This is a genomic window from Planktothrix sp. PCC 11201 (assembly GCF_900009135.1).
In the GTDB taxonomy this organism is placed as follows: domain Bacteria; phylum Cyanobacteriota; class Cyanobacteriia; order Cyanobacteriales; family Microcoleaceae; genus Planktothrix.
The window spans coordinates 859,302-916,972 of sequence record NZ_LT797701.1 but is presented as its reverse complement, the minus strand read 5'-3'; the positions used below and the strand labels follow the sequence as shown (position 1 = coordinate 916,972).

At 39.2% G+C, this 57,671-nt stretch carries 41 protein-coding genes and 1 pseudogene (1 of these 42 only partly in view); 16 read left to right on the top strand and 26 right to left on the bottom strand.

Features of this window, described 5'->3' with window-relative positions; translation table 11 throughout:
- Positions 1–7 precede the first annotated feature (7 nt).
- On the top strand, positions 8–1,384 hold the full coding sequence (locus tag PL11201_RS14160; RefSeq protein WP_079679548.1) for a GTP-binding protein: 1,377 nt from the start codon (positions 8–10) through the stop codon (positions 1,382–1,384).
- Here the strand turns inward: PL11201_RS14160 and PL11201_RS14155 are convergent.
- The 9 genes from PL11201_RS14155 to petC form a co-directional block, all read right to left on the bottom strand.
- Entirely contained in the window at positions 1,381–1,815 is a 435-nt protein-coding gene (locus PL11201_RS14155) for a DUF4359 domain-containing protein (RefSeq protein WP_079679547.1), read from the bottom strand. The genes PL11201_RS14160 and PL11201_RS14155 overlap by 4 nt on opposite strands.
- Positions 1,816–1,846: 31 nt before the next feature.
- On the bottom strand, positions 1,847–2,470 hold the full coding sequence (locus PL11201_RS14150) for a carbonic anhydrase (RefSeq protein WP_079679546.1): 624 nt from the start codon (positions 2,468–2,470) through the stop codon (positions 1,847–1,849).
- Positions 2,467–4,110: a SulP family inorganic anion transporter gene (locus PL11201_RS14145; protein WP_079679545.1), complete on the bottom strand. Its 1,644-nt coding sequence runs from the start codon at positions 4,108–4,110 to the stop codon at positions 2,467–2,469. The genes PL11201_RS14150 and PL11201_RS14145 overlap by 4 nt, the downstream gene beginning before the upstream one ends.
- A 27-nt stretch (positions 4,111–4,137) precedes the next feature.
- Positions 4,138–4,485: an ArsR/SmtB family transcription factor gene (locus tag PL11201_RS14140; protein ID WP_079679544.1), complete on the bottom strand. Its 348-nt coding sequence runs from the start codon at positions 4,483–4,485 to the stop codon at positions 4,138–4,140.
- A 45-nt stretch (positions 4,486–4,530) separates the two neighbouring features.
- Positions 4,531–5,016, bottom strand: a complete 486-nt coding sequence (locus PL11201_RS14135; RefSeq protein ID WP_079679543.1) for a PIN domain-containing protein — start codon at positions 5,014–5,016, stop codon at positions 4,531–4,533.
- Complete coding sequence (locus PL11201_RS14130; RefSeq protein ID WP_079679542.1) at positions 5,013–5,309, bottom strand: UPF0175 family protein; 297 nt, start codon at positions 5,307–5,309, stop codon at positions 5,013–5,015. Before PL11201_RS14130 ends, PL11201_RS14135 begins: the two co-directional genes overlap by 4 nt.
- A gap of 157 nt (positions 5,310–5,466) precedes the next feature.
- Positions 5,467–6,312 (bottom strand): alpha/beta fold hydrolase, encoded by an 846-nt coding sequence (locus PL11201_RS14125; RefSeq protein ID WP_079679541.1) that lies wholly within the window; start codon positions 6,310–6,312, stop codon positions 5,467–5,469.
- Positions 6,313–6,433: 121 nt separating this feature from the next.
- On the bottom strand, positions 6,434–7,390 hold the full coding sequence (gene petA / locus PL11201_RS14120) for a cytochrome f (protein WP_369821843.1): 957 nt from the start codon (positions 7,388–7,390) through the stop codon (positions 6,434–6,436).
- 129 nt (positions 7,391–7,519) lie between these two features.
- The gene (gene petC / locus PL11201_RS14115) at positions 7,520–8,059 is read right to left on the bottom strand and encodes a cytochrome b6-f complex iron-sulfur subunit (protein WP_079679539.1); all 540 of its coding nucleotides are present in this window, start codon (positions 8,057–8,059) and stop codon (positions 7,520–7,522) included.
- 576 nt (positions 8,060–8,635) lie between these two features.
- On the opposite strand from petC, the gene PL11201_RS14110 reads away from it, so the two are divergent.
- Positions 8,636–9,661 carry an ABC transporter permease gene (locus PL11201_RS14110; protein ID WP_079679538.1) on the top strand — a complete coding sequence of 342 codons (1,026 nt, stop codon included), beginning with the start codon at positions 8,636–8,638 and terminating at the stop codon, positions 9,659–9,661.
- On the opposite strand, the gene PL11201_RS14105 is transcribed toward PL11201_RS14110, so the two are convergent.
- The 5 genes from PL11201_RS14105 to PL11201_RS14085 all read right to left on the bottom strand — a co-directional run bounded on the left by PL11201_RS14105 (position 9,658) and on the right by PL11201_RS14085 (position 14,981).
- Complete coding sequence (locus tag PL11201_RS14105; RefSeq protein ID WP_079679537.1) at positions 9,658–10,521, bottom strand: DNA-methyltransferase; 864 nt, start codon at positions 10,519–10,521, stop codon at positions 9,658–9,660. The two genes, PL11201_RS14110 and PL11201_RS14105, sit on opposite strands and share 4 nt — an antisense overlap.
- A gap of 7 nt (positions 10,522–10,528) precedes the next feature.
- The gene (locus PL11201_RS14100) at positions 10,529–11,443 is read right to left on the bottom strand and encodes a HindIII family type II restriction endonuclease (protein ID WP_079679536.1); all 915 of its coding nucleotides are present in this window, start codon (positions 11,441–11,443) and stop codon (positions 10,529–10,531) included.
- Between the two features lie 511 nt (positions 11,444–11,954).
- A complete protein-coding gene (locus PL11201_RS14095) occupies positions 11,955–12,863 on the bottom strand; it encodes an AAA family ATPase (protein WP_079679535.1) in 909 nt (302 codons plus the stop codon).
- Between the two features lie 93 nt (positions 12,864–12,956).
- Positions 12,957–14,018 carry a bifunctional riboflavin kinase/FAD synthetase gene (locus PL11201_RS14090; protein ID WP_079679534.1) on the bottom strand — a complete coding sequence of 354 codons (1,062 nt, stop codon included), beginning with the start codon at positions 14,016–14,018 and terminating at the stop codon, positions 12,957–12,959.
- 78 nt (positions 14,019–14,096) lie between these two features.
- Positions 14,097–14,981, bottom strand: coding sequence for an MBL fold metallo-hydrolase (locus PL11201_RS14085; RefSeq protein ID WP_079679533.1), 885 nt, complete (start codon positions 14,979–14,981; stop codon positions 14,097–14,099).
- A gap of 219 nt (positions 14,982–15,200) precedes the next feature.
- On the opposite strand from PL11201_RS14085, the gene PL11201_RS14080 reads away from it, so the two are divergent.
- Positions 15,201–16,079, top strand: a complete 879-nt coding sequence (locus tag PL11201_RS14080) for a hypothetical protein (RefSeq protein WP_079679532.1) — start codon at positions 15,201–15,203, stop codon at positions 16,077–16,079.
- Positions 16,080–16,089: 10 nt separating this feature from the next.
- On the opposite strand, the gene PL11201_RS14075 is transcribed toward PL11201_RS14080, so the two are convergent.
- From PL11201_RS14075 to PL11201_RS14035, 9 genes and pseudogenes are all read right to left on the bottom strand, one after another.
- Positions 16,090–16,680, bottom strand: coding sequence for a hypothetical protein (locus PL11201_RS14075; protein WP_144017756.1), 591 nt, complete (start codon positions 16,678–16,680; stop codon positions 16,090–16,092).
- Positions 16,681–17,131: 451 nt separating this feature from the next.
- Positions 17,132–18,111 (bottom strand): annotated as a pseudogene (locus PL11201_RS14070) (ISAs1 family transposase).
- 142 nt (positions 18,112–18,253) lie between these two features.
- Positions 18,254–19,945: a sensor histidine kinase gene (locus PL11201_RS14065; RefSeq protein WP_079679530.1), complete on the bottom strand. Its 1,692-nt coding sequence runs from the start codon at positions 19,943–19,945 to the stop codon at positions 18,254–18,256.
- Complete coding sequence (locus tag PL11201_RS14060; protein ID WP_079679529.1) at positions 19,942–20,949, bottom strand: ABC transporter substrate-binding protein; 1,008 nt, start codon at positions 20,947–20,949, stop codon at positions 19,942–19,944. Before PL11201_RS14060 ends, PL11201_RS14065 begins: the two co-directional genes overlap by 4 nt.
- Complete coding sequence (locus PL11201_RS14055) at positions 20,942–25,498, bottom strand: PAS domain S-box protein (protein ID WP_079679528.1); 4,557 nt, start codon at positions 25,496–25,498, stop codon at positions 20,942–20,944. The genes PL11201_RS14060 and PL11201_RS14055 overlap by 8 nt, the downstream gene beginning before the upstream one ends.
- A 63-nt stretch (positions 25,499–25,561) precedes the next feature.
- A complete protein-coding gene (locus PL11201_RS14050; protein ID WP_079679527.1) occupies positions 25,562–26,662 on the bottom strand; it encodes a hybrid sensor histidine kinase/response regulator in 1,101 nt (366 codons plus the stop codon).
- Between the two features lie 137 nt (positions 26,663–26,799).
- Positions 26,800–28,419, bottom strand: a complete 1,620-nt coding sequence (gene lnt, locus PL11201_RS14045; protein WP_079679526.1) for an apolipoprotein N-acyltransferase — start codon at positions 28,417–28,419, stop codon at positions 26,800–26,802.
- 21 nt (positions 28,420–28,440) lie between these two features.
- Entirely contained in the window at positions 28,441–29,685 is a 1,245-nt protein-coding gene (locus tag PL11201_RS14040) for an MFS transporter (protein WP_079679525.1), read from the bottom strand.
- Positions 29,686–29,690: 5 nt separating this feature from the next.
- Positions 29,691–30,371 carry a Uma2 family endonuclease gene (locus tag PL11201_RS14035; RefSeq protein ID WP_079679524.1) on the bottom strand — a complete coding sequence of 227 codons (681 nt, stop codon included), beginning with the start codon at positions 30,369–30,371 and terminating at the stop codon, positions 29,691–29,693.
- A gap of 334 nt (positions 30,372–30,705) precedes the next feature.
- Here PL11201_RS14035 and PL11201_RS14030 point away from each other — a divergent pair, with 334 nt between their 5' ends.
- Together PL11201_RS14030 and PL11201_RS14025 are read left to right on the top strand one after the other, a co-directional pair.
- Complete coding sequence (locus PL11201_RS14030; RefSeq protein ID WP_079679518.1) at positions 30,706–31,488, top strand: SDR family oxidoreductase; 783 nt, start codon at positions 30,706–30,708, stop codon at positions 31,486–31,488.
- A gap of 51 nt (positions 31,489–31,539) precedes the next feature.
- Positions 31,540–33,900: a glycoside hydrolase family 31 protein gene (locus PL11201_RS14025; RefSeq protein WP_079679506.1), complete on the top strand. Its 2,361-nt coding sequence runs from the start codon at positions 31,540–31,542 to the stop codon at positions 33,898–33,900.
- 44 nt (positions 33,901–33,944) lie between these two features.
- Here PL11201_RS14025 and PL11201_RS14020 read toward each other — a convergent pair whose 3' ends face one another.
- From PL11201_RS14020 to PL11201_RS14010, 3 genes are read right to left on the bottom strand one after another with little or no spacing between them, the layout of a single operon-like run.
- The gene (locus PL11201_RS14020) at positions 33,945–34,763 is read right to left on the bottom strand and encodes an ion transporter (protein ID WP_079679615.1); all 819 of its coding nucleotides are present in this window, start codon (positions 34,761–34,763) and stop codon (positions 33,945–33,947) included.
- 54 nt (positions 34,764–34,817) lie between these two features.
- The gene (locus tag PL11201_RS14015; protein WP_144017755.1) at positions 34,818–36,476 is read right to left on the bottom strand and encodes a hypothetical protein; all 1,659 of its coding nucleotides are present in this window, start codon (positions 36,474–36,476) and stop codon (positions 34,818–34,820) included.
- A gap of 25 nt (positions 36,477–36,501) precedes the next feature.
- Complete coding sequence (locus PL11201_RS14010) at positions 36,502–37,716, bottom strand: glycosyltransferase family 4 protein (protein ID WP_079679503.1); 1,215 nt, start codon at positions 37,714–37,716, stop codon at positions 36,502–36,504.
- Positions 37,717–38,773: 1,057 nt separating this feature from the next.
- Here PL11201_RS14010 and iscB point away from each other — a divergent pair.
- From iscB to secA, 11 genes are all read left to right on the top strand, one after another.
- Complete coding sequence (gene iscB / locus PL11201_RS14000; RefSeq protein WP_079679499.1) at positions 38,774–40,051, top strand: RNA-guided endonuclease IscB; 1,278 nt, start codon at positions 38,774–38,776, stop codon at positions 40,049–40,051.
- 72 nt (positions 40,052–40,123) lie between these two features.
- Positions 40,124–43,933, top strand: a complete 3,810-nt coding sequence (locus PL11201_RS13995; RefSeq protein ID WP_079679498.1) for a PAS domain S-box protein — start codon at positions 40,124–40,126, stop codon at positions 43,931–43,933.
- A 70-nt stretch (positions 43,934–44,003) separates the two neighbouring features.
- Entirely contained in the window at positions 44,004–44,576 is a 573-nt protein-coding gene (locus tag PL11201_RS13990; RefSeq protein WP_079679614.1) for a hypothetical protein, read from the top strand.
- 152 nt (positions 44,577–44,728) lie between these two features.
- The gene (gene ribD, locus PL11201_RS13985) at positions 44,729–45,817 is read left to right on the top strand and encodes a bifunctional diaminohydroxyphosphoribosylaminopyrimidine deaminase/5-amino-6-(5-phosphoribosylamino)uracil reductase RibD (protein WP_079679613.1); all 1,089 of its coding nucleotides are present in this window, start codon (positions 44,729–44,731) and stop codon (positions 45,815–45,817) included.
- A 2-nt stretch (positions 45,818–45,819) separates the two neighbouring features.
- Positions 45,820–46,428, top strand: a complete 609-nt coding sequence (locus tag PL11201_RS13980; RefSeq protein WP_079679496.1) for a hypothetical protein — start codon at positions 45,820–45,822, stop codon at positions 46,426–46,428.
- Positions 46,429–46,623: 195 nt separating this feature from the next.
- A complete protein-coding gene (locus PL11201_RS13975) occupies positions 46,624–49,374 on the top strand; it encodes an ATP-binding protein (protein ID WP_079679495.1) in 2,751 nt (916 codons plus the stop codon).
- 178 nt (positions 49,375–49,552) lie between these two features.
- Positions 49,553–49,942 (top strand): response regulator, encoded by a 390-nt coding sequence (locus PL11201_RS13970; RefSeq protein ID WP_079679493.1) that lies wholly within the window; start codon positions 49,553–49,555, stop codon positions 49,940–49,942.
- A 61-nt stretch (positions 49,943–50,003) separates the two neighbouring features.
- Positions 50,004–51,941 (top strand): response regulator, encoded by a 1,938-nt coding sequence (locus PL11201_RS13965; RefSeq protein ID WP_079679492.1) that lies wholly within the window; start codon positions 50,004–50,006, stop codon positions 51,939–51,941.
- Positions 51,931–53,370 carry a diguanylate cyclase domain-containing protein gene (locus PL11201_RS13960; RefSeq protein WP_079679490.1) on the top strand — a complete coding sequence of 480 codons (1,440 nt, stop codon included), beginning with the start codon at positions 51,931–51,933 and terminating at the stop codon, positions 53,368–53,370. Before PL11201_RS13965 ends, PL11201_RS13960 begins: the two co-directional genes overlap by 11 nt.
- Positions 53,371–53,480: 110 nt before the next feature.
- Positions 53,481–55,241: an ABC transporter ATP-binding protein gene (locus PL11201_RS13955; protein ID WP_234996701.1), complete on the top strand. Its 1,761-nt coding sequence runs from the start codon at positions 53,481–53,483 to the stop codon at positions 55,239–55,241.
- Positions 55,242–55,342: 101 nt separating this feature from the next.
- On the top strand, positions 55,343–57,671 hold the 5' portion of the coding sequence (gene secA, locus PL11201_RS13950) for a preprotein translocase subunit SecA (RefSeq protein ID WP_079679486.1). 455 nt of this gene lie beyond the right edge of the window; the window shows 2,329 of its 2,784 coding nt (coding positions 1–2,329); its start codon is at positions 55,343–55,345; its stop codon lies beyond the right edge, outside the window.

Below are 57,671 nucleotides of genomic sequence, written 5' to 3'. Positions count from 1 at the left end.
ATTAATAATGAATCATTTTAATCAAGCTCGTTCTAGTTTAAAACAAACTTTATCCCGTTATCACCATTTACAACGGGGGCGCAGGAGTTCCCATCCTGAATTACAAGCGACATTACAAAAACAGTTAGAAATTCTATCAACTAATTTAGAAAAGCTCGAACAAGGAATTATTAGAATTGCGGTTTTTGGTTTAGTTAGTCGGGGAAAATCGGCGGTTTTAAATGCTTTATTAGGGGAAAAAATTCTCCAAACCGGGCCGTTAAATGGGGTAACTCAATGGCCCCGTTCTATTCGTTGGAGTGTGCCTTTATCTCAGATTGAAGAACCGAATCGAATTGATAATATTGACGAATCAAATCCGATTCAAGTGGAGTTAATTGATACCCCTGGATTAGATGAAGTCGCCGGACAGGTACGGGGGGATATGGCTCATGAAGTCACTCGTCAAGCGGATTTAATTTTATTTGTGGTAGCGGGGGATTTAACCAGAACCGAATATGAGGCTTTATTAGAACTACAAAATGCCCATAAACCATTAATTATTGTTTTTAATAAAATTGATTTATATACGGAAATAGAACGGGAAAAAATATATCAAAATTTACAAAAACTCGCTCAAACTCAAGATGTTTCTACTGTTGAATCTTCCAATAACTCCCAACCATTTGAGATTGTCAAAGTATCCGCAGAACCCGCACCCATTCAGTTAAGAATTGAATGGCCGGATGGTCGAATAACTTATGAATGGGAAGCTCCCGCATCTCAAATTGATGAATTAAAACAGATTATTTTAAAGCTATTAAATCGAGAAGGACGCTCACTTTTAGCGTTAAATGCTTTAGTTCAAGGGAGAGAAGCAGAAAGAATTATTGCTCGTCAAAGTATTCAATTGCAAGCGGCGGAAGCCGAGGAATTAATCTGGAAATTTACTCGCTATAAGGCCCTAGCGGTAGCCCTAAATCCGATTGCGATTTTAGATGTATTGGGTGCAACCATTAGCGATTTAATTTTAATTCGGTCTTTGGCGCGTTTATATGGTTTACCCATGACCAGTTATCAAGCGGGGAAATTATGGAAAAAAATTCTATTAAGTTCGGGAGGATTACTATTAGCTGAAATGGGTAGTGGTTGGATATTAGGATTTGGTAAAAGTGCCGCCGGGTTAGCGACAGATATCGCTAATTATGCCGGAATTGCTATTACTCAAGCCTCGATTTCTGCCTATTTTACCTATACTGTGGGTCAGGCGGCACAAGTCTATTTAGAAAAAGGCTGTAGTTGGGGTGAACAGGGGATTGATACCGCTATTCAAGAGATTTTGAATCAAGTTAACCGAGATAGTTTTATCCTGCGATTAAAGTCGGAAATTGATCAAACTTCCTAATTTAATTTTTTGGCGGTAGATTTAGAAGAATTTGGATCTTTTGTCGGAAAGGTCATAAAATTACCAAATCCCCCTAATGTTTGATATTTATATCCGGCAACTTCGGTGGTATAAACACTAAATAAAATCGCATTTTGTCGGGTTGTGGATTTATCTACCGTGTCTTTAATTAAGTTGCGTTGGGTGGTTACTAAGCTATTACAAGTATTTACTAATGCACTAGAAAATCCTTTTAAAAATTCCGGGACTTGGGATTCTTTACAAATGGATTTTTTAATTTCGGCGGATAATTGATCAGAAGCATAATTAATATATTCTTCTCGTTGGGGATTGGTAAACGCCATGGTTCCAGCTAAAATAGTCAGTAGGATAGCACCTTTTCCCAGATAACCCGAAGATGATTGAGATGGAACGTAATCAAGTCTCGCCATGGCATTTCCTAAAAATAACAGACTATCTTGATTATATCTTTCCAGGGTTCCTCTGTCGCTTCAGGATTTCGCTAGAAGCAGAAAAACCAGGTTTTGGAGTAACCGCCTGGAATTGCGACTCTAAAGTCACAAAATAGAGTTCCACATCCAAACTCGGATACCGCTCACGAATTGCTGTATAAGCTTGGTTTAAATAATTAACATGGGCTTGATATTCCCGTTCGGGATTTTCATGTAGGTTAGGGTCAATTAAACTAGCATAGGCTCCACAATCTTGATGATCTAAAATGATCACTTTTTCAATAGCATGGAGTTTATAGGATAACTCTAATTGATCCCAAAAAACCGTTGATTCTGCTTGATGGGGAAAACCAGAAATTGCTAAGGAAGCTCCGGCTAGGGCTGTCCAGTCATATTGTTGGGGTAAAATATTAGACAGAAATTGCTGTTCCGCGCTCATAAACCGAAAATCAATACAACTTAAGACTAAAGCCTTAGCGTGATGATTTGCAGACAGAGCGGGTTTAGCAAATTCCAACAGAGGAATAGAAACAATAGTTGTTAAAAGCGATCGCATAAACCAACGACGACTTAACAAATGGGAACAATTTCCCTGACAGCCACATCCCTGAATTCCCTGAAAATTATGGTTCATGTTTGAAATTCCAACTCTTTTTCTTTAATAGGTTCTTGCAAGGAGCGAATGGCTGCATCAGTGGTTTCAAAACAGTTATTTTGACCAATTTTTTCCAACAGACCACTCCGTTCTAAACGTTGCTGAACTTGAGGTTGTAGACCACTTAAAATCAAACGACAACCCCGACGTTTGAGGTCTTGATAGATGTCTTCAAGAGCCACTAACGCTGTGGTATCAATATTAGGAACAAACCGCAGTCGTAAAATTAAATACTTGACTTGAGGTTCTTCCCTTAAGAAGGTAGCAAATCGTTCCGCCGCCCCAAAAAACAGGGGGCCATCAACCCGATACACGGCAATTTCTTTAGTCAATTCCAGAGGAATTCCAGGAGGAAAAGCTTCTTCTTGAGGAACTTTAGCCATTTCCAGTTCACTCATTCGTTTGATAAATAAAACACTTGCTGCAATCAAACCCACTTCCACCGCCAGAATTAAATCAAAACCAATTGTAATCCCCCAAGTCAGTAACATCACCCCAAAATCAGCGTAATCTGCCCTCAACAGTAAGCCAATGGTTTCCCATTCAATCATTCTGACACTGGTGACCATCAGAATTCCCGCTAAGGCAGCTAAGGGAATTTGAGCGGCTAGAGGCGCGAATATAACTACAATTAGGGCCAGAGCCACACCGTGAATCACCCCCGAAAGACGGGTTTTCCCGCCAGAGCGGACGTTAACAGCAGTGCGGGCGATGGCTCCCGTCGCTGGAATCCCCCCAAAAAAGGGAACAATTATATTAGCTAATCCTTGACCAATCAGTTCTCGGTTGCTATTGTGTTTATCGCTAACGGTCATCCCATCAGCGACCACCGCCGACAGCAAGGATTCAATACTCCCTAAAGCTGCTAATGCTAAGGCGGGATTAATTAATTCTCGGAGTAAACCCCAATCTTGCCAATGGGGAATACCATGGGGAAGGGGTAAAGATTGGGGAATTTCGCCAATCATTTGAATATTCAGGTGAAAATAGGCCGTTAGTCCGGTTGCTAAAATTAACCCTACCAAAGAACCGGGAATTAGACGGGTGATTTTGACCCAAAATAGTTTGGTGACAATCACAACGCTGGCGATACTAACCGTTGCCCAATTAATATTTTCTAAATGGCTAAAAGTTTCTAATAATCCAGGAAAAAAGTGTTCACTTCGAGGTAAATCTAGGCCGAAAAAATTATTCAGTTGGCTACAAAAAATAATCACCGCAATCCCATTTGTAAAGCCACTGGTGACCGGATAGGGAATAAATTTCACCATTTGGCCTAATTTAGTCACTCCCAGAGCCACCTGAATGATTCCGGCCATGACCCCGGCTATCCAAACTTTCTCAATCCCGTATTTACTGACAATTCCAATCAGAATTACGGCCATGGCTCCGGTGGGCCCGGTAATTTGTACCTGTGACCCCCCACAGATAGCCGCGACAATCCCGGCGATAATGGCGGTATACAGTCCGGCTTGGGGTTCGACTCCACTGGCTACCGCAAAGGCTAAGGCTAGGGGTAAGGCTACAATGGCGGCGGTAATTCCCCCGGTTAAATCACCTCGCCAAGAGCCAAAAATCCCACCTAAGCCCAGGTTTTGTTTGATTACTTCTTCTGTCATAGCAGTGATTTTATGTATTTAATATTGTTAGGATGATCGATTTTCTGAGTTCGGATCTTCGAGATTTTCTAAAGCATCACGCACTTCTACGAGATGGTTATTAAAAACTTCTAGGGCGGCATCGAGAACTTTGAAAATTGCTGGGTCACGGATGCAGTAAAAGATGTAGTTTCCCTGTCGTCGGGCTTTCACCAAGTTATGGCGACGTAGAATCGATAACTGCTGAGAGACTGAAGATGCCTCAACTTCAATCCATTGGGCGATATAGTTAACGCTCTTTTCCCCCAAGCGCAAGGCGTCTAAAATCTGGATACGCACCGGGTTAGACAGGACTTTGAAGAAATCGGCTTTGAAGTAGCTGGGCTGGAATGTCATTTCATTAGGTTTCTATCTGAGTATCTTCAAATATATTCAGATAGTTTAGCATTCTTCGGCAGTTATTAGTGCATATTGGTAAAGCTGCTTGCTAATTCTTGTGCCATTTTCAATAAGCTGATCAAGAATCTGTTTAACAGATGTGATCAATCCCCGTTGTTTTGCTAACAAGAGAACACCAACCATACCAATAATTTTTATATTCATTAATAGAGCCAATTGTCTTGCAGAACGTTCATCAATGAGGAGTAAATCAGCATTCAATTCCTGAGCTAAGACAATTGCTGCACATTCTCCTAAATCCAAATCATATTCTAATTGAAACTGATTAACTTGTTGAGGATTTTTAACCCTAATAATTTCTAACCAATTGGCTTCTTGAACAAGCTCGGTTGCGGGATGAAAGCCTGTGTTTATTTCATTGTAGACTTCTTGAGGAATAATTACCTGACCAAAAACATCTCTTAGTAAATTCATCTGTCCGACCTTAGCTAATTCACTAAAAGCCGTTGTATCAGAAATAATAATCACTTGTTATATTGTTTCAAAATTGTGTTTGCCTGTTCTACTTCTTGTTGAAATTCTTCTAAACTCATACTATCATCTAAAATAGACAATCCATATTGACTCATTAAATTAATCAGCGCTAAACGAGAAATTCCTAACAATTTTTCTGCTCGACTATTGCTAATAATTTGATGCTCTAATAAAGTCATAATATAGGCTGTTTTAGCTTTTAATTCTGCTTGTTGATGAATTTCTGTAGAAGGAGGAGAAATATCTAGGGTAAATTGGACTTTGGTTGGGAGTTGTTGAGTTTCCATAAAACTTAACCAATGTTAATTAATTGATTGAATATCTCAGCAATGGAAATCGCTTATCTTCAGATAGTTTAACACACAAAAAACTTGTTGTTGGGCTTCAGCCCCTCTTAAGATGGGCTGAAGCCCAACAACGGGGGGGTTTTTGGGGTTGATAATCTTAAACTACTGTTTTCCGCAAAAATAATATTAGGGCTTCACTAATTTCTTTTGGCCAATGTTCTTGGGGATAATGTCCGGCTTTTTCTAAGGTGACAATTTCAATATCAGAAATCCCTTTGGCAAAGGTTTCTACGTCGGCAAAATTTAACCAAGGATCAATTAATCCCCAAATAATTTGAGTTGGGCGATCCCAATTTTTAAAGCCAGATTCTATTTCAATCATAGCATCTTTTAAACGTAAGTTTTTTAAGGTTGCTAAGAGCGATCGCCCGGCGGCAGAGGCTTTTAAAAACGGACTCCGATAAACTTCTAAAACCTTATCCTCAATCACATATTTACTGCCACCTTCTAAAGTTCTATCTACTAATAAAGGATCTTGAGTAATCATATCTCCCACAAAAGGTAAGGCCATTTGTTGTAATTTCCAGGGGAGTTTAGCCGAGGTAGAAATCGGGGTGTTCAGGATAATTAATTTTTCAATTTGTTCAGGATGACGGAGGGCATATTGTAATCCGACCGAACCTAAAAACCCTTGAACAACTAAATAAAATTTTTCTATTTTTAATTGTTCTAAAAATTCTCCTAACCCTTGAATAAAGGCATCGGGAGTATAGTCAAAATCCCGTTTATCTGGTTTTCCTGAATATCCAGAACCGATCCAGTCCGGTGCGATCGCCCGATATCCCTGTTTTTCTAATTCATCTAAAATCACCAACCAACTATAACTCTGAGAAACTAATCCATGCAAAAATACCACGGGAATTTTATCATTAGTTTCGGGATTTGTTTCCCGATAAAACCAATCTAAAGATCCGACTTTAATCTCGTTTTTAGTAATTGACATAATATTTTCAAGCCTAATTTAACCACAAAGATACAAAGACACAAAGAAGAATAAAAACAGTTGTAGAGACGCTAAATTTAACGTCTCTACAAAGGTTGAAAGCATCAAAATGATTCAAAAGTTAGAAATTCATTTCAGCCGCTTGCACTTTCTCAATTTGTTTCTTCTTCATCACCAGCATCACTTGAGCTAACATCACCAAAGCGATAAAGGCAATTAAGCCAGTAACACGAGTAGAACTTTGCAGAACAATTTCGGTATCATGTTGACCAAAACCGCCCACGTTGGGGTTATTGGTTAACAGATCACCGACTGCAACGGTTTGACCTTCAGAAACAATCACAGAAGGGCCAAGGGGAATTTCATCGACAACGGTTTGACCGTCAGCCTTTTGAATGGTCACTTGAGAACCCGATTCTGCGTCCGTTGTTACCTGGGTAACGGTTCCAGCAGCAGAGGCTTTATAAACGGTATTATTGCTAGAGTTTCCGGCCGGATAGACTTGACCGCGACCTCGGTTTCCACCGACATGAATAGCAAATTTACCATAGTGAACGGATTTATCCGTTTCGGGGTTAGGAGACAACACTGGGAAGATAATTTCTTGATGTTCTTCTCCAGGTAATGGCCCAACAATCACCACATTTTCTTGATCTTCCCGATAGGGTTGGAAGTACAAATCACCAATTTCTTCCTTCCATTCTTCAGGAATCCGATCTTCAGGAGCAATTTTAAAGCCTTCGGGCAGCATTAACACCGCACCGACGTTTAAACCACCTTTGCTACCATCAGCCGTGACCTGCTGAATGTTGGTATCGTAGGGGATTTTAACAACCGCTTTAAAAACAGTATCCGGTAAAACCGAATGGGGAACTTCAATTTCTGTAGATTTTGCGGCTAAGTGACAGTTGGCACAAACAATCCGTCCTGTGGCTTCCCGGGGAGTTAGGGGAGCGGTTTCTTGCGCCCAAAATGGATAGGCCGCCGCTGACTGGGGTAGGGCAAAATCACTGGTTAGGAAGAAAGCAACCGTTGCTACGGCAACCCAAAGGATTTTCCAAGCCCGCAAACGAGGCATTTTTACTAATTGATCAATTGGTTGCATTACTAATGTTCTATTTCTGGTTAAAGTCAACAGAATCAATGATCACAGAGTTTAGATTTCAGGTATTTATCTAAAATCTAAAATCCTAGAATTTAAAATTTATTAAGACCACCAGGGATTTTCACCCGTGCGGAAATCGGTTTCTGTCCAGGTTGTAAAGCTCAATTTGTCATCCGTAACCGTGGCGTGAACCAGGGGTAAGGATAACGGTGCTGGCCCGCGAACAACTTTGCCTTCGGCGTTATATTGAGAGCCGTGACAGGGACACATAAATTTGTTTTCGCTGGCATTCCAGGGGACAACGCACCCTAAGTGGGTACAAACCGCATTGATTCCATATTCGGCTAAGGTGGAATCGGATTCAATCACCATATAGGTGGGGTCGCCTTTTAATCCTTGGGCTAAAACCCGGTCGCCGGGTTTATGGCTGGATAAAAATTCACTGACGATAACATCGTTACCCAGAGCATCTTTAGCCGTGACGCCACCACCAGCCGCACCGCTAGAAGGAGGCAGAAAATATTTGATCACCGGATACAGCGCCCCGACAGCAACGCCTGTAACTGTACCGAAGGTCAGTAAGTTCATGAATTGACGACGCCCCATACTGGGAGCATCGGAGGTTACTGAAATTTGAGTCATAACTGACGCAGCTTGTCTGTGTGATTGTTACTTATATACTGGGCAAAGAAGCCGTTAATCTACTGAATTTAGTTGAACATCTGACTCACTCGATTGAATGACGGCAAGCCCGATCTTCCTTCAATAAGCATTATCACATTATTTGCGCCCATGTTTATTGGGTGTCTTCCTTTGTTTCAGTCCCGCAAGCGGGATTATTATAATTGAAAGTCAGAATGGGCCGGAGGCTCTATTTCATTTGGGACGCGTTTCCGTCCCGCAAGCGGGATTAAATTAGTCTCAATTCATGAGTTTTAAAGCTCAATAAATTTTAGCTTTAAAAACGGATATTTAAATATATTATTGACGATGCACGAGTTCGATTTTTGAAGAAAACCTTTTGTCTAATTGCTTTTGTACATGGACACATTACAAACAATAGATCGGGCAGAAGAAATGCTAAATTTTGCTTTGGCAAATATTGACTATCTCCCTCCTCCCTCACTGTAATAGGGTAATTATTTTTTATTTTGGGTGAATTGTAAGTTTATTGATCCAGAGGCTTTACTATAAGTATAAAGTGATTTTTAGTCGATTATGTCTCGTTCTAAAGCTTTACAATATTACGTTTTTAGTCGTTTACTATTAGCCCCTTTAATGTTGTGGACAATTACCACGGTGGTTTTTTTGCTGTTACGCGCCACGCCTGGTGACCCGGTGGATGCAATTCTTGGCCCCAGGGCTCCGGCCGCCGCCAAGGAAGCCCTGCGATCGCAATTGGGGTTAAATGGTTCCCTGTCGCAACAATATTTTGATTATATGGGGAAACTCCTGCATCTGGATTTGGGCACCTCCCTGACCAGTCGCGGGGAAACGGTTTGGCAAATTATTCAAAATCACTTTCCCGCAACGGTTGAACTGGCTTTATTTAGCATGATCGTGGCCTTGGCCGTGGGAATTACCGTGGGGGCGGTGGCGGCGTCCCATCCCGATACGATTTGGGACACGGGGGGCCGTTTATTCGGAATTATTACCTATGCAATTCCGCCTTTTTGGGCGGGGATGTTGTTGCAATTAATTTTTGCCGTGCAGTTGGGTTGGTTTCCCCTGGGCACTCGATTTCCGGTGACTATTCCTACTCCTGAAGGTTGGAGTGGTTTATATACCTTGGATAGTTTATTTACAGGAAATTTAATGCAGTTAGGAGTCGCACTTTATTACCTCTGTTTACCTTCTTTAACCTTGGGGTTATTATTAAGTGGTATTTTTGAAAGAATTGTGCGAGTTAACCTCAAACAAACCTTAAAAGCGGATTATGTGGAAGCGGCTAGAGCTAGAGGAATTCCCGAATTAAGAATTGTTTTAGCCCATGCTTTAAAAAATGCCATGATTCCGGTAATTACGGTGTTAGGTTTAACTTTTGCAGCGTTATTAGGGGGCGCAATTTTAACGGAAGTAACCTTTTCTTGGCCGGGATTAGCTAATCGGTTATATGAAGCCATTAGTTTCCGAGATTATCCCACAGTGCAGGGAATTGTTGTCTTTTTTGCGGCAATTGTTGTGGTTGCGAGTATTCTAATTGATGTTCTGAATGCCTGTATTGATCCGAGAATTAGATATTAGGACAATTGGGGTGATGACGGAATAGAATTTTGATTCAATTCGATGGAATCTAGGGGCAATTGCAACTGGAATCCATCGAATTTTTCAATCCGATTTCTCGCCATTTCACAGTATTCTGGACTCATATCAATCCCAATAAAATTTCTCCCCATTTGTTGAGCAACTTTGCAAGTTGTCCCACTTCCACACATCGGATCAAGAATTAAATCCCCAGTATTTGACCAAGAATAAATATGATCCCGAGCTAATTCACAGGGAAAGGGCGCGGGGTGATTTTTTGCTTCTTGATCTTCGAGATTTTTTCCCACCACATATTCCCAAATATTCCCTTTAATTTTTTGATTCTTTACAGGTTTTGCCATTTTTGAACGTTTTTGATCATCTTTTGAATAATTTTTATAGGTTGTGCCATTCAGTTCTAATCCGGCGTGCAAACAGTCTACCATTAGGGCGTTATGGGTGGCAACCTGACCTTTACTAAAAACAAACATATATTCAAATTCATTACTATATCTCCGTCGATAAATTTGAGGAATAGGATTTCTTTTTCTAAAAATCATGGTATCATGAAGATTGAAACCAATTTCTTTAAAAAAGATCGCCTGTTTAAAGCTAGTTGCGGTTTCACTTCCCTCAATCGTGGCGTCAGCAACCACCCAAACTATAACGCCTCCTGGTTTAATTACACGGTATAGTTCTCTAGCAATATCTTCAAAGGGAAAGACAAAACCTTTATATTTTCTCAGGTTATCATAAGGAGGGGACGTTAAGACCATATCAATACAGTCATTCTCGAAGTTTTTCATCACTTCTATACAATCTCCTTGAACTATTTTATTAATAAATTCAGTTATACTCATTGATTAGTTACCTGATTTCAAGAATTTTGCTATCTGTGACAGAGTTGATTATTTTGATTTTATTTTCAATTTTATAAACTTTTATAAGTTCCCGCAGAGCTTCTTCATGGGTCATCCGCATTATTTTCTCTCTTTCATCGGCAAGAAATTTGAGAGCTTCTTGTTTCGCAACCTCAATAGACTCAACGGCTGCTTGCTTTTCTTCTTTCCATAGATTTTCTATGATTTGGGAAGAATTTAAGATGGTTTTATTGACGGCAAGCCAATAATTAGACGCATTTTTAGATGGATTTAAGGTTGTAATTATTTGGAATACTTCTTGAATGATATTTTCTATATTTGGTTCTTTTTGAACTAGAGAAAATCGAAGCAACATAGCTAAATGAGAGTATGTAAATATGCACACATTTACTGAGCTAGATTGTTCATAAATTTGGCTAGATTGGTTTGGCAATTGATAAATTGGACAAACCACCATGGCATAGTTTTTACCATGCTTCCAGCGATCCATGTTCTGGATTTTAAAATCCTTTTGGTTTTTAGCAGTTCTACTAAGTCGGAAAGACTTTGCATCTGCTACAAAACTATAGGATTTAGCAAAAACTTCGACATCTGCTGCATCTGCTCTTTCTGTTATAACGTGACTTCTTAGACCTACAGCTTTAAATACTTCAGCCAACAATGAGTCAGTATATTTTGCATATAATTTTTCTTCACTGGAATCATGGGCATACAACTCTGGAATATTTCCGCAAAGACGCAAGTGATCAATAAGGGCTGAAACTCCCTCTTGTTTTATTTCATTACTAAGATCTTGTTTTAAATTCTCATAATAATCACTAAACTTACCACTCAATTGTTGAATCTTTTCAACCCATTGAGTCCGCCTATTAATTGCAATTTTACTTATCAATTTTTCCACAAATATCCTTTATACTTTCCATGTAACTCTGAATAGCTAACTCAATATTTATTTCGTATTGGTGCTATCAACAGGTACTCCTAATTATACCTGATATTTAATTTCCTGTCAATAATATATAAACCAAACTATAAGAGCTAGTTCGCGTCAATCTTCGTTATTTTAGATTCTTATCTAAAATAACTCGCTTTTGTTATCAACACAGAAATTAGATCTCAAAATTTGCCTCAAAAATGGATAGTTTTGATAAAATGGGGGATGAGCGATCGCGATAATGATCATTATGGAAAGTCAACCTAGGGAGATTCAACTTTATCAGGACTTACGCAATTACGCTATATATAGCGCATAGAAAATCTGGCGATTTTCGGCGATTTAGCCCAGAGAATCGTCAGACACCCGGATTAAATTAGTCTCAATTCATGAGTTTAAAGCTCAATAAATTTGAGCTTTTGGGGATAATCTGTTGTTGCGCTTAAGCGCATCCTAGAGAGCCCTGAAGGGCTCACTACTAGGGTATGGTAATTGTCCTTAATAACTGTTCAATAATTGTTTTTGCCCGCCTTCCCCCCGCCGGAATTAAACGATGGGATAAGACATGGGGCGCTAAGTATTTAACGTCATCCGGTGTGCCATAATCTCTACCTAATAAAAAGGCTAAGGCTTGAGTGGCTCGATGTAAAGAAATAGCACCCCGAGGACTCACTCCTAAAGTGATTTCATCTGATTCTCTTGTAGCTCTAACTAAATTTAGAATATACTGTTGTAATGGGGTTTCAATCTTAATTTGACGACACCAATTTTGAATTTCTAATACCTCATCCTGAGAAATACAAGGTTTTAAATCATCTACCGTTATCCCATCCGATAACCGTTGTAACATTTGCAATTCTTCCGCTTCGCTGGGATATCCTAAAGTTAAGGATAATAAAAATCTATCCATTTGGGCTTCGGGTAAGGGAAAGGTTCCTTGATATTCAATGGGGTTTTGAGTTGCGATGACAAAAAACGGTTTAGGAACTAACCGAGAAACCCCATCAACGGTGACTTGTCTTTCTTCCATTACTTCTAATAATGCCGACTGAGTTCGAGGTGTCGCCCGGTTAATTTCATCGGTTAATAAAATATTAGTAAAAATCGGCCCGGGTAAAAATTCAAATTCCCCAGTGCGGGGATTCCAAATATTAGTTCCGGTGATATCTGTAGGTAATAAATCCGGTGTACATTGTATCCGATGAAATTGTCCTGCTATCGAACGGGCTAGGGATTTTGCGAGTAAGGTTTTACCCACACCCGGAACATCTTCTAATAAGGCATGACCCCCGGCTAATAACGCGACTAACGTTAACCGAATAGCGTCTTCTTTGCCTACAATTGTCCGGCTTAAATTTTGTTTTAGATGTTCAATTCTTTGTTTCATGGGATATTTTTATTGATAGTAAGACAAAATGCAATGATGTCAATTATAATCCTGGGTGAAAGAGAGAAAGACCAGACGCGCCGTGGCTCGTCTCTACATTGGGTCTAGTATTTCCTTAGCTTGTAAACAATCCGCCTTAATTTGAGTTTTGAGGGCTTCTAAAGAGGAGAATTTCTGTTCTGGTCGCAGGAATTCTTCTAGGCTAACATTTAAGGTTTTACCATATAAATCCCCCGACCAATCTAACAGATGAACCTCCACGGTGACTTTTTGACCTGCGACCGTTGGACGACAGCCAATATTCATCACCCCCGGATGATTCACTAACTCAAAATTAGCATCACCTCCGGTTTCTGTGAGTGATTTCATCCCCATTTCCGATACTTTTACGGCATAAACCCCATAGCGAGGTAAGAATTTTTCCGGGGGTAATTGTAAATTAGCAGTGGGAAATCCGATAGTTCGTCCCAACTGTTGACCCTGAACCACCGACCCAACTACATGATAGGATCTGCCTAATAACTGATTGGCTCGAATAATCGCACCTTGTTCTAAGGATATACGAATTTCTGAACTACTAATTCGCTCGCCGTTTTCACATAAATATAAAGGAACCGTTTGTACCTTAATTCCATAATTTGTGGCAATTTTTTCTAAATCCTTAACAGTTCCAGCCCGTTTTTTCCCAAAGTGAAAATCAATCCCCACACTAATATAATTAGGTTGTAACTTTTGAATTAAAATCTTTTCCACAAATTCTACTGGAGATAAAGCCGCCATTTGTTCATCAAACGGTAATAAAACTAACTGTTTTACCCCCATTCTTTTCAACCATTCCGCTTTTTCATCTAGGGGAGTGAGTAACTTTTTGGGTTGACCTGTAAAAAATTCTTGAGGATGGGGATGAAAGGTGACGACCGTACTATAACCGAGTTCCGATTCTCCCAAATTACTATCCAATAGGAATGTATCCCGCGTCAAATGGGCGACGGGGTTAGCTAAAAGCATCTCTGTCCGTGGTCGGGAATCAATTGGCGGCCTTACACTTAAAATCGGCTGAATCACCTGTTGGTGGCCCCGATGTAAGCCATCAAAGTTTCCTAAAGCAACGGCAGTGGGCGTTAATATGGTATCGAGCGATGATGTTATCCACACACTTCACATTTTGACATAATTTTGAAATTGGCGATCGCCAGGTCAGAAAATTTTGTGAAATCAACCCTAGAGTTAGACTTAATGGGAGAGAGGAGGAATAGAATTGGAAGGAGAACTTAACTGAATCGATAATCCTTCCCTGGCGATTAAACTATTCGGAAACTGTTCGGCCACCTGTTCCCCGGTTTTATCCATAAAATCATCATTATGCAGGGGGTCATGATGGAAAATCACTAACCGTTTCACCTTGGCAGCTTTGGCTATTTTGACCGCTTCTTGCCAAGTTGAATGCCCCCATCCCACCTTACTGGTTTTTTCAGCATAATATTCTTCATTCGTATAGGTAGCATCGTAAATTAAAACATCCGCATTCCGAGCTAAAAATAACACATTTTCGTCTAGGCGATCGGGAAAATGTTCCGTATCACTGACATAGGCCGCGGCATAATTTCGCCAATTGACGCGATAGCCCACCGCTTCCCCCGGATGGTTTAATAGGGCCGTTTCCACCACAACTTCATCCCCAATTTCAATCGACTTGCCCACATTAATATCAACAAACTTTAAATCTGCTCCCATAATTTGTAAAGGAACCGGAAAATTAGGATGGAGCATTTGATCATTCAAACGATGCTGCACCGTTGAACCATCGGGGGCAATCGTACCATAAATATAAAAAGTATTAATTTTAATAAAAGCGGGAACAAAAAATGGAAATCCCTGAATATGATCCCAATGATAGTGACTAAAAAATAAATGCCCGGTTACAGGCATTTGAGACAGCAAAGATTGTCCGAGAACTCGTAAACCCGTACCCCCATCAAAAATCAACCGTTCTGAGCCCACTCGCATTTCAACACAGGGAGTATTTCCACCGTAGCGCACCGTTTCCGACCCCGGACAAGCGATGCTCCCTCTGACTCCCCAAAAGTGAACCGTAAATTGGTTTTGTAAATTAGACATAGGTGTTAATTGCTAGTTGGAGTTAGGCAATTGAGTGGGTTAGGTTGATTATAATTAAGTTTTGGCTGGAAAACTTAATCGTAACCGATAGAGATGTAAGTTTATCTCGGATCAATATTAGCTAATGTGACAAAATGCCATAAAATATCCATAATGCCATTTTAATTTTAGCTCAAACTTGAGATCACAAAACACAAGACTTAACTTGGGATCGTCAGAATGGATAAACTCAGTAAAACCCTTGATCATCTTGAGCTAATTCGGATTAGCCTATCAATCGGGACTCAGCAACTCCGGCATCAAGTTCAAACACTATTATATTCCAGGGATGCAAAGGTCAATTCTTCTAAGTCTTTCCTCGCTACATCCCTACTTCCATATTTTCACCGGGTTCAACCCAGAAAAAGATTGAGCCGCCGTCGGTATCAACGTTTGAGAAGTTGGTTGTTTTTCCTAATTCTATTCGGAATTTGGGGCTGGTGGAATAGTAAACTTTTATTTTCAACCGCTTTCGGTGCGCTGGTGATGAGTTGGGTTTACCGTCACAGGGAACTTCCCGTTAACCTCAACCAATGGGACTGGTATCGAAGACTAGAAAGGTCTCAACGTCAATTTTTATTTGCCTTTGGAAGTGGGGTAAGTTCCTGTATATTCCTGTATATTTCTTTATCGATTTGGACAAGCTCCCAGAGTCCAGAAATGGCTTTAAGTCTGATTGGGCAGAATTTAGGTATTCTGGGAATTTTAATCTTTATTATCTGGCAATGGTATCAACAAAAATTCAATATAGGTAAATCTCAACTTAACCGATGGTTAGGAGATTTAACCCAAGAGAATTGCCTAAAACGCTTGATTGCTGTGCGTCAACTCACCACAGCTTTTAAAAATTTTCCCCAACATTCGGGAAATCCACAGTTACTATTAGAAGCTAAACGTTGGCAACCCTTACCGCCCATAGAGTTCTTTCAAGAAATTGATCAGACTCATATTGTTGAGTATTTTCAGTTGATGTTATATCAAGAAAATGAACCCATCGTCCGTGAAGCCCTATTAGAAGGGTTACAAATTCTGCAACAGGATTACAAAAATTATTCTTAGAAATTAAACTTTAAAATTCAACTCGAAAATGATGTAAAATTAATTGACCATCAAAGGTTCCAAAGGTAACTTTTTTAAGATTACAACCACTTAGTTTTAGTTGAGCATTAGGGAAGTTAAGAGCATCAGAACTCATATGATGGGAAACGCTCATTCCGGTTTCTGCTACTTTTTTACCTTCGATATCATAAGCTGATAAAACCGTAGCACTAGAACTGGTAACCATTCCACAGACTTTCTGAACGGGATATTTAAAGTTGATTTCTAAATGTCCCCCTTTGGGCGCACCCATGATTACAGTGGTTGTGGGTTTAATCACAAAAGCTGGATTAGACGGTTGGAGAGCGATCGCATTTTTAAAAGTAATGCCCCAATGTTGAAACTGATTTTCGATCACTTCAAAACAATATAATTCTTCTAAGGCTAACCTAATTTTTGTTGAGGTTTTAATGGTAAGTTCTTGCTCTAAATTAAGTTCTTCCCGTTGAGGATAAACCGTAATTTCAGTAGAATTAAACTCAGAATTAATAGGATTTTTTAACTCAAAGAGCCCAATTCCATCAACCGCCGGAAAGTCTTCGTCTATCATAAGATTTTTCATAGTGACCCACAACCAAATTAGTGATACTACAGGGTTGATTCGACCATTCTGGTGTCAAACTACTATCTTTTGGGAGGACATTCACAAAAAGATGGGCTTAACCCATGAGGGGTATCACCCCCTATTATAAACAAGTGGAGATGATTTGCAAACACTGGTTTAGGATTAACAAGATCCTACAAAGGTTCTGAGGGGGAATCGGGAAGATTGGGCAGGGGGAGCAGGGGGAGCAGGGCAGGGCTGTTTCATGTTTGAAAATTATAGCTTACTTTTTAGCCATAATTCTCAAACATAATAGCTATTTTCGGAAGAATTAATATTTCCTATAAGGGCTATATAATATTAATTATATGAAATAGTTATCTAAATAGCATAAATATTCCTATTCCCTACGGAGTAAGACTTACGTTTGTGATTTTTCTCTATTTTTCCTAAACTAATCGCTCTATTCTTAACTTGGGGATGAAGAGATAGCCACTAATTTCTCCCACTGATTTCCTAACCACCTTCTTCCCTCTGTTATTGATAAAAATCCTAAACCTCTGAAAATATTCAATCCTAGGGTGTTGAGCAATGCCAAATTAGTCGCCGCTCGTACTTGATGAATTTTCATACTATCCTCTTTAAATAACACATCTTTTACCCAATGAACTTGATTTTCAATCCCCCAATGCCCTTTAATCTTTTGGGAAAAAAATTCTGCCTTTTCCCAGATACTACTTATATAATAAACCGTTTCTTTATCAGACTTTTTTCCTCTGTATCCCCACCGTTCTACCTGAATTATACTTTGAATATGTTCCCAAAGGCTTTCAATTTTTATTGATTTTTTAAACACTGATACCCGACGAGTTATTTCTCGTCCATGACCCCGCTCTTTTTGAGTATCTATACTTTCAGCTTTCGTCGTTTTTATGATTTTTTCGATTTGATTATACAGTTTGATTTGATTCTTCTTAACCGCAATTAAATAATCGTTTTCACTCTCGATAATCTTTCGGACTGTGGTGACATTACAATGTAACGTATCCGCAGTTATCAACTTTCCTTTTAGACCACATTCTCCTATCATCCTTTGGGCTACAGCTTGTTCTGAACCGGTTTTACTCTCGAACTTTTCCGTCGCTAATACTAATCCTGTTTCTTGACTAAATATAGATACCATTATTCCCATGTTTTGCTGCTGATTTCCGGGGTCTTTTACCGTACTTCTTAAACTTTTTCCATCTATTGCTAATCCCTCTATTCCCTTTAATTTAGGAGAATTATCTCTTGACCATTCTTTTACTATTTTACTTAAATCTTTCTCATCTACTCCTCTCATTACCCTTCTTATTGTTGAAATAGCACTTCCCATAACTCATACCTTTTTCCCTGACTTTTTCTGAAGTCCTTGACTTTTTTTAAATTTTCTATTAAACTCGTTAGCATCTTTTTTTAGAAAAAATGGCGATCGCTTTCCATTTTATCAGGTGGCTATCGCTCTTTCTTTACTCTTTTTCACCCGACTTTGAAACAGCCCTGCCCTGCTCCCCCTGACCCCCCTGCTCCCCCTGATCCCTGCTATAACTGATTACTGATGACTGATTACGGGTAAGCTGATCACAAAGGTACTCCCCTCTCCGGGTGTAGAGGTGCATAGGAGTTGACCTTGATGTTTTTCCACAATAATTTGATAACTAATGGCTAAACCCATTCCGGTGCCTTGACCGACGGGTTTAGTGGTGAAAAATGGTTCAAAAATTCTACTGCGAACGGTTTCAATCATTCCCAAACCATTGTCAGAAATTTCAATTTTTACCCATTGTTTTTGTTCTGAATCAGTCAGGATATCTGTATGAATAGAAATTTGTGGCGGGCTGTTTTTTTGGGCTGTTTCTAGGGCATCAATAGCATTCATAAAAATATTCATAAAGACTTGATTCAGTTGACCAACATAGCAGTGAATTAAGGGAATCTTTCCATAATTTTTGATCACTTTAATTTCCGGTCGAGACGCTTGGGCTTTGAGACGATGCTTTAAAATCATCAGGGTATTATCCAGATTTTCATGTAAATCAACGGTTTTAATATCGGCTTCATCTAAACGGGAAAATGAACGCAAGGATAGGACAATATCAGCGATTCTTTGACTTCCAACTCGCATGGACTGGAAAATTTTCTGTAAATCAGATTCCAAAAATTCTAAATCCAAATCATCAATTTCGGTTTGAATTTCTGTGACAGGTTGGGAATAATAGGTTTGATACAATGAAATTAAATTCAGTAAGCTATCTGTGTATTCTTTAGCATAGGTGATATTGCCAAAGATAAAACTCACTGGATTATTAATTTCATGGGCAATTCCAGCTACTAATTGTCCCAAACTAGACATTTTTTCACTTTGTAATAATTGAGCTTGAGTTTGTTTGAGTTGGGTGAGAGCTTTTTCTAATTCGGTGGCTTTTTGTTGTAATTCGATTTGAGATTCCTGTAAAATATAGGTATCCTGTTCAATTTTCTCCGCCATTTGATCAAAAGCCGCAGAAATTTGAGCTAATTCATCTGACCCTTCAAGACGGCTGCGATCGCTTAAATTTCCCTGAGCTAAATTCTGACTAACTAATACTAACCGCGAGACTCTTTTGGTTAAAGTTAATTCAAAAAATAACCACACTAATAAACAAATAATCAGTACCACTGCATTCATTTGTAAAGAACGGTTTAAAGCATCTCGATAGGCTTGTTTTTTGATTTGAGTCAGATCATAAATTGAGAGTAGAGTTCCCACTTGAGGACGCAATTGATTGGGTTTGGGGGGAAGTATGACCGGGGTAATCACCTTTAAAATTAGCTGATTATCTGACCAAACTTTTTCTCTAACTTTGGTTTGTTTAGCCTTTTGAATCTGGGGGTAAAGATAGGAAAAACTTGTATTAATTATGGGTTTTTGTTGTAATTGATAATAATTGGAAAAAACAACAACATTATTTTCATCTAAGAAAGCTGATAATTTTAAGTTAGGTTCTTCTCCCATTTCACCAATCACCAGCTTTGCCCCATCTAAACTTTTACTATCCATGTTAGCCCGTCGTAAAACAAATTCTAAGAGGGTAACAGTTTTTTCACTATAAAAATCTGCCTGTTCTAAAACTCTATTTTCCTGACGTTTGTAGGTTGCGTTTACTTCTGTTATAAAACTACAGAAACCTAGTCCACTACTTAAAAATAGAAGTAAACTGGGAATAGTAATGCGCAGAGGTAGACTAAAAGCAAAACGTTTCATGGATTAGATTGATTCAATTGAGTGAAAAAACGAGCATCTAACAAAGATGAAAAATCTATATTTGACTGTAGTAGTTCCTTGTTTTGCATTAATTTAGATAATTTTTTAGCAGAATTAACCAGACTCGGATCGGTTTGGGAGAGAAGTTTTTTATTTTCTATGGGTGTAAAAAAACTCAATAGTTTCAGAGAAGACAAAAATTCCTTCGCTGTGATTCCTCCCCGTTTTGCCATAATTTCAGCCGCATTTTCCGGTTCTTTTTTGAAATAATCTAATGCCATAAACCAGCCCCGCACCAACTGCTCTAAATTCTTAGATTGAGTTTCTAAGATATCCTGACGTACCACCAACATATCCACTACTTCCCCCGGTATTTTGCTGCTATCAAATAAGACTTTAGCACCCGTTGCCAGTAAGTTAGACCGAACCGGTTCAAAGGTAACAACAGCATCAACTTCACCCTGTTTAAACGCGGCTTCATGTTCCGAGTAACCCAGGGAAACAACAGTAATATCCTGTAGAGAAAGTCCCGCTTTATCGAGTCCCCGACTCAGTATATAAGCCCCTAATGCGGTGTTTTCCACCCCGACTTTTTTTCCTTTAATATCTGCTAGGGTTTTTAACTCCGGTTTCCCCAGGATTACATCTGCACCATTGGATACATCTATCAACATAATTGCCCGAACCTCTGGAAAGGTTTCCGCCAGGATTAAGGTTTCATCAATGCTCATCCCTCCTGCTTGTAAATTCCCACTACGCAGCCCGCTACTAACTTCGGTTGTAGAGGGATAATCAACAATATGAATCGAACTATTTTGATAGTAACCCAACTGCTCGGCTAAATATAAAGGGGCGAAACCCGGCCAATTATTAACGCCTACAAGCAGGGGAGTTATCGGTTGTTCAAAACAACTGATTAATATTCCCAAACTGATACAGATTAAAATGCCCAGGGAAAAGAAATGGATCAGGGATTTTTTGGCTGAAATTGTACGATTATTCATGGAAATTCCTCTGACTTTCAAATAGAAAATTCTGAATCAACTGAACTAACTGCCGGATTTGTACGGGTTTAGGCAGATATTCATTTGCCCCGGCAGCCAAACATTGTTCCCTGTCCCCGGCCATCGCGAAGGCTGTTAAGGCAATTATCGGTAGGGTGGCCATTTGTGGATCAGCCCGAATCTGGCGCATGGCTTCCAAACCATCTATTTCTGGCATGGAAATATCCATTAAAATCAAATCTGGATGTAAACTATTCGCTTTTTGAACTGCTTCGATCCCATTTCTAGCCACTTCCAAATCAAACCCCTTAGCTTGTAAGTAGTTAAGCAAGGTCTGAATATTATCGGGATTATCTTCAGCCAGCAGAATTAGAGGACGTTTTGACCCACTCGGAGCGATCCAAGACAGGGCTGATCTATCCAAAAGTTCGGCTGGAGTTAACCTCAGAGATTCTCCCCACGGGGCCTGAGTCCAAGGTAGGGCAACGGTAAAGCAACTGCCTTTTCCGGGTTGGCTATCGAGGGTAACTGTCCCCCCGTGCATTTCCACCAATTTTTTTACCAACACTAATCCTAAACCTGTGCCTTCATAACGTCGGGATAAACGGCTATCAATTTGAACAAAGACTTGAAATAATTGCGCTTGATCTTCGAGAGCAATGCCAATGCCATTATCAATTACAGAAAAACGAACTTTTTTTTCATCAGGATCTCCCCTGACTTCCAGGCGCACCTGTCCACCCTCGGGGGTAAATTTTACCGCATTATTGAGCAAATTAATTAAAACCTGACGCATTCGACGTTCATCTACATTCAGGGCTTCGGTGACGTCTTCAATTTGATAACTGAGTCGAATATTTTTTTGGTAGGCCTGTTGTTTGACAAAACTTAAACTGTGTTGACAAAGTTCATTAGCAGAAACGGGAGAGCATTCTAGGTTTAATTTTCCGGCTTCAATTTTGGAGAGATCGAGAATATCGTTAATTAGTTCGAGTAGGTGTTTTCCATTTCTATAAATTAGCCTTAGTGCTTGATTTTGTTGTTCATTGAGTTCTCCAAAGGTTTGTTCCTGTAGGACTTCTGACATTCCTAAAATTGAGTTGAGGGGAGTCCTAAGTTCGTGACTCATATTGGCTAGAAATTCATCCTTGAGACGGGAAGCCATGGCAAGTTCGGCGTTGGCGATCGCTAATTGTTCATTGGTTTGACGCAGTTGAATTTCAGCTTGTTGGCGTTCATATAAGGCAGCTTGACGTTCACTAATATCTTGAGAAATACAAATATAATCCCCATCTTCTGTAACGGTAAAGGAAACTTCTTGATTAAAAGTTGTGCCATCTTTTCTTAAACCGATGGTTTCTCCCCGCCAGAATTTTTGTTGTTGTAACAGGGGAAATATATCTTTTTCAAACCATTTTACCACATCCAATGTATAAAGAACTCGCCAATTTTTAGTTAATAATTCTTCGGGATTACTATAACCAAATAGTTTTAAGTGGGCATTATTAACATAAATATATTCTTCATTTTTTAAAATAGAAATTCCATCAATAGAAGCCTCTACCGCCGCCAATTGACGTTTAAGATTATCTTCAGCCTGTTTGCGATCGCTAATATTTTGAGCCACGCCTAAAATTTGTTGGGTGTTCCCCGATGAATCTCGTTTAAATACAGTAGCATGACTCGAAAACCATAACCATTCTCCATTTTTATGCTGGATGCGATATTCAACATAACTAATCTCTCGATCACTCATTTGAGCCGTTTCTTCTAGGTGTTTAATGACTGTTTCTTGATCATCAGGATGAAAAAGGATTGAAAAGTTATCCCCTATTATCGATAATTCTAGCGAGGTATATCCTAAAATGGTCGTTAAGGATCGGCTATTATAAATACTGCGATTCTGCTCTACATCGTAGAGATATAAAATATTAGGACTACTATCGGCAATACTTTCAATAAATTGTTCTCGTTCTCGCAGGGTTTCTACTAATTGAGCTTGTTCTAAAGCCACACCCACTTGATCGGCAATTTCTCGCATCAGTTCAATCTCAAAATCCGTCCATTTTCGCGGGGAAACACATTGATGAGCAATCATAAATCCCCAAAAACTATGATTTTGAATAATCGGAACAATCAATTTTGCTTTAATCTTCCATGCTTGTAAAAATTCAACTAAACAGGGGGTAATATCTTGATATTGTTGGTGAATGTTTGCAATGGCTTTTACGGTTCTATTAGAATAAAGTTGTTGATATTCTAGGGGAAAAACTTCTTCAGGAAAGTCAAAATTGAGAATCGAATCCCATCCAGGTAATACACTTTCTGCGATCGTTTTTCCTGTCCCATTGTCAAAAACTCGATAAATTAACAGGCGATCGCACCCTAAAATATTTTGAACTTCTGTAACAGTAGTTTGTAAAATTTGGTCAATATCTAAAGATTGACGAATCTTTAAAGCGATTTCTGCAAAGAGACGGGATTTGCGTTCTTGACGCTCTAATTTAGCCGTTCGATCCAAAATTCTAGTTTCTAATTCTTGATTCAAAAGTCTTAATTCTTGCTCAATTTTTTGTCGTTCCTGAATTTCTGTTTCAGCCTTTTGATAAAGCTGGGATTGTTGAATACCAATAGAAAGTTGCACCGCAATTTCATCTAATAATTCTAATTCACTCGAATGCCAATTGCGAGGAGAAAAACATTGATGGGCGATTAATAATCCCCAAATAAAATTCCCATTTTCTTGATTATGATCTTGAATTGAAATTGGAACGACTAAATTGGCTTTAACCTGAAATTGAGTTAAGAATTGTTGATAACATTCTGATAAATTTGCTTCTTCAATATTATTAATAGCGGTTTTTTTACCCTTTAAACAATGAAAAGCACCTCGGGTTTTAAAACAAGTATCTTCTAAATACATCCCTAAGCATGAAGTCCAGCCCTCTCCCACGGATTCTGCCACAATTGTTCCATTAAATGTCGAATCAAATTCATAGACTAAAACCCGATCACAATGGAGAATTTCTCGAATATCCACCACGGCATTATTCAGAATATCCGTTAAATTCAAAGATTGACGAATATGGAGGGCGGTTTGGTAAAATAGCCGCTCCCGTTGAACTTGTTGGTGTAATTGTTGTTCGGCTTTTTTCCGTTCGCTAATATCAAAACTAATTCCCACTAAACCCATGGGATTTCCCTCCCGATCTCGAATTAAGGTATCAAAAACATGAATTGGTAAAGTGCTACTATCTTTACGCGAGGTGGTAAATTCTCCTTCCCAATATCCTGTGTTGATAACTTCATAAACAATTTCCTCGGCTAAATTTTGTTGATCCAGAGGAACAACAAAATCAATAATATTATTACCTAGGGCATCTTCGGCTGTCCACTGATACAAAGTTTGAGCATAGTGATTCCAATAAATGATAGTTCCCTCTAAATCTGTCGCAATAATAGCATTTTTGACCTGCTCTAAAAGGGAAGCCTGTAACGCTATTTTTGATTCAATCAAACTTCGTTCTTGGATCTCCGCTTGTAGTCGTTGATTTGCGCGTTTTAAAGCCTCTGTGCGTCCCTGAATTTTTTCTTCAAGTTTGGTATTTTGAATTTGAAGTAATTGCACTTTTTCTGCTTCTAAATGATTAATTTTTTGTCGTAATAAATCTACTAATTCTAATAAATCAATCGGGTTAATGGCTTGTAAAATACTCGTTGGAGTAATAATACCAAGCAGTTCCCCGCGATCGCCCACAATCGGGATTCGATGAATATTGTATTGCTGCATTAACAGATGAGCCGCTAATAATGTATCATTGGGTTTGAGGCAAAATAGGGGGGTAGTCATGACGGTTTGAGCCTCTAAATTCCAATCTAAATCTAAGGCTTGAAACTTGAGAATATCTCCTTCCGTCATCAGACCCACCGGAATTTTAAATCGTTCTTGATTGTCAATTCTTTCCTCAACTAAAACGACACAACTAACCAGAGCAGAATTCATTAATTCCGCTAATTTTAATAAAGAAATTGTAGCGGGTGCTTGTACAACGGTTGAATTCATCACCTCCTCAATGGTTCTTAGTTTCAATAAATCCGTCGGTTCTAGGGAATTTTTTAAATCTCGATGGCTGAGTAAACCGACTAATTTACCCTGGGTATTTACCAGGGGTAAATGACGAATATTATGCTGTTGTAATAGGTTTAAAGTTGTACTTAAATGGGTAAATTCTGTCTCTTGAAGGGTAATCACCGGTTGGGTCATGACTGCGCCTACGGTCAAATTTTGTAGATCAACTCGTCGAGCAATTAAACGCACAATATCTCGATGGGTTAATATTCCCACAGGTCGATGATCTACAGTAATAATTATACAGGTTTTACCCTGACTGATTGCCAAGGAATTAGGAGTTAATAAACAGGTGGTTTGAGATTGGTTAAAAATTGCGATCGCATCAATTAATATGGTTTCTGGGGTCACAGTCAAAGGATCGGTCGTGATAGCCTTCTGTAAAGGAGAAACAAAATAATTATCAGAATTATTAGACATAAAATTAAGATTTTGGGTAATAGGTAGTAAACCGATAACTGTTAACTGATTACTTTTAACTGATTATTTCGCTTTTAGTTCAATGGTAAAAATCGATCCTTTTGGTTGATTATCGGTAATTGAAAGACAGCCATGATGGGCATCAATCACCATTTTGCAAAATGCTAGTCCTAACCCAGTTTGAGCCACACCTTCAAAGCGTTGACCCGTTTCATATTTTTTAAAAATGCTTTGTTTGAGTTCATCTTTTACACCATTTCCTGAATCTTGAAAGTGAACCTTAACAGTATTTTGATCAATTGGATATTCAACTTCTATTAAAATTTCACTATTGGAAGGGGAAAATTTAATCCCATTATCCAGTAAATTTTCTAATACTCGCTTAATTAAATCATAATCAGCAATCACAAACCTTTGTACCTGGGGAATTATAGTATTAATTTTAATTTTCTTTTTAATAACTTGAGCTTCAAACTCATCAACAACGGCTTCAACCATCAGAGATAAATTTACCGGTTTAGGATTCAGTAATTCCTTCCCTGATTCGAGTTTTGCCATCAGTAGTAAGGAATCAATTAGTTTGTTTAACTGCTGTCCTGAAGTGGCAATTTGATTGATTTTTTGGGATTGTTTTTCTGTTAAATTAGTTAAGTTTAGAAGTTCACAAGTTAATGAAATTACAAATATGGGATTTCTCAGATCGTGAATAATAGTATAGGTCATATCTTCGCGTAATTGCAGCAATTGTTCTAGTTTTTGTTGAGACTTTTCTAACTCATCATGCTGTTTTTTGAGTCGGAGCATTGAACGAACTCTAGCTCTAACTTCTAAGGCACTAACCGGTTTTCCAATAAAATCTTCTGCCCCAGCTTCTAAACATTGAGCTAAGGTTTCTTTAGAATTCAGTGCCGTGATCATAATAATAGGAATTGGTTGCCATGCCGGAATTTGTTTGATTTTGCGACAGATATCCACACCATCAATATCGGGCATCATCACATCTAATAAAATCAGATCCGGTAAACTGGATTCTAAAAATTTAAATACCTCAAATCCATTGGAAGCATAATGGAGTTGATATCCTTCTCGGAATAAAATTCCCTCGAAAACATCGAAGACATCCGGTTCATCATCCACAATTAGAATTGAATCAGACTTAATCATATAGCAATCTTATTTGAGTTGTTAGGCTGAAAAGGTAACAGGGAACACCGAGTAATATTTCTGATTGTTTCATATTAGTATTAAAATATTACAACCTCGGCGCGGGTTGCTATAGTTATTGGTATGAATTAAATTCATCAAAAATGGTCAATCTTAACTAAAAATAGGATTGTCCCTACCATTAATAATACAGGCATTAGCCAATCCCCCCAACGGACATAAAGGGTTTGAGTCCGATCGCGATAAATTGTATCAGCATAGACTTGATAGGTATTCTGATTGGAAATCCACTGAGTCCTTCCATGGGGGTCAATAAAGGCTGAATATCCTGTATTTGTAGCCCGAATTGTCCAACGATGATTTTCAATCGCTCGCATCACATCGAGGGCATGATGTTGAGCTAAAATTGCGACGGAATAGTAAGCATCATTAGAAGCCGTAATCAAAAATTCTCCCCCCTGGAGGGTTTGGCGGCGGAAATGATCTGCAAAGGCTGAATCATAACAAATTCCGACGGTGGCTTGACCGAAAAGGGTCTGGAATTGTTGAGTGGGTTTTCCATGAATTAATGTAGCTTCTAAGGGAGATAATTTTCTGATAAATCTGCCTAAAACTTCACTAAAGGGGATAAATTCTCCCAAAGGAACTAAATTAACTTTATCATATTGACCAATAATATTTCCTTCCCCATCCATGGAAAATAAACTATTCGTATATCCATTTTTTTTCAAGGCAAAACTTCCCACAATAGCCGGAACTTTTTGCTGTAAAACGGCTTGATAAAAAGAACTATTTTGTCGTTGATTCGAGTCAGTCCAGAAAAAAGGTAGGGCGGTTTCTGGGGTGAGTACCAAGTCTACTCCTTGATTAGCTAAGGTAATATATCCGGTTGTATAGCCATTTAAGGCTTGTAGAAATCCCGAATAATTTAATTTAACTTCATTAGCAATATTTCCTTGAATAATTCCTACTTTTAACGCCTGTTCTGGATTTTTTTGTGAAGGAATGCTATATAGAATCAACCCTAATCCATGAGCAGCAATCAAAAACAATACCGCTAAAATCAATAATAAATAGGATTTTTGATCTTGAGTCTGAGAATAATATTTATCCCGATTTAAAATAAAACTTTCTGCTATTAACCCATTCACAATTAATAAGGTGGCGGTAATAGTTGTGGGGCCAGAAATTTGACCTAGGTGCAAAATAATTAAATTCCCAAAACTTTGAGTATAGGATAAAGAAGACCACCATAACGCCGTAGAACTCCACAAAAATTCTAACCCACACCATAAAACCGTTGCAATTAAAACTCGGGCTAAGGCTAGGGAAATCTTAGAGAATCTTTGAGCTAATTGATCCGATAAAATCACAAATAATCCCGTCCAAATTATCACCAAAGCACCGCCCCAAAGGGTGAGAAAACTCCAACAAAATATAGTAATGGCTAAACTGGCTAACCAGGGAACTCCTAACCAGGTCATCGGATGAATTCCGGTAATCCAAAATAAGGCGGTTCCGTAATAGCCGATTCCCCAAACTAAAGCTAATATTAAGGGAGTTTTAAATACCGCCAAACTTCCCACCATGAACAGGGGGGGTTTAGGGGGGATAAAATTCGATAAAACATTAACCCATAAAGGAACTAATGCTACCCAAGCTAACCCCCACAGTCCCCAGGGTTCCGCAGCAATACCCATTAAAACCCCAGCCATTGCTGTTAATAATAAAGGCGCAATCAGTTCTTGTTTTTTCATAAATGATGACCCGATCTAGGATTAATTTAAACTATAAATATCCTTGGCTTGACCCAAAGCAAATTTGAAAGAAAGGGGAATTGTTTTACTAGAAAAAGTAGCGAAAGCAATTAAAGCAATTAAAGCTAAACCCGCATCTAAGGCAAACATAACTGAATATCCTAATTGTTCGGCAAAGATGCCAAAAATAGGGCCAGCAACGGCAATTCCCACGTCAAATCCGGTTAAACATAAGGAGAAAAATTGACCCCGTTGTTCCGGTAAACATCGATCAGTAATTAAGGTGATCATCATCGGAAGCACAACCCCCGCCCCCATTCCTTCGAGTAATGCCGCCAATAAAATAATATTACTGTGCATAGTTTTTGATAGGAGTAACATCGCTAAAAAATAACAAATTAATCCCCCAGTAATAAACAAACCTCGACCATAACGATCAGAAGCTCGACCCGTAGGAATTCTAATTAAAAAACTAGCGATCGCGGCGGTACTATAAAATAATCCCGCATTAAAATTCAACCCCGATTCCTTCACCGCTAAAGGCAAAAATGTGACTAAAGTTCCAAAGATTAAACCTACCATTAACATCACAAAAGCGGGAACCCTTAAAGGGGGACTCCATAACATTTTGAACAACCATAAACCCTTTTCTAATAAAGAAGTAGAAACCACTTTTTTTGTTGATTTATTGTGTTGGGGTTCCCAAACTTGACAAATCCCTAAAAATGCTAAAAACGCAAATCCGCTACTCGATAAAAAGATCGGGTCATACCCCACCATCGCTTGCATTGATCCCCCCACCGCCGGGCCAATCGCCATCCCAATCGGAGCCACTAAACTCATATATCCAATTACTTCTCCCCGGCGTTCAACGGGGGCAATATCGGCAACTAAGGCACTGTAACCGATGGTAAATGCGGCGACACTCACCCCATGAAAGGCCCGTAAACTCAGTAGTACGGGGATAGACTCCGCAAACAGATATCCTAAAGGTGCGATAGTCCCCACTAGGGTTCCGATTAATAAGACTAATTTGCGACTTTTGCGATCGGCCAAGGGGCCAAACCAAAATCGAGACGGCAATAAACCCAAGGCAAAAGCCCCCATGACCCAACCAATTTGTTGTGTGGTTCCGCCCAGAGATTCAATATATAATGGTAGGGTTGGTAATAGTGTGGTTATCCCTGTCCAGAAACATAAACCTGCGATAAATAAAGCCAGTAAACTGCGTTGACGTTTGGGATCAAAGCTGCGAAAAGTGTTCAAAATATCTATTCCTTAATATTAATATTAGCAATTTGTTGATTAAACCAGAGAGCCGCCAAACCATTCTCTACTTGGGTTAATTGTTCTAAAGTTTGCTCTAAAAGTATAATCGGTAAACCCGCAAGAGCTATAGAATATTCTATCTGTTCATATTTGCCATTTTCTTGTAAACGAAAGGCAATCACCTGTTTTCCTTTAACATCTGTTACCCAATATTCAGAAATCCCTAATGCTGCATAAAGTTGTTTTTTTTCATCTAAATCAGTGGCTAATGTTGTATCAGAAACTTCCCCCACTAAATCAGGAACCCGCCAACGATTTAAGTCAACCCGACGAGGTTCTCCCTGTTGCCAACGGGGTGAATTTTCACCAATATATAAAACCTGATCCGGTGCTAAAGCACAATGGTTTGCTTTTTCCAGTTGACAGCGACCTAATGAACTAAAACTAACAACGGGAAAACGAGTAAACCAAAATGCAAAAACCATGGTAAATAAATCGCTAATACTAGCGTGATTAATTCCTTCTGCACCCATTTCAATTAATAAATAACCTTCTTGATAAAATAACTTAACTCGCTCTAAACTGGGATGATCTCGATAGGCTAAATAATCATCCCAGGTTGCAGTCTGCCATTTTGAACTTGTAGAATTGAGCAATACTGTAACCGAAGATAAACTCATCATAGCATGAAAAATGTAAAAAATTCAGAAATCAGATCAAGATGACGGGAGAAACAAGAACAACGTTGCTGTTAATTATAGCACATTATTTTCAATTTCAGGAAAATCATAAAAAATAATAAACCCATTCTTTTAAACTCCATTCATTCTACCTTAAAGCTGAACTTACCCATCTTTTTTCGTGTCTTTGTGCCTTTGTGGTTTATGCAAAAATCCCCCATCCTTCACTAAACTAAAAACTGTCATAAAAAAACAAAAATCTTTCTTGGGATAGACGTAAAAAATCAAAAAGATTACAAACATTAAGATAGTCATAAAATTAAATAGGAGTCGGTTAATGTTACTCAAAGATAAAGTTGCCGTAATTACGGGAGCGGGTTCGGGAATTGGGAAAGAAACTGCGTTTTTATTAGCAAAAGAAGGGGCAAAAATAGCCACCCTTGATCGAACACCCGAAAAAGGTCAAAAAACGATTGATCAGATTAAACAAGCCGGTGGAGAAGCGATGATGACTACTGCGGATATTTCCTACCCCGAACAGGTGCAACAGTCCATGGATAAAATAGCAGAAACTTGGGGAAAAATTGATATTGTTTTTGCTAATGCGGGTATTAATGGAGTGTGGGCTCCTTTAGAGGAACTTTCCCCCGAGGAATGGAAAGCGACCATTTCTATTAATTTAGATGGAACTTTTTACACCTTAAAATATGCCTTACCCTATCTGAAGAAACAAGGGGGAAGTGTGGTAATTAATTCTTCTGTAAATGGAACTCGAATGTTTAGTAATACTGGAGCCACAGCCTACGCTTGTACCAAAGCTGCCCAGGTGACTTTTGCTAAAATGACCGCCCTAGAATTAGCCAGATATAAAATTAGAGTGAATGTCATTTGTCCGGGGGCAATTACTACCGAAATTGATCAGAATACTGAACGACAATACTTAGAAAAAACTCAAGAACTCGTTGAATTTCCTGAAGGTAAGATTCCCTTAACCCAGGGTCAACCCGGAACCTCTGAACAAGTTGCACAACTGGTGTTATTTTTAGTTTCTGATGCTTCGAGTCATATTACTGGAACAGAAGTTTGGATCGATGGCGGACAATCTTTATTACAAGGATAAATAGTTGGATTGGATATGATAATATAGAGTTAAAATAAAAATCCTATTTATATGCCCCAATATTTCGGACAATTACAATCTTTACACCCTAATTTGTCAACAATTGAAGCGGTGCAAAGTGTAGAAATAGGCGATCGCCATCTTCTCTTTAACTGCGGCAATGTCCATGTTAAAATTAGTATATTAGCTGATAATTTAATTAGAATTCGCTATTCTACTTCTGGTAATTTTCTTCCCCGTCGATCTTGGGCGGTTAACTTAGATGATAGTGAATGGCAACCCACTCGCTTTAAAACCCAACAAACCGAAGAAACCACAGAAATTATTACTGAAAAAATCAGAATATCCGTGCAACATCACCCTTGCCGAATTCAATGTTATGATCTACAAAATCAACCCTTTGCCACCGATGCAGAATTAGGGTTTAGATGGCAACCAGGGTTAACAGCAGTTGAGAAAAAAATTGAACCGGAAGAACATTTTTATGGCTTTGGAGAACGCACGGGATTTTTAGATAAAACGGGAGAAATCAAAACCAATTGGACGGAGAATTGTCGCAAGTATGATGCCTTAACTGATGCCATGTATCAAGCCATTCCTGTCTTTATATCCTTACGACCGGAATTAAGTTATGGCATTTTTTTAAATAGTACCCACTGGAGTCGCTTCGATATTGGAGTGAAAAAACCTGGGATTTTGCAGATGGAAACCCACGCCCCAGAATTAGATTATTATATTATTTATGGCCCTAAACCGGAGCAAATTCTAAATACCTATACCCAACTAACCGGACGAATGCCCTTACCTCCCCGTTGGGCATTAGGCTATCATCAATGTCGCTGGAGTTATGAATCAGAAACCGTTGTTCAAGAACTAACAAAACAATTTAGAACCCGCAAACTTCCCTGTGATGTAATTCATTTAGATATTGATTATATGCAGGGATATCGAGTTTTTACCTGGAGTGAAAAACGGTTTCCAAATCCAGAGAATTTGATTCAAAATCTATCTAAAAATGGCTTTAAAACCGTGACAATTATTGACCCAGGAGTTAAATATGAACCCGAAGCCAATTATACTATTTTTGATCAAGGATTAAAACAGAATTATTTTATTAGAAAACCTAACGGAGAACTGTTTCATGGTTATGTTTGGCCGGATAAAGCGGTGTTTCCCGATTTTTTAAATCCCCAGGTGCAACAATGGTGGGGAAAATGCCATCAAACCCTAATGGATATGGGCGTGGCGGGCATTTGGAATGATATGAATGAACCCGCTATTGATGACCGTCCCTTGGGGGATAAGGGAACTAAAATTACCTTTCCTTTAGAGAGTTTACAGGGGCCAATAGAAGAACAAACAACCCACGCGGAAGCCCATAATTTATATGGGTTAATGATGGCAAAATCTAGTGCCCAAGGGTTGTTAAAATTGCGACCGAAACAGCGATCTTTTGTCTTAACTCGGTCAGGATATGCGGGGATTCAACGCTGGTCATCGGTGTGGATGGGGGATAACCATTCGATTTGGGAACATTTAGAAATGTCTCTACCGATGTTATGTAATATGGGGTTATCTGGGGTAGGATTTGTAGGTTCTGATATTGGGGGTTTTGGGGGCAATGCTACACCGGAATTATTCGCCCGTTGGATGCAATTGGGAATCTTATATCCCTTGATGCGAGGTCATTCTGCTTTGTCAACTTCCCAACATGAACCCTGGGCATTTGGAGAACGGGTTGAACGCATTTGTCGGGAGTATTTAGAATTACGCTATCGTCTTTTACCCTATCTTTATACCTTATTTTGGGAAGCGACACAAACGGGTGCGCCAATTATTCGTCCCCTATTTTATCACTATCCAAATGATAGCAAAACCTATACTTTATCCGATCAAGTTTTATTAGGTTCGGCAATTTTAGCGGCTCCCATTTATCGCCCAGGAATTGAGTCTCGGGCGGTGTATTTACCCACAGGAATTTGGTATGATTGGTGGACGGGAAAACCCTATGCTGGATCACAATATATTTTAGCAGAGGCTCCTTTAGAACGGATGCCCCTTTATGTGAAAGCCGGGTCAATTATTCCCTTACAACCAGTGATGCAATATGTGGATGAAAAACCGATTGATTGTTTGACCTTTAAGGTTTTTCCAGGGACAGGAGAGGGAATTTTATATGAAGATGATGGTGATTCTTTTGAATATATTCAGGGAGTTTATTCAACAATCAAATATCGAGTATATCCAGAAAATCAGGAGTTAATTATTGAAATTGAACCCCGTCAAGGAGAATGGATTCCTCCTGATCGTGAGATTATTATTGATGTTGTGGGAGTCGGAGAACAGCGTTTTCAAGATAATGGTCGGGGGAAAATATTCAGGTTTGGTTATGAACCCGTTGTTGGGTTTTAGTCCTTAGAAGATGCGCTGAAGCGCAACAACGGGGGTAATATAAATTAAGGGTTTAATTGGGTTCCACAGCGTTTACAGAAGTGGGCATCTTTGTCATGAATTGACCACCCACACCCGGAACAAATAGTTTCTATTTGATTAGTTGTTTTGAGTAATTGTTTAATTAAATCTCCTAATTGCCAAGGAATTAAAGCAATTCCAGTTAATATCATTAAAATGGTTAAAAATCTTCCCATATCTGATATCGGGGTGACATCCCCAAACCCTACGGTGGTCATGGTAACGACGGAAAAATAAACCGCGTCTAAAAAGGTTTTAAAAACCTCTGGGTTAACGGGATGTTCGACTTGATAAATTAAGCCAGAAAAGATAAAAATAATAGTTAATAGGGTAAAAATAATTCGAGCTAAAATGACTCCATCTTCGCTTTTAATCCTGAAAATTGAGATTTTAACATCAATAAATCTAATTAATCGTAGGATTCTAAACCAACGAAAAATCCTCAAATAACTAATATTTAAAAATCTTAAATAACCTTGTAGAATAATAAATAAATCAATAATTGATAAAGGATTGAATATAAATTCTTTTTTATTATCAGCCGCCCAAAATCGAATTAAATACTCAATTGTAAAACAAATTAAAATTACAAAATCTAGCAATTCTAACCGAGAATGAACTAAATCAGAAAGAGGATAGGTTTGGGCGATAAAACTTGTTAAGGAAATTAAAATTAATCCGGTTAAACTTAAATTAACCATTTTCCCGATGGGGGTGTTAATATCTTCTAAATAAAACGCTATTTTCTTTCGTTGGGTTTCCCAAAAACCGACTTGAGATGGGGATGAAATTGGCTCTCCCATAAATTTAGATAGGTTATAAAATAAGTTAAAAGACATGACCCGAGGAGAGAGAATTTATTCTATAGATTTTAATAATAACTCTAGGATTTCTTGGCGGTCTTTCTGCTCTGTTTTGGGTTGTTCATCTAACCAATTAATCGCTCGATTTCTCCCATTTTCCGCCGCAATCATTAAAGTTCCCCAGGTTTTTAATTCCAATTGTTCAGGATTTTCTAATAACGCTGCGTTCAGACGATTTTTAATCCGTCCGCTATTTGATCTTAATAAATTAGCAATTTCCTGTTGATTTCCTGGACTATTTTTTAAGGTTTCTAAGGCTTCAGTCCAGCGTCCATCAATCAAACTGGCTAATACTTGTTGACTCGGACTTGCCCAGGCTGCAACCGCTTGAGCCTTAGTAATTTTAGCATGAAATTCAATTAAATCTAACTGAGCTTGAACAGCCGTTGACCATTTCAAATTAGGACTATTTCCCGAGACTATATTTTTTTTCAACGGTTTAATTAAATTCAATGCTGGCGACCATAACCCACTACGAGCTAATCTTAAAGCCTGTCGATAATTATAATCATCTAAAAAGGTTTCATCTAAAGAAATAGCGGTCAATTGAATCGGGTTAGGAATAAATTGCAAAGGTTGGACTTGATAAATACTAAACTGAGGTTCTAAACCAATTGTTTGTTCAATTAATAATTCTGGATCTTTGCCTCCGGTCACTTCCTGCCAGATGGGTTGTTGTCCGGCGGCACTTTTCCATTCCAACATCATACTTAAATAATGGCGACTCGGATTATAATGAAGAATCTGTCCATAGGGAACGGTTTTATCTCCCACGACTCGCTCACTATTCAGATTAAACCAGACCCCCCCGTGAGGAACTTTTCCTTTAAATTGTGTGAGTCGAGTTAGGGGTGAGGGCTTATTAGAACCCTGTTGATTAGATTCGGTTCCAATTAGGGAAGCAATCACAAAGGATTCGGCTGGCCCCTGGGTATCGAGTTGCTGCATTAACCGATAATACTGAGTGCTACCCTGGCGTTGATAGGGGGTTTGAACGGCTTCATAAACCCGCACCTGCACAATTTCTTGACAAGTCCCTTCGCAGCGATGGGCAACGCTAGAGTCACGGGTTTTTAAAATAGGAATTAATAAATCATTTGACTGTTGAACCGCAGCATTTGAATTGACTAATAAAGAGTTAAATGGGACTGTGGATTTTTGCTCATTCGCTGTTTTTGAAATAGAATCAACCGTCGGTAAAGTTAGGGATTTTCCCACCATAAATCCTTCAGTTTTGAGAGCCTGATTAATTTCATCTAAGGTAACAATCGAGTCTCGGCGTTGTAGAGGAATTTGTGTCCAACTGGGTAACAATTGATTTAACCAAACTCCAATATCAGGATTCACAATTAATTGATAACTAAACCAGGCACAGCCACCAATTAAGGTGGTTCCTCCGAATAGTAAAGTAAAGGCAACCCCATCGGCGATCCATTTTTTCCAAAATCGGCTAAGAGGCTGAGACGGTTTAGATTTCGCAGGTTGGGGGGCGGTTTTTTTGCCCGCAGGTAAAACAGCCGTTTGGGAACGTCGAGCTTGACGACGCTGTTGGCCTGATTTGGCGGGGGTTTTAGCCGTTTGAGGCTGAGGTTTTCGGGGCTGACTCTTTTTTCGAGGAGAGGGTTGATGACCTGTCCCTAAAGGATTCATCATGGATTCAGATTAGGATGGGATTAGGCTAACGACGCAGCAAAACTTGTTCATAAAGCTCACCGGCTCGTTCCCAAGTATATTCAGTTTCAATTAATAATCTCCCATTTTGCGACAATTGTTCCCTCAGATGGGGATGTTCAAACAGTCGGCTAATGGTTTCTACATATTCTGCCACGGTATTTGCCCGCAGAGCCCGATGGGGGTCATTCGGCCCATCAACGGCTAATCCTTCTAAACCGCGATCGCTGGCCACCACCGGCACCCCGGCGGCCATGGCTTCGAGGGTTTTATTTTTGATTCCGTAGCCACTGCGCAGGGGGGTGACACAGACCGTCCCCTGATGTAAATAATCGACGACCTGGGGAACTCCTCCGGTGACGATCACACCTGGATAGTTCGCTAATTGTAGAACCTCCGGTACGGGTCGCGCTCCGATGATGGTAAAGGTGGTATCGGGATAGGAATTTTGCAGGATGGGTAAGACCTCTAGGGTGAAAAATCGGGCGGCGTCGATATTATGGGAGGCGTCCATTGCCCCCACAAATACTAAGTTATGATTATTCGGATCAAAAGATCGCATGGGAAATAATTCTAAATCCACCCCATTCGCAACTACATGAATTTCTCCCTGGGGTTGAAATTGACGGAATTGTTTTTCATCATCTGCGGTGGTAACGACTAAATCATGAAATTTAGCCGCATAACGTTTTTCATAGCGTTCTAAGAGTAATTGTAAATAAATCTGATCGCGTTGGGGATGGGGAGAAGCCCCCATTTCTAAATGATTACGAGTCCAACCTACTACAGAACTATGAATATTAACAACGGTATGAACCTGCTTTAAATAGGACGGTCGAATATAAATTTCATTAACACTATGTTCGCAAGTAATTACATCAACTTTGCCCTGTTCAACGGCTTGATCGATCCAAGTTTGCATTTCTTGGGAATATCGATAAAGGACATTGGGAGGGGTACTTTGGACGAGGGAATTAATAAAGCGACCCACCTTAGCAACGGCCCCAGTCGGAGGTTCGGGAGGGAGGGGAAAAACCACCAGTTGACTCACCCACTGACGCAATTCCTCTACATCCTGATCACTAACCCCCGAATGTCTTTGGGTGATTAGAGTAACATGATGGCGAGAATGAAGATATTTGAGCAAGTTAAAGGTTCTAATCTCCGTTCCGCCTCGACTGGGTGGATAGGGAAACGTAGAGGAGATGATTACAATATTCATCAGAAAAATGGGTAGAAACCCCGTCCTTGATAGGACGGCTTTATATTTCCCCTTTCAGGGAGGAGGGTATGGTTGCCCTCCTAACTCCTATTTCTAGGGTAAAGTTAGCTTCGCCAAGGTTTTAAGAGCTTGTTAGGCTAGTAGCACTGTCTTACCCCTCGTAAAACTGTTTAACTACTAACGACAGAGCCAGGAACTAGCTTCGCATCCAACAGGGTGTCTTGACTCAAAAAACGTAGTCAGTTAAGACTTAGGCTGGTCAACTAACTGAAGTTAGAGGCACGAAGCCCCGTCACTTCAGTGCGGGGTGCTGACGGGGTTAAACCAGAATTAAACAATAGATAACCCAATTACCTGAAAAGCAGGACTTGGACTATTGCGGATCAATTTTTTTCAAAATATACTATGATTATACTACTTTAATTCAGCTTGACAACCCATTCAGGAGTTAACCGCTAGATGAATTTATGTTCTCATCAAATGCTGGCAATACCGAGCCGATTTTATCTATTATTATGGCAACATTCGGCAAATTTTTTAATTATTGGTTAGAATTTTTATTGCATATTAACCGGATTAATCAAAATGTTAGAGAGTTTGATTCTTGTGACAATTTGAGAACTAGCACAAGGGTACACTCAAAGCGGAATCCCGATCTGTTATGGTGCGGGGTAGATAACACCCATAACACCCCCAATGCACCGATCTCGCTTCAGATCGGTGTTTTTGTAGAGGTTGTTGGGGGTGGATTGATGGCTTAAAACCTTCAGATATCGGTGTTTTGGGTTCACGGGTTGCTCTAAGGTGGAGATGTAAACAACCCCCACTGACTTGAGTACAAGTACAGTGGAGGCTTTTAAAGAAGTCGATAGTTTACCAGCCTAAGTCTTAACTGACTACGTTTTTTGAGTCATGACACCCTGTGGATGCGAAGCTAGTCCCCGGCTCTGTCTCTAGTGATTAAACATCTTTATCGGGTTAAGGAAGTGTTACTGGATTAAAAAGCTCTTAAAACCTTGGCGAAGCTAACTTTACCCTAGCAATAGGAGTGATAGAAATGTCAAATTATGTTCTAGCTATTGATGCCAGCAAACAACCTTTAAGTCCTTGCCACCCATCGGTAGCCAGGAAACTTTTAAATCAAGGTAGAGCATTGGTTTACAGGAAGTATCCTTTCACAATTATTATTACTAAAACTGTTGAAAATCCTAATCCTGAACCTATTCAAATCAAATTAGATCCAGGTTCTAAAACTACTGGTATCGCCTTGGTACAAGGTAATAAATTGCTCTGGGGTGCGGAATTAACCCATCGGGGTCAAGGGATAAAAGCTAGTTTGGAATCCCGTCGCTCACTACGTCGCTCTCGGAAGAATCGTCATACTCGTTATCGTCAGGCCAGGTTTTTAAATCGCACCCGACATAAAGGATGGTTAGCTCCTAGTCTTCAACATCGAGTAGAAACGACCTGGACTTGGGTTAAGAAACTGATGAAGTTTGCACCAATTAAAGGTATTGATCAGGAGTTAGTAAGATTTGACTTACAACAACTTGAAAATCCTGAAATCTCAGGCGTTGAATATCAACAAGGGGAATTAGCTGGGTATGAAGTTCGGGAATATCTACTGAATAAATGGGAGAGAAAATGTGCTTATTGTGGGATTGAAAATGTTTGCCTTCAGGTAGAACATATTCATCCTAAAGCCAAAGGAGGTTCCAACCGAGTCAGCAATTTATGTTTAGCTTGTGAAAAGTGTAATATCAAGAAAGGGACTAAAAATATTGAGCAATTTCTAGCTAAAAAACCTGATGTTTTGAAGCGGATTCTTTCTCAAGCTAAACGTCCACTCCAAGATGCTACAGCAGTTAATTCAACGCGATGGACATTGTTTAATCGACTCAAAGAAACTGGTTTACCTGTTTCCACTGGCAGTGGTGGTTTAACTAAGTTTAATCGAACCCGCTTAAATCTTCCTAAAACCCACTGGTTAGATGCGGCTTGTGTTGGGCAGGTTGAATCTTTGGAAGTTCTAACCCGTAAACCTTTGTTAATTAAAGCAACAGGACATGGCACTCGTCAAATGTGCCGGACTGACAAGTTTGGGTTTCCATCTCGATATGTTCCCAGGCTGAAATTTGTTAAAGGTTTTCAAACAGGCGATATTGTTAGAGCAATTGTTACCTCGGGCAAGAAAATTGGAACTTATATTGGGCGAGTTGCTGTTCGGACAACGGGGAGTTTCAATATTTCCTTGAAGGAAACACTTGTACAAGGTATTAGTCACAAATATTGTTCACTTATTCACAGAAAAGATGGTTATTTGTATGCAACATAAATCTCTACCCCCTTTTCCTCTCACCACTGACCTGATTACAGGTTCAGTGGGAGTCTCCAAGGGGGAAGAAAGATGAATACGGATTTCACAAATTCCTTACCAGAGTGGCTAAGGTTTATTCAACGTCATCGAGCCAGTCTGATTACTGGAATTCCCATATCTAGTTTAATCATTGGTCTGGCGATCGCAGCGATTTTTCAATACCAAGCCGAAGAAGCTAGAAACCAAGCCCGCGATAGCTATCTGATTCGCAATCAGGCTCAGGAATTAATGACACAGATTTTGACCGCAGAAATTGCGGTGAAAGATTATGCGTTAACCCGTCAAACCAATCATTTAAATACCTACGAAAAAGCCACTAAAAATTTATATATTTCCCTCAATCAAGTTAAACATTTAGCCATTAATCATCCTAACCGGATTCAGAAACTGACAACCCTCGAAACCACCCTAAATCAATCTGACCAACTTTTAAAAACTTACTTAAATACAATTCAATCCCCTAAACCTTCTACAAATTTATCCGAAGTTCTGCTACAAAATAGCAAACAAATGCAGATAAACCGTCAAGAAATTAGTCAATTTATTCAAGAAGAAGAACAACTTATCGAACAACGCCGAAAAATTCAAAATGAACAAATTAAACTGACATGGTTGTCCATGTTTGCGGTGACAGGGATGGGGATTTTAGGATCGATTTTAGCCCTGTATTTAATGAAAAAATTAGACCAAAAGTTGGCTTTACAAATTGCCCAAACCCATGCCCAAGAACGTCTATTCAGAGATACCTTTGAACAAGCTGCTGTTGGAATTGGTCATGTTTCTCTCTCCAAACAATGGTTAAAAGTGAATCAAAAATTTTGTGAGATTGTCGGTTATTCCCGCGAACAACTATTAAGATATAAGTTGTCGGATTTTACCCACCCCGATGATAAAAATAAAGATTTATTTTTATTTCAAAAATTAATTAATCAAGAAATTCCTAGCTATTCTATTGAGAAACGCTATATTCATAAAAATGGAGCAATTGTTTGGATTAACTTGACGCTTTCTTTAGGATCATGGTTAGATGAATTTCCCTATTGTCCCAGGGAAGAAAAACGCTATGGAATTGCTGTGATTGAAGATATTACTACTCGTAAACAATTAGAATTAGAACGCGATCGCTTTTTTGAATTATCCGTTGATATACTAATTATTGTAGATCGAGATCTCCGATTTAAACGGGTGAGTCCCTCCGTAGAAAAAATTCTTGGCTTTACTCCTGAACAACTGCAAAAAACCTCCTTTATCTCCCTGGTTCATCCTGATAATTTAAGTTCCGTTGAACAATCCATTAGTGAAGAAAATACCCAAGAAGCTCTCATTTTTTCCTTTGAAGCTCGACTGCGTTGTCAAGATAATTCCTATAAGTGGATTGCTTGGAATTGCGTGAGAATTGCCCAGACTGGATTAATGTATGGCACGGGTCGAAATATTACGGAACGTAAACAAGTAGAAGATGCTATTGAAAGAGAAAGTCAACAACTCAGACAAATTATTACCCATGCCCCCGTTGCCATGGCAATGTTTAACCGAGAAATGTGTTATATTGCCTATAGTGATAAATGGTTTTCCGATTTTGGTTTAGTCCGATTAAAACAACAACTGCTTTCCCTTCAGCAATCTGATAGAAAAGTTTTTCCTCAAATGCCCTATAGTTGGAAAAAAGCCTTTAAACAAGGATTAAAGGGGAAAATTATTTCTAATTCTGAAGATGTGTTTTATGACATCAATGGCAAAAAAAGTATTATTCGCTGGGCGATTCATCCTTGGTATGAACCCAATCAACAAATTGGGGGTGTGGTGATTGCGGCGGATCGAATTGATGAATTAGTAGAAGCTCGGGAAGCCGCTTTAGAAAATGCCCGAATTAAGTCCCAATTTCTGGCAAATATGAGTCATGAAATCCGCACACCGATGAATGGCATTTTGGGCATGGCAGGATTATTATTAAAAACCGAACTAACCCCTAAACAACAGGATTTTGTGCGCGGGATTCGCGTGAGTGCCGAACATTTATTAGCTATTATTAATGATATTCTCGACTTCTCTAAATTAGAAGCCATAGAAGTTAAACTAGAAACCTTGGATTTTGATTTAGAACATTGTTTAGAAACCGTTGTCGATTTAGTGGCAACTCAGGCGGAAGAAAAAAGATTAGAACTGGCTATTATTGTTGATACAAATGTACCCCGTCAGTTACGCGGAGATCCGGGTCGTTTACGTCAAATTCTATTAAACTTATTAGGAAATGGAATTAAATTTACCTCTGCTGGAGAAGTGGTAGTCCGGGTGAATCAACTATCTAGTACCTCCCATACAACCCGATTACGATTTGAAATTTCCGATACGGGGATTGGGATTTCTTCAGAAGACAAGGATAAACTTTTCCAGTGTTTTTCCCAACTTGATGCTTCTACAACCCGTCAATATGGCGGCACGGGATTAGGGTTAGTCATTTCCAAACAATTAGTTCATTTAATGAGCGGTGATATTGGGGTTGAAAGTACAGTAGGTAAAGGATCAACATTTTGGTTTACGGCTCAATTTTTACTGGGAGAAGCCAAACAAAATCGAGTAGCTCCTGCCAGTTTAAGAAATTTAAAGCTATTAGTAGCTGATAACAATATTACCATTCGCCAATCAATTCGTTATTTAACTCAATCCTGGGGAATACAGTTAGATGAAGCCATAGATGGAGAATCGGCCTTAACTTTATTGCGCCAAGCTGCAACCCGAGGAGAACCCTACCCGATCGCAATTTTTGATCAACCGTTATTAACTATTAACTCAGCTAATCTAGCTGATATCATCAACTCCGATCGCCATTTATCCCAAACAAAGTTAGTCTTAATGACCCGGACAAATCAACGAGATCTGATTGAAAAAATGTTAGATCATGGAATAGATAGTTATTTAACTAAACCCATAAGAGCTTCTCGTTTATTTGATGCGATCTTAAAAGCTATGACCATCCAGAACGCATCAAATATCCAACAACAATCTTCAGTCAAAATCTCCAATGATCAAAATATTTTAACCCCATCTCATCCACCATTAAGGATTCTTTTGGCAGAAGATCATCTGATTAATCAAGAGGTGATTTTAAATCAACTCAACCTCTTAGGATATGAAGCCGATCTAGCGAATAATGGTCTGGAGGCCCTAGAACTTTTGAACCAAAAAAAATATGATATCGTGTTTATGGATTGTCAGATGCCACAATTAGACGGCTATGCCACAACTCAACAAATCAGACAAAAAGAAACCGATCACCATATTATTATTATCGCTCTCACGGCCCATGCCTTAACGACTGATCGAGAAAAATGTCTCGCCGTTGGCATGGACGATTATCTGAGTAAACCCGTCGAAGCGGAAGAATTAGAAGCCGTTTTAATGAAATGGACTTATATTATTGATCAAAAAAATCAGAATACCAACCTTTCAGTCGATTCCGAATTAGCCCCCCCAAAAACATTAGGGGATAACCCTAATAATTCTCCCTTAAATATAGAACGAATACAAAAAATTTCGGGAGGGAAAAAAGAGTTTCAACAAAAGCTATTAAAGGTTTATATAGAACGCAGTGAACAGGATTTTATTGAAATTCAAGCTGCGCTCACAGCCAAAAACTTCACGATCCTACAACAATATGCCCATCGCTTCAAGGGTTCTAGTGCTAATGTGGGGGCAACGATTATTTCTCAATTGGCTGAACAACTCGAAAATGCCATACAACAGGAAAATATTACACTCTGTTCAGAACAGGTGGCAAAAATTCAACACAATTTAGGAACTCTAAAAGTTTATATTGAACAGTATTTCCATCAGATCTAACAGATTTTACCAAGATTTAGATAAAATACTAAAATCAATAATTGCCCGATTTTTTATTTTTCCCAGTTCTATGACCCAGGATGTTCGGCAGTGGCTTGATGAAATTAAACGCTTAAAACAACAGTTGGCACAAACCCAACGGGATCTTAACGCGGCGGTCGAAAGTTCCGACCAATGGCGACAACGCTACAATACTGAAGCCCAACAACGACGCCAAGAAGCCGGGCGGTATTTAGAACAAGTGGGAGAATTGCGGGGGGAGTTGGAACGATGGCAACGCCTGTCTCCCCTACCCAATGAGTTACAGGTACGGGTCGCCGTTCGTCAAGAGATTGACCCGTTGAAAACTTTGGATGAAGTTAAGGCAAAATTAATTGAAGTGATGTTAGAACGCGATCGCTCCCGGGAACAAATTCATCAACTCATTGAAGCCCTCGAAGCAGAAAAAGCTGCCCATCTGGAAACTCGCAATAGTTTAACCATGGCTTTAGGGGATACGGTCGATTTACTCACCAAAGCCCAAAATCAAGCCCAGTCTGGAACGTCAATCTTCACAACCCTAAACCCCGAGTATTCCCCTACAACTCCCCAACTTCCCGAGTCCCAACCCCTACCCCAACTGCCATCAATTGAAGACAGTTAAAACAGTCACCAGTTGTAGGGGCGGGTTCATCGAGATGCGCGGTGATTAACCTAGATCTAAAAGAACCCGCCCGTACCAGTTCTCAGTTTATTACCCATTACCTATTACCCATTACCCATTACCCATTACCCATTACCTATTTTCCCTATTTTATGACCTTAAATTTTGATCAACAAATGATGCAGCATTGCTTGAAATTAGCCCGTCAAGCATTAGGAAAAACTGCACCTAATCCCCTAGTCGGTTGTGTGATTGTTCAGGACGGAAAAATTATTGGAGAAGGGTTTCATCCGGGGGCGGGTCAACCCCACGCCGAAGTTTTTGCCTTGAAAAATGCCGGAGAACAAGCAAGGGGAGCAACGGTATATATTAATTTAGAACCCTGTAATCATTTTGGTCGGACTCCCCCCTGCACAGAAGCTCTAATTGCAGCAAAAGTAGCTAAAGTGGTAGTGGGAATGGTTGACCCCAATCCCTTAGTTTCCGGCACAGGAATTCAACGCTTAAAAGATGCGGGAATTGAGGTAATTGTTGGCATAGAAACGGCCGATTGTCAACAGTTAAATGAAGCATTTACTCATCAAATTTTGCATCATCAACCCCTAGGAATTTGGAAATATGCGATGACCTTAGATGGAAAAATTGCCACCACAACGGGTCATAGTTATTGGGTGACGGGAACAGAAGCCCGACAAAAAGTTCATCAGTTACGAGTCACCTGTGATGCGGTAATTGTTGGCGGAAATACCGTCCGACGAGATAATCCCTTGCTTACAACCCACGATGCCGGGGAACCCAACCCCTTGCGGGTGGTCATGAGTCGTACCTTAGATTTACCCAAACAAGCCCATTTATGGGACACTCAAGAGGCGAAAACTTTAGTTATAACAGAGGAGGGTGTTAATCCAGATTTCCAACATTTTCTACGGAATAAGGGGGTAGAGGTCGCGGAATTGTCGCCCTTGACACCCGCCCAAGTCATGACTTATTTCTATGAACGTCAATTTTTATCAGTGTTGTGGGAATGTGGGGGAACTCTAGCCACCAATGCACTCAAAGATGGCAGCATTCATAAAATTTTAGCCTTTATTGCCCCTAAAATTATCGGGGGCAGTGGGGCGCCTTCTCCAGTGGGAGATTTGGGTTTTACTCAAATGACAGAGGCACTTTTATTAGAAAGAATGACTTGGGGTTCTGTGGGTTGTGATTTGTGGATTGAAGGTTATTTATCTCCAGCTTAATTATGAGCGAAATTGCCCTATTAAGTCTGATGGTCAGTAGTCTAGGGATTGATGCGGTTTTACTCGCTAACTGGCTCTGTTCCATCCAAATCAATTTAGAATTAGAACAGGAGGAGGAAGAAACATTGACTCGCTACGACTCAGAAGATATCAAAAAAATGCGCGCAAAATCCGTACAATCTAACGGCTATTCTAATGCCGAATCTCCTGAACCTTTAGTCAGGGAATGGGAATACAAGATTGTCCGCGCCAGTCAAGATGTATTTCGCAATCCCACTGTTTTTAAACGGTTATGTCAGGAAGAAGCGGTAACAGGTTGGATTTTAGTGGAAAAATTAGATGACCGACGGGTTAGATTTAAACGTTTAAGAGGATTAGAAACTCAAGAAAACCCCTATCAAATTAAGCAAGATCCCTATCGTTCTACCTATGGAAAATCGAATAATTTAGGGTCTTGGTTAACGGTTTTGGCTTTTATTACTGCGATTATTTTACCCGCTTATTTGGGATTTTCATTAGTTGCCATGAGCTTTAATAAATCCTATCAAAACTCTCCTACAATGATGCCATCTCCCGAACCCGAACTGGCTCCATCTTCTCGTCAAAACTGAACTAAAAGTAAGCTGTTGTGTATTTAAACCCTATATTCTAGGAGGAGATCCAATTCCCCCTTTTTAATGCCGTACCCTGAGCTTGCCGAAGGGGGGATTTAGGGGGATCTAATCTTGACTATAATCACAGATTTTCGGCTTAAGTTGACACCAATGGGTATCCCCTGACTATTATTAATAGTTATTATAAAAATAATGTTACTTCCACCCCCGAATCAATTACTAACCAAAACCATCGGTAAACTCCCCTTAAGAACGGTTTTAATCTTACCGTTTGTCATACAAATTACCGCTACAGTAGGATTAGTGGGTTATTTTTCCTTTAAAAATGGACAAAAAGACGTTGAAAATTTAGCCCAACAATTAATCAATCAAGTCAGTACACGGGTTCAGGAAAATTTACAGTTTTTCTTAGAAACTCCCGAACAGATCAACCAAACTAATTCTAATCAAATTAAATTAGGTTTTTTAAACACAAATAATTTATATCCTTGGGAAAAATATCTTTGGCGACAGGTTCAACTTTATCCCGATATTACCTTTATTGGCATTGCGACCAATCAAAATAAACAACGGTCGGGGCAAAAACTCATAAATGGGGATCTTCAAGTTAATGTTGTCGGAGATGAGGTGGGCAATAATTTCTATACTTTCAAGCTCGATGCTCAGGGAAATCGAAATCAAGGTAAATTAATTAAAAAAGATTATAATTTACGTCAGCATCCCACTTACTTAAAGGTTTTACGAGAAGGTCGATCTAGTTGGAGTGATGTCTTTGTTTCTATGTTAGAACCCAGCTTATTAATTAGTGCATTAGAACCGATCTATAATCAGAACAAAGAAATCGAAGGTATCTTATTAGCAACCCTCCGACTAGATCAAATTATTGCTTTTCTTAAAGGCTTAAATATCGGAAAAACCGGACAGGTTTTTATTATTGATCCTCAAGGTCATTTGTTAGCAAGTTCCACGGGAGAGCAACCCTTTAGAAAAGTTGGAGATCAAAATCAACTGTTTTTAGCAACAGCCAGCCACAATCAAGTCACTAAAGCCGCAACAGAACATTTATTAACAAAATTTAAAAATATTAATGATATTTCTATTCCCACAAAATTTGATTTTTCTATTAATCAAGAAAAACATTTTCTCAATGTTATTCCTTTCGCTAACAACAAAAAATTGGGCTGGTTAATCATTTTAGTTGTTCCTGAAAATGATTTTTTAGACCAAATTAAAGCCAATAATCGTACTACTTTATTATTATGTTTATTAACTTTAATGATGGCAATTATTATTGGTATTTTAACCGCGAGATGGGTGACATTACCCATTATTCGACTGAATCAGTCCTCAAAAAATATTGCCGCCGGACAATGGGATCAACCCTTAGAAACCAATCGCCAAGATGAATTAGGAGAACTGACTCGCTCTTTTAATAATATGATCAAGCAATTGCAAACCACTTTAACTCAAATGCAACAACTGAATCAATCCTTACAAATTAGTGAACAGCGTTATGCCAGTTTAGCAAAAGCGGCACCTGTAGGAATTTTTCGCACAGATATTAAAGGAAATTGTATTTATGGCAATGACCAAAGCTTTGAAATGATCGGTCTTAGTCCAGAGGAAGCGACGGGGATGGGCTGGACAAAAACAATTCATCCCGAAGATCGAGATCATACCCTTTCGAGTTGGTTAGCATTTCTCCAAGAAGGGGTGACTTTTCAGTGCGAATATCGTTTTATTAGACCGGATGGAAGTAGTATTTGGGTCTATGGAAAAGCCTTAGCTGAACGCAATAATCAAGGAGAAATTACCGGATATGTGGGCACAATTACTGATATTACCTCCAGCAAAGAAGCCGAACAAATTTTAGCTAAATATAACCAAACCTTAGAACGTCAAGTCAAAGAACGAACCAAGGAATTATCCCAAACACTGCAACAGTTACAAACGGCTCAAAGTCAACTGATTCAATCGGAAAAAATGGCAGCTTTAGGACAATTGGTAGCAGGCATCGCCCATGAAATTAATACGCCATTAGGGGCAATTCAAGCCTCTATCAATAATAATAATCAAGCTCTAATTGAATCTTTAGTTGAACTACCTAAACTCTCTCAAAAACTCAATCCTGACCTACAATTTGTGTTTTTTAGTTTATTAGAGCGATCGCGAAATAATTCTCAACAAGTTTCTACCCGGCAACAGCGCGAATATAAACGTCAATTAACTCAAATACTAAAAGATTATCACATCGAATCCTATCGAAAAATGGCGGATATCTTAGTGGATATTGGGATTTATGATCATCCAGAATCATTTTTACCCATTCTGCAACATCCTGAACAAGAATGGTTATTAAATTTAACTTATAATCTCGCGCGACTTCAACGCAATAATCAAACGATGATTACGGCCATAGAACGAGCTTCTAAAGTCGTTTTTGCCCTCAAAAATTATGCCCGTTATGATAATAGTGAAAAAAAGCAATCCGTATTAATTACAGAAGGAATTGATACGGTTTTAGAACTTTATCATAATCAGCTTAAACGGGGAATAGAAGTAACTCGAATCTATCAAATTAACCATCCCTTTAACTGTTATCCCGATGAATTAATGCAGGTTTGGACAAATTTAATTCATAATAGTATTCAAGCCATGAATGGTCAGGGAACCCTGAAAATTTTAGTTGAGGAAAAAGAAACCGAGTTTATAATTAAAATTACGGATTCTGGTTGTGGGATTCCCTCTGAAATTCAAGGGCGAATTTTTCAACCCTTTTTTACCACTAAACCCCTAGGAGAAGGGAGCGGTTTAGGATTAGATATTGTTAAAAAAATTATTAGTAAACATCAAGGAGAGATCGCTGTTGAAAGCCAACCTGGAACTACAACTTTTACCCTCTGTTTGCCTCGATCTGAAGCTGATAACGGCCTAGTTTCATAATTTATTAGGACTTACGCAGAATACCCAATTATACACCATCTGTAGGGGCGAACGGCCGTTCGCCCCTACTAGATAGGGTTGTTTTGCGTAAGTCCTGTTTATGTTAGAATCGACCCATGCCGATACCCGTTTGAAAATTAATACCAAAACTCTTAATTAAAATCAAGGATATAAAAACATGGTAGAAAAAGCAATTATTTGTGTAGATGATGAAGGGTTTATTTTAGAAAGTATCCTAGAACAACTTAAACGTAAATTTGGTAATGAGTATATCTATGAAGGGGCAGAAAGTGCCCCGGAAGCCTTAGATATTATAGAAGATTTACAACAAGAAGCCATTGAAGTCTTAATTATTGTTTCTGATTGGTTAATGCCAGAAATGCGAGGCGATGAATTTTTAATTGAAGTTCATCGTCGCTTTCCTAAAATTATCAAAGTGATGTTAACTGGACAAGCGGATGAAGAAGCCATCAAACGGGCTCAAAAATACGCTAATTTATATCGCTGTATTTATAAACCTTGGACAGAAGAAGAATTAGCCCAAACCATTGCATCAGCATTAGGATAAGTCAGGTTATTACCCATTCGTAATTCGTAATTCGTAATTCGTAATTCTCACTTCCCTTTTTATGAATAAACAATTGGCAATTTTATGTGTAGATGACGAACCCGTTATTTTAGAAAGTCTCAAAGAACAACTCAAACGGCATTTACCTCAAAATTATGAATTAGAATCAGCAGAAAGTGGCGAAGAAGCCTTAGAAGTGATTGCCGAATTATACCAGGAAGGGTTGGAAGTCGCATTAGTCATTTCCGATCAAATCATGTCAGGATTGCAGGGAGATGAGTTATTAATTGAATTGCATCAAAACTATCCTCAAATGTTAAAAATAATGTTAACCGGACAAGCGGATATTCAATCGGTGGGTAACGTAGTAAATCAAGCAAGTTTGTATCGTTATATTAGCAAACCTTGGGATGAAACCGACCTAATTTTAACGGTTCAAGAAGCATTAAGACGCTATACTCAAGAACAACAACTTTTAGAACAAAATCAAAAATTACAAGAATTAAATATAGAATTACAACAATTAAATATCTCCCTAGAACACAAAGTTACTGAACGAACCGCAGAATTAGAACAGGCAAAACAGGCTGCTGAAGTTGCAAACCAGTCTAAAAGTACCTTTTTAGCAAATATGAGTCATGAATTGCGATCGCCCCTGAATGCAATTTTAGGCTTTGCTCAATTAATGAATCGAAGCACAACCCTTTCTCCCGAACATCAAGAACAAGTGAAGATCATTTTACAAAGTGGTGAACACTTATTAAATTTAATTAACCAACTATTAGATTTAGCTAAAATTGAAGCGGGCAAAATAACCTTAAATGAGACTAACTTTAATTTGTATCATTTGTTTCAAGATTTAGAGGATATGTTTTCCCTGAAAGCGGAAAATGAGAACTTATTTTTAAAATTCACCTGTGCCGAAACCGTCCCTGAATATATCTGTACGGATCAAATCAAACTGCGTCAGATTTTAATTAATTTACTCAATAATGCTCTCAAGTTTACCTCAAAAGGTGGCATAGATTTAAGTGTTGCTTGTGAGCCAATTGCATCCCCACAAATTCGACTTATTTTTGTCGTCAAAGATACGGGAGTTGGAATTGAACCCGAAGAAATGAATCAGCTTTTTCAAGCCTTTACACAGACCCAAACGGGAAAAAAAGCCGATGAAGGAACCGGATTAGGTCTATCAATTACTCAGAAATTTGTCCAACTGATGGGGGGAGAAATTCAAGTTAATTCTAAAGTTGGTATTGGGACAACCTTTACCTTTGATATTAAAGCTAAATCCATTGAAAATATTGATTTATCCCATCAACTTTATCCCAAGCAAGTCATCGGTTTAGTTGCCGATCAACCCGTCTATAAAATATTAATTGTTGATGATAAAATTTCTAACCGTAAATTATTAATCCAATTGCTTCAACCCTTGGGATTTCAATTAAAAGAAGCTGCCAATGGAAGGGAAGCTGTAGAAATTTTTCAAGGGTGGAAACCGAATTTAATTTTTATGGATATGATTATGCCGATTATGAGTGGTTCAGAAGCTACAAAACAGATTAAAAGTGATTCCCAGGGCAGTTCCACGGTGATTATTGCGGTTACGGCGAGTGTTTTAGAAGAACAAACAGCCCAGGTTCTTGCGATGGGTTGTGATGATTTTATCAGAAAACCCTTTCGGGAATTTCATATTTTTGAGATGATGGAAAAATATCTAGGTCTTGAGTACATTTATACAGGTGAACCCGCCCCAAACCTGTTCAAACCCCCCAATTCTATTCTCACCCATGAGAGCTTTAACAAAATGCCCTCCGTTTGGGTTGAGGAACTGTATCAAGCGAGTATTGATTTAGATTATGATTTAGTTTTAGATTTAATTCAAGAAATCCCTTCGGAACAGGCAGGTCTATCCCAGGCTTTAACCGATTTAGTCTGTAATTATAGGATTGACCAAATTTTTAATCTTATTCAAAAAATCAAAGCTAATGAATATTAGAGACCAAAAAAAATATCACGGTGGAATCTTAATTATAGACGATAAACTTGAAAATTTAAGAGTTTTATCAGAAATTCTTAAACACCAAGGCTATAAAATTCGTCAAGCGATTAATGGAACGTCAGCCTTAAGAGCCATACAATCTTCACCACCGGATTTAATTTTATTAGATATTAAAATGCCGGATATGGATGGGTATGAAGTGTGTCACAAACTCAAAAGTGATCCTCAGACTGAGGAAATTCCAATTATTTTTATTAGTGGTTTAAACGAAGTCTGGGATAAAGTCAAAGCCTTTGAAGTAGGGGGGGTTGATTATATTAGTAAACCCTTTCAAGTCGAAGAAGTTATTGCCCGGATTGAAACTCAGTTTACCATTCAAAGACAAAAACAACAGTTACAAGCCGAAATTAGATACCGTCAAGCCCAGGAACATCGCTTAAAAATCGAAATTCAACAACGTTTAGTTAAAGAACAAGAATTACAAGCAGAAATTATCCGACGCAAAGAAACCGAGGAAATTTTATATCAATCTCGCGCTTTAATTCAAAGTGTTTTAAATACTTCCATGGATGGAATTGCAGCCTTTCAGTCGGTGAGAGAACCCACAAATGGAGAAATTATGGATTTTCGGTGTTTAGTCATTAATCCGGTTATTAGCCAACTTTTGAGCAGAGAACGATATAATTTACAGGGTAAAATTATTTTAAAAAAAATGTTAAAACAAATAGATATTAATCTATTTCAAAAATTTGTTAATTTAGTAGAAACTGGAGTCCCTCTGATTGAGGATATTTTTTATAAAGGCAAAAATAATCAAGGTTGGTATCATTTTATTGCCGTAAAACTTGGGGATGGATTTTCTATTGCGATTCGAGATATCACCGAACGAAAACAGATGGAAATAGACCTATCTCGTTTAGCTAGATTAGATGGGTTAACTCAAATTGCTAACCGTCATTGTTTTGAGCAGTTTTTAAATCAAGAATGGCTGAGAAATAAACAGGATAAGCAACCAATTTCCTTAATTTTATCTGATGTGGATTATTTCAAAGCCTACAATGATACCTATGGTCATTTAGAAGGAGATGATTGTCTTAAAAAAGTCGCTAAAGCTATTAACCAAGTGATTCAATCCCACGGAAATCTACTCGCCCGTTATGGGGGAGAAGAATTTGTGGTGATTATGACCCGAAGCCGTTTAGTCGAAGCCTTACAAATAGCCACAAAAATTCAGAACGCCATTCGGGAGTTAAATATTCCCCACTCCCAATCCCAAGTCAGTGAATTTCTCACCCTTAGTTTAGGAATATCAACTTTAGTTCCAACGGAAAAAAACTCCTCACAATTATTAATTAAATTGGCAGATGATGCCTTATATCAAGCCAAACAACAAGGGAGAAATCGGATTGTGACTCAATCGATTTAAGGAATTAAGAATTACGAATTAAGAATTACGAATAAGCAATAGGGAATAAATTGATTACCGATTACTATAGAATAGAGATGTCGTAATTTTAGGATTGTCCCTTGTCTCAACTGAATCATCCCTTAAAACGGTTTCTAGTTTATGCTCGTCCCTATCAAAAAACGATTGGGTTAGCAACGGTTTATTCGGTTTTAAATAAAGTCTTTGATTTAGCCCCTCCGGTATTAATTGGATGGGCCGTTGATGTGGTAATTAACCCCCAGGTTTCCTTCCTGTCCCAGTGGGGGATTCAAGGGGCGTTTAATCAATTGTTAATGTTATCGTTTTTGAGCTTAATTATCTGGAGTTTAGAATCGGTTTTTGAATATGCCTATAAAGTATTGTGGCGAAATTTAGCCCAAACCTTACAACATAATCTCAGATTAGATGCCTATGGACATTTACAAAACTTAGAATTAGCCTATTTTGAAGAACGCAGTAGTGGCGGTTTAATGTCAATTTTAAATGATGACATTAACCAGTTAGAAAGGTTTTTGGATATGGGGGCGAATGAAATTATCCAAGTCATTACCACGGTAATTGTAATTGGAGCAGCCTTCTTTATTTTAGCACCAACTGTGGCTTGGTGGGCAATGTTACCGATGCCGTTTATTGTTTGGGGTTCGGTTTGGTTCCAGAAATTACTCGCCCCCCGTTATGCCGATGTCCGGGAAAAAGTGGGGTTACTGAATGGACAACTGGCAAATAATTTGGGTGGTATTACGACTATTAAAAGTTTTACCGCCGAACAGTATGAAATCCAAAGAATTACCGAACATAGTGAAGCCTATCGCCAAAGTAATCGCCGAGCAATTACCCTATCTTCTGCCTATGTTCCGGTAATTAGAAGTTTAATTTTATTTGGATTTATTGCTACTTTACTATTAGGCGGTTTACAGGTCACTTCTGGGGCTTTAGCCGTCGGAACCTATAGCGTTTTAGTATTTATTACCCAACGGTTATTATGGCCATTAACCCGCCTGGGAGATACCTTTGATCAATATCAACGGGCGATGGCTTCTATTAACCGGGTGATGAATTTATTGGATACTCCGATAGAAATTCATCCGGGGGATATTGCCCTACCTGTCGTTTCAGTTAGAGGAGAAATAGAATTTAAAAACGTATATTTTTCCTATCAAAATCGCAATCAGATTATTCAAGATTTATCCCTGAAAATTCCCGCCGGAAAAACCATTGCCATTGTGGGTGCTACGGGGTCGGGAAAAAGTACCTTGGTGAAATTATTATTGCGGTTATATGAAATTAATGCTGGGGTAATTACGATAGATGGCATCGAATTAAACCGTTTGAAATTAGAGGATTTACGCAAAGCTATTGGGTTAGTCAGTCAGGATGTTTTTCTGTTTCATGGAACCGTTGCCGAAAATATTGCCTATGGTAGTTTTGATGCGTCCTTAACTGATATTATTGAAGCCGCAAAAATCGCCGAAGCCGATGAATTTATTCGGGATTTACCCAATAGATATGAGACCATTGTCGGAGAACGAGGTCAGAAACTATCCGGGGGACAGCGACAAAGAATTGCTATAGCCCGGGCTGTCTTAAAAAACCCTCCCATCTTAATCTTAGATGAAGCCACATCGGCCGTAGATAATGAAACCGAAGCCGCCATTCAACGCTCCTTAGAAAAGATTACCAAAAATCGAACAACAATTGCGATCGCCCATCGGCTTTCAACGGTTAGAAATGCCGACTGTATTTATGTAATGGAACAGGGAAAATTAGTTGAGTCAGGAACCCATGAAAACCTCTTAGAAGCACCGGGTATTTATGCGGGTTTATGGCGGGTACAGTCCGGCTTAAATTAGGGCCTTCAGTGTCAGGTGAACCAGATGCAGCCAGGAAATGCTAGAATCAACAATGATTTATTCAAAACTATAAATTTTCGTAACCATATCCTGCTCTTGCCATGTTAAAAGCTCTGTTAGGTGATCCGAATGCGCGTAAACTTAAAAAATATCAGCCTCTTGTCACGGATATCAACATTTTAGAGGAAGAAATTCAAAGCCTCTCGGATGAACAATTGCGGGCCAAGACAGGAGAATTTAAAGAAAAATTAGCCAAAGCCAAAAACCGAGACGAGGAAAACCTAATCCTGGATGAAATTCTCCCAGAAGCGTTTGCCGTTGTCAGGGAAGCCGGAAAGAGAGTTTTGGGGATGCGACACTTTGACGTCCAACTCCTAGGGGGGATTATTCTCCATACAGGGCAAATTGCCGAGATGAAAACCGGGGAGGGAAAAACCCTAGTTTCCACCCTTCCGGCCTACCTGAACGCCTTGGCTGGAAAGGGGGTTCACGTCATCACCGTTAACGATTATCTCGCCCGACGGGATGCGGAATGGATGGGACAAATCCATCGCTTCCTGGGGCTGAGTGTGGGGCTGATTCAGCAAGAAATGAGTCCCGACCAACGGCAGAAAAACTATAACTGTGATATTACCTACGGGACAAACAGTGAAATGGGGTTTGACTACCTGCGGGACAACATGGCGACCTCCATGGATGAAGTGGTGCAACGGGTGTTTAACTATTGCATTATTGACGAAGTGGACTCGGTGTTAGTCGATGAAGCCCGCACTCCTTTAATTATTTCTGGTCAGGTGGAACGTCCCAGCCAAAAATATATGCGGGCGGCAGAAGTTGCCCAAATGATGCAAAAAGAAGAACATTATGAAGTCGATGAAAAAGGCCGTAATGTTTTGATGACCGATGAAGGGTTTGCCCGGGCGGAAGAACTATTTGGAGTTCAAGATTTATATGACCCGAATGATCCTTGGGCGCACTTTGTTTTTAATGCCTTAAAAGCCAAAGAATTATTTATTAAAGACGTCAACTATATTATCGGTAATGGGGAAGTCATTATCGTGGATGAATTTACCGGACGGGTGATGCCCGGACGTCGTTGGAGTGACGGGTTACACCAAGCCATTGAAGCTAAAGAACGGGTGGATATTCAACCGGAAACCCAAACTTTAGCCACCATTACCTATCAGAATTTCTTCCTGTTATATCCGAAATTATCGGGGATGACCGGAACCGCCAAAACCGAAGAAGCCGAATTTGAGCGCATCTATAAGCTGCAAGTTACGATTATTCCCACCAACCGCATTACCGGACGGGAAGATTTACCCGATGTGGTGTATAAAACTGAAGAAGGAAAATGGACTTCCATTGCTGAAGAATGTGCGGATTTACATAAAGAAGGGCGCCCGGTTTTAGTCGGAACAACGAGTGTCGAAAAATCAGAAATTCTCTCGAATTTATTACAACAACGCAAAATTCCCCATAATTTATTAAATGCTAAACCGGAAAACGTAGAACGGGAATCGGAAATTATTGCTCAAGCCGGACGCAAAGGGGCTGTGACCATTTCTACGAATATGGCCGGACGGGGAACAGATATTATTTTGGGGGGAAATGCGGAATTTATGGGACGGCTAAAAATGCGCGAGTATTTGATGCCGAAAATTGTTAAACCCGATGATGAAAGGGAATTAGTAATTGCTGGAGTATCGGGTAGCCGTCGCCCCGCCGCCCAGGGATTTGATCAGAGTAAAAAATCCAAAACCTGGAAAGTTTCGACCCAATTATTCCCCACCGAATTATCCAAATCCACCGAACAAAAACTAAAAGATGCGGTTGATTTTGCCGTGGGAGTTCATGGAGAACGCAGTTTACCCGAGTTACAGGCGGAGGATTTATTAGCGGTGGCTTCGGAAAAAGCTCCCACCACTGACCCGGTGATTCAAAAATTGCGCGAGGTCTATAACTTGATCGTTCATGAGTACGAAAACTTCACTAAACGGGAACATAACGAGGTGGTGGAATATGGTGGACTCCATGTGATCGGAACCGAACGCCATGAGTCCCGCCGGATTGATAATCAATTGCGAGGACGGGCTGGACGACAGGGTGATCCGGGTTCCACGCGGTTTTTCCTGAGTTTACAGGATAATTTATTACGGATTTTTGGGGGCGATCGAGTTGCCGGATTAATGGATGCTTTTAATGTGGATGAAGATATGCCCATTGAGTCTAAATTATTAACCCGATCGCTGGAAAATGCCCAACGAAAAGTTGAAACCTACTATTACGATATCCGTAAACAGGTATTTGAATATGACGAGGTAATGAACAACCAACGGCGGGCAATTTATGCTGAACGGCGACGGGTTTTGGAAGGGCAAGATTTGAAAGAACAAGTGATTAAATACGGCGAACAAACCATGGATGATA

Coding starts and splice junctions, on each gene's coding strand:
- PL11201_RS14150 (WP_079679546.1), bottom strand. CDS start 2,470: ATGAACCATAATTTTCAGGGAATTCAGGGATGTGGCTGTCAGGGAAAT.
- ribD (WP_079679613.1), top strand. CDS start 44,729: ATGACCTTAAATTTTGATCAACAAATGATGCAGCATTGCTTGAAATTA.
- PL11201_RS14015 (WP_144017755.1), bottom strand. CDS start 36,476: ATGATGAATCCTTTAGGGACAGGTCATCAACCCTCTCCTCGAAAAAAG.
- PL11201_RS13965 (WP_079679492.1), top strand. CDS start 50,004: ATGAATAAACAATTGGCAATTTTATGTGTAGATGACGAACCCGTTATT.
- PL11201_RS14095 (WP_079679535.1), bottom strand. CDS start 12,863: ATGAAACAAAGAATTGAACATCTAAAACAAAATTTAAGCCGGACAATT.
- PL11201_RS14060 (WP_079679529.1), bottom strand. CDS start 20,949: ATGAATAATCGTACAATTTCAGCCAAAAAATCCCTGATCCATTTCTTT.
- PL11201_RS14020 (WP_079679615.1), bottom strand. CDS start 34,763: ATGGGAGAGCCAATTTCATCCCCATCTCAAGTCGGTTTTTGGGAAACC.
- PL11201_RS14160 (WP_079679548.1), top strand. CDS start 8: ATGAATCATTTTAATCAAGCTCGTTCTAGTTTAAAACAAACTTTATCC.
- PL11201_RS14025 (WP_079679506.1), top strand. CDS start 31,540: ATGCCCCAATATTTCGGACAATTACAATCTTTACACCCTAATTTGTCA.
- PL11201_RS14110 (WP_079679538.1), top strand. CDS start 8,636: ATGTCTCGTTCTAAAGCTTTACAATATTACGTTTTTAGTCGTTTACTA.
- PL11201_RS13980 (WP_079679496.1), top strand. CDS start 45,820: ATGAGCGAAATTGCCCTATTAAGTCTGATGGTCAGTAGTCTAGGGATT.
- PL11201_RS14105 (WP_079679537.1), bottom strand. CDS start 10,521: ATGAGTATAACTGAATTTATTAATAAAATAGTTCAAGGAGATTGTATA.
- PL11201_RS14145 (WP_079679545.1), bottom strand. CDS start 4,110: ATGACAGAAGAAGTAATCAAACAAAACCTGGGCTTAGGTGGGATTTTT.
- PL11201_RS13995 (WP_079679498.1), top strand. CDS start 40,124: ATGAATACGGATTTCACAAATTCCTTACCAGAGTGGCTAAGGTTTATT.
- PL11201_RS14080 (WP_079679532.1), top strand. CDS start 15,201: ATGGATAAACTCAGTAAAACCCTTGATCATCTTGAGCTAATTCGGATT.
- iscB (WP_079679499.1), top strand. CDS start 38,774: ATGTCAAATTATGTTCTAGCTATTGATGCCAGCAAACAACCTTTAAGT.
- PL11201_RS14050 (WP_079679527.1), bottom strand. CDS start 26,662: ATGATTAAGTCTGATTCAATTCTAATTGTGGATGATGAACCGGATGTC.
- PL11201_RS14155 (WP_079679547.1), bottom strand. CDS start 1,815: ATGGCGAGACTTGATTACGTTCCATCTCAATCATCTTCGGGTTATCTG.
- PL11201_RS14075 (WP_144017756.1), bottom strand. CDS start 16,680: ATGAAAAATCTTATGATAGACGAAGACTTTCCGGCGGTTGATGGAATT.
- PL11201_RS14125 (WP_079679541.1), bottom strand. CDS start 6,312: ATGTCAATTACTAAAAACGAGATTAAAGTCGGATCTTTAGATTGGTTT.
- petC (WP_079679539.1), bottom strand. CDS start 8,059: ATGACTCAAATTTCAGTAACCTCCGATGCTCCCAGTATGGGGCGTCGT.
- PL11201_RS14030 (WP_079679518.1), top strand. CDS start 30,706: ATGTTACTCAAAGATAAAGTTGCCGTAATTACGGGAGCGGGTTCGGGA.
- PL11201_RS13960 (WP_079679490.1), top strand. CDS start 51,931: ATGAATATTAGAGACCAAAAAAAATATCACGGTGGAATCTTAATTATA.
- PL11201_RS13975 (WP_079679495.1), top strand. CDS start 46,624: ATGTTACTTCCACCCCCGAATCAATTACTAACCAAAACCATCGGTAAA.
- PL11201_RS14130 (WP_079679542.1), bottom strand. CDS start 5,309: ATGGAAACTCAACAACTCCCAACCAAAGTCCAATTTACCCTAGATATT.
- PL11201_RS14065 (WP_079679530.1), bottom strand. CDS start 19,945: ATGAAACGTTTTGCTTTTAGTCTACCTCTGCGCATTACTATTCCCAGT.
- PL11201_RS13990 (WP_079679614.1), top strand. CDS start 44,004: ATGACCCAGGATGTTCGGCAGTGGCTTGATGAAATTAAACGCTTAAAA.
- PL11201_RS14140 (WP_079679544.1), bottom strand. CDS start 4,485: ATGACATTCCAGCCCAGCTACTTCAAAGCCGATTTCTTCAAAGTCCTG.
- petA (WP_369821843.1), bottom strand. CDS start 7,390: ATGCCTCGTTTGCGGGCTTGGAAAATCCTTTGGGTTGCCGTAGCAACG.
- PL11201_RS13970 (WP_079679493.1), top strand. CDS start 49,553: ATGGTAGAAAAAGCAATTATTTGTGTAGATGATGAAGGGTTTATTTTA.
- PL11201_RS14085 (WP_079679533.1), bottom strand. CDS start 14,981: ATGTCTAATTTACAAAACCAATTTACGGTTCACTTTTGGGGAGTCAGA.
- PL11201_RS14035 (WP_079679524.1), bottom strand. CDS start 30,371: ATGATGAGTTTATCTTCGGTTACAGTATTGCTCAATTCTACAAGTTCA.
- PL11201_RS14055 (WP_079679528.1), bottom strand. CDS start 25,498: ATGTCTAATAATTCTGATAATTATTTTGTTTCTCCTTTACAGAAGGCT.
- PL11201_RS14010 (WP_079679503.1), bottom strand. CDS start 37,716: ATGAATATTGTAATCATCTCCTCTACGTTTCCCTATCCACCCAGTCGA.
- lnt (WP_079679526.1), bottom strand. CDS start 28,419: ATGAAAAAACAAGAACTGATTGCGCCTTTATTATTAACAGCAATGGCT.